This is a genomic window from Actinomadura chibensis NBRC 106107 (genome assembly GCF_001552135.1).
Taxonomy (GTDB): Bacteria; Actinomycetota; Actinomycetes; order Streptosporangiales; family Streptosporangiaceae; genus Spirillospora; species Spirillospora chibensis.
The window spans coordinates 1-42,473 of sequence record NZ_BCQP01000083.1; the positions used below are offsets into that span (position 1 = coordinate 1).

Annotated in this window: 34 protein-coding genes, 1 pseudogene and 1 riboswitch; of the genes and pseudogenes, 18 read left to right on the forward strand and 17 right to left on the reverse strand. The window is 73.3% G+C overall.

What is annotated here, in order from left to right; translation table 11 throughout:
* The 3 genes and pseudogenes from ACH01S_RS44735 to ACH01S_RS38495 form a co-directional block, all read left to right on the forward strand.
* Positions 1-646, forward strand: a pseudogene (locus ACH01S_RS44735) (type IV secretion system protein); the annotation flags it as partial.
* A complete protein-coding gene (locus tag ACH01S_RS38490; RefSeq protein ID WP_067904349.1) occupies positions 646-1,281 on the forward strand; it encodes a hypothetical protein in 636 nt (211 codons plus the stop codon). The pseudogene ACH01S_RS44735 and the gene ACH01S_RS38490, both read left to right, overlap by 1 nt.
* Positions 1,278-2,330 carry a C40 family peptidase gene (locus ACH01S_RS38495; protein WP_067904352.1) on the forward strand — a complete coding sequence of 351 codons (1,053 nt, stop codon included), beginning with the start codon at positions 1,278-1,280 and terminating at the stop codon, positions 2,328-2,330. The genes ACH01S_RS38490 and ACH01S_RS38495 overlap by 4 nt, the downstream gene beginning before the upstream one ends.
* A 9-nt stretch (positions 2,331-2,339) precedes the next feature.
* Here ACH01S_RS38495 and ACH01S_RS38500 read toward each other — a convergent pair whose 3' ends face one another.
* Positions 2,340-2,864 (reverse strand): MarR family winged helix-turn-helix transcriptional regulator, encoded by a 525-nt coding sequence (locus ACH01S_RS38500; protein WP_067904354.1) that lies wholly within the window; start codon positions 2,862-2,864, stop codon positions 2,340-2,342.
* Positions 2,865-2,925: 61 nt separating this feature from the next.
* On the opposite strand from ACH01S_RS38500, the gene ACH01S_RS38505 reads away from it, so the two are divergent.
* The 3 genes from ACH01S_RS38505 to ACH01S_RS38515 all read left to right on the forward strand — a co-directional run bounded on the left by ACH01S_RS38505 (position 2,926) and on the right by ACH01S_RS38515 (position 5,558).
* The gene (locus ACH01S_RS38505; RefSeq protein ID WP_067904357.1) at positions 2,926-4,233 is read left to right on the forward strand and encodes an amidohydrolase family protein; all 1,308 of its coding nucleotides are present in this window, start codon (positions 2,926-2,928) and stop codon (positions 4,231-4,233) included.
* Positions 4,234-4,302: 69 nt separating this feature from the next.
* The gene (locus ACH01S_RS38510) at positions 4,303-5,151 is read left to right on the forward strand and encodes a Mut7-C RNAse domain-containing protein (RefSeq protein ID WP_281289187.1); all 849 of its coding nucleotides are present in this window, start codon (positions 4,303-4,305) and stop codon (positions 5,149-5,151) included.
* On the forward strand, positions 5,139-5,558 hold the full coding sequence (locus tag ACH01S_RS38515) for a (deoxy)nucleoside triphosphate pyrophosphohydrolase (protein ID WP_067904360.1): 420 nt from the start codon (positions 5,139-5,141) through the stop codon (positions 5,556-5,558). Before ACH01S_RS38510 ends, ACH01S_RS38515 begins: the two co-directional genes overlap by 13 nt.
* Before the next feature lie 78 nt (positions 5,559-5,636).
* Here the strand turns inward: ACH01S_RS38515 and ACH01S_RS38520 are convergent, their stop codons facing one another.
* Positions 5,637-6,650 (reverse strand): C40 family peptidase, encoded by a 1,014-nt coding sequence (locus tag ACH01S_RS38520; protein WP_067904362.1) that lies wholly within the window; start codon positions 6,648-6,650, stop codon positions 5,637-5,639.
* A 7-nt stretch (positions 6,651-6,657) separates the two neighbouring features.
* Positions 6,658-6,807: riboswitch (cyclic di-AMP (ydaO/yuaA leader) on the reverse strand.
* A gap of 231 nt (positions 6,808-7,038) precedes the next feature.
* Here ACH01S_RS38520 and typA point away from each other — a divergent pair.
* Positions 7,039-8,892, forward strand: coding sequence for a translational GTPase TypA (typA, locus tag ACH01S_RS38525; RefSeq protein ID WP_067904363.1), 1,854 nt, complete (start codon positions 7,039-7,041; stop codon positions 8,890-8,892).
* Between the two features lie 71 nt (positions 8,893-8,963).
* Here typA and ACH01S_RS46600 read toward each other — a convergent pair whose 3' ends face one another.
* The 6 genes from ACH01S_RS46600 to ACH01S_RS42960 form a co-directional block, all read right to left on the reverse strand.
* Positions 8,964-10,307, reverse strand: a complete 1,344-nt coding sequence (locus tag ACH01S_RS46600; protein ID WP_148344317.1) for an FHA domain-containing protein — start codon at positions 10,305-10,307, stop codon at positions 8,964-8,966.
* Positions 10,308-10,354: 47 nt separating this feature from the next.
* Positions 10,355-11,128 carry a 4Fe-4S single cluster domain-containing protein gene (locus ACH01S_RS38540; RefSeq protein ID WP_246236625.1) on the reverse strand — a complete coding sequence of 258 codons (774 nt, stop codon included), beginning with the start codon at positions 11,126-11,128 and terminating at the stop codon, positions 10,355-10,357.
* Positions 11,125-13,053 carry an AAA family ATPase gene (locus tag ACH01S_RS38545; protein WP_067904367.1) on the reverse strand — a complete coding sequence of 643 codons (1,929 nt, stop codon included), beginning with the start codon at positions 13,051-13,053 and terminating at the stop codon, positions 11,125-11,127. The genes ACH01S_RS38540 and ACH01S_RS38545 overlap by 4 nt, the downstream gene beginning before the upstream one ends.
* A gap of 73 nt (positions 13,054-13,126) precedes the next feature.
* Positions 13,127-14,266 carry a response regulator receiver protein gene (locus ACH01S_RS38550; RefSeq protein WP_067904370.1) on the reverse strand — a complete coding sequence of 380 codons (1,140 nt, stop codon included), beginning with the start codon at positions 14,264-14,266 and terminating at the stop codon, positions 13,127-13,129.
* Entirely contained in the window at positions 14,263-16,638 is a 2,376-nt protein-coding gene (locus tag ACH01S_RS38555) for a serine/threonine-protein kinase (RefSeq protein WP_067904374.1), read from the reverse strand. Before ACH01S_RS38555 ends, ACH01S_RS38550 begins: the two co-directional genes overlap by 4 nt.
* Before the next feature lie 14 nt (positions 16,639-16,652).
* Positions 16,653-16,940 (reverse strand): DUF4282 domain-containing protein, encoded by a 288-nt coding sequence (locus ACH01S_RS42960; RefSeq protein ID WP_083981630.1) that lies wholly within the window; start codon positions 16,938-16,940, stop codon positions 16,653-16,655.
* A gap of 413 nt (positions 16,941-17,353) precedes the next feature.
* On the opposite strand from ACH01S_RS42960, the gene ACH01S_RS38565 reads away from it, so the two are divergent.
* Positions 17,354-17,974, forward strand: coding sequence for a prepilin peptidase (locus ACH01S_RS38565; RefSeq protein WP_067904436.1), 621 nt, complete (start codon positions 17,354-17,356; stop codon positions 17,972-17,974).
* Between the two features lie 18 nt (positions 17,975-17,992).
* Here ACH01S_RS38565 and ACH01S_RS38570 read toward each other — a convergent pair whose 3' ends face one another.
* Positions 17,993-19,477 carry an LCP family protein gene (locus tag ACH01S_RS38570; protein WP_148344318.1) on the reverse strand — a complete coding sequence of 495 codons (1,485 nt, stop codon included), beginning with the start codon at positions 19,475-19,477 and terminating at the stop codon, positions 17,993-17,995.
* Positions 19,478-19,980: 503 nt separating this feature from the next.
* On the opposite strand from ACH01S_RS38570, the gene sdhC reads away from it, so the two are divergent.
* The 5 genes from sdhC (at position 19,981) to ACH01S_RS38595 (ending at position 25,722) form a co-directional block, all read left to right on the forward strand.
* Positions 19,981-20,811, forward strand: coding sequence for a succinate dehydrogenase subunit SdhC (gene sdhC / locus ACH01S_RS38575; protein WP_067904390.1), 831 nt, complete (start codon positions 19,981-19,983; stop codon positions 20,809-20,811).
* Positions 20,812-20,823: 12 nt separating this feature from the next.
* Positions 20,824-22,821 carry a fumarate reductase/succinate dehydrogenase flavoprotein subunit gene (locus ACH01S_RS38580; protein WP_083981632.1) on the forward strand — a complete coding sequence of 666 codons (1,998 nt, stop codon included), beginning with the start codon at positions 20,824-20,826 and terminating at the stop codon, positions 22,819-22,821.
* Positions 22,818-23,588 carry a succinate dehydrogenase/fumarate reductase iron-sulfur subunit gene (locus ACH01S_RS38585; RefSeq protein ID WP_067904392.1) on the forward strand — a complete coding sequence of 257 codons (771 nt, stop codon included), beginning with the start codon at positions 22,818-22,820 and terminating at the stop codon, positions 23,586-23,588. Before ACH01S_RS38580 ends, ACH01S_RS38585 begins: the two co-directional genes overlap by 4 nt.
* Positions 23,589-23,918: 330 nt before the next feature.
* A complete protein-coding gene (locus tag ACH01S_RS38590) occupies positions 23,919-24,617 on the forward strand; it encodes a Crp/Fnr family transcriptional regulator (protein ID WP_067904395.1) in 699 nt (232 codons plus the stop codon).
* A 103-nt stretch (positions 24,618-24,720) separates the two neighbouring features.
* A complete protein-coding gene (locus ACH01S_RS38595) occupies positions 24,721-25,722 on the forward strand; it encodes a LysR family transcriptional regulator (protein WP_067904402.1) in 1,002 nt (333 codons plus the stop codon).
* Here ACH01S_RS38595 and ACH01S_RS38600 read toward each other — a convergent pair.
* The 6 genes from ACH01S_RS38600 to ACH01S_RS38625 all read right to left on the reverse strand — a co-directional run bounded on the left by ACH01S_RS38600 (position 25,719) and on the right by ACH01S_RS38625 (position 32,646).
* Positions 25,719-26,990 carry an MFS transporter gene (locus ACH01S_RS38600; RefSeq protein ID WP_370671601.1) on the reverse strand — a complete coding sequence of 424 codons (1,272 nt, stop codon included), beginning with the start codon at positions 26,988-26,990 and terminating at the stop codon, positions 25,719-25,721. The genes ACH01S_RS38595 and ACH01S_RS38600 overlap by 4 nt on opposite strands.
* Positions 26,991-27,074: 84 nt before the next feature.
* Positions 27,075-27,818 (reverse strand): arginase family protein, encoded by a 744-nt coding sequence (locus tag ACH01S_RS38605; RefSeq protein ID WP_067904407.1) that lies wholly within the window; start codon positions 27,816-27,818, stop codon positions 27,075-27,077.
* A 22-nt stretch (positions 27,819-27,840) separates the two neighbouring features.
* Positions 27,841-28,593, reverse strand: a complete 753-nt coding sequence (locus tag ACH01S_RS38610; RefSeq protein WP_067904411.1) for a succinate dehydrogenase/fumarate reductase iron-sulfur subunit — start codon at positions 28,591-28,593, stop codon at positions 27,841-27,843.
* Entirely contained in the window at positions 28,593-30,530 is a 1,938-nt protein-coding gene (locus ACH01S_RS38615) for a fumarate reductase/succinate dehydrogenase flavoprotein subunit (RefSeq protein WP_067904413.1), read from the reverse strand. The genes ACH01S_RS38610 and ACH01S_RS38615 overlap by 1 nt, the downstream gene beginning before the upstream one ends.
* Before the next feature lie 2 nt (positions 30,531-30,532).
* Positions 30,533-31,222 (reverse strand): succinate dehydrogenase cytochrome b subunit, encoded by a 690-nt coding sequence (locus tag ACH01S_RS38620; RefSeq protein WP_067904441.1) that lies wholly within the window; start codon positions 31,220-31,222, stop codon positions 30,533-30,535.
* 197 nt (positions 31,223-31,419) lie between these two features.
* Positions 31,420-32,646: a PP2C family protein-serine/threonine phosphatase gene (locus ACH01S_RS38625; RefSeq protein WP_246236626.1), complete on the reverse strand. Its 1,227-nt coding sequence runs from the start codon at positions 32,644-32,646 to the stop codon at positions 31,420-31,422.
* A 313-nt stretch (positions 32,647-32,959) separates the two neighbouring features.
* On the opposite strand from ACH01S_RS38625, the gene ACH01S_RS38630 reads away from it, so the two are divergent.
* Both ACH01S_RS38630 and ACH01S_RS38635 read left to right on the forward strand, forming a co-directional pair.
* Positions 32,960-34,717, forward strand: a complete 1,758-nt coding sequence (locus ACH01S_RS38630) for an ABC transporter transmembrane domain-containing protein (protein ID WP_246236627.1) — start codon at positions 32,960-32,962, stop codon at positions 34,715-34,717.
* Positions 34,714-36,435: an ABC transporter ATP-binding protein gene (locus ACH01S_RS38635; RefSeq protein WP_067904416.1), complete on the forward strand. Its 1,722-nt coding sequence runs from the start codon at positions 34,714-34,716 to the stop codon at positions 36,433-36,435. Before ACH01S_RS38630 ends, ACH01S_RS38635 begins: the two co-directional genes overlap by 4 nt.
* 22 nt (positions 36,436-36,457) lie before the next feature.
* Here the strand turns inward: ACH01S_RS38635 and ACH01S_RS38640 are convergent, their stop codons facing one another.
* Together ACH01S_RS38640 and ACH01S_RS38645 are read right to left on the reverse strand one after the other, a co-directional pair.
* Complete coding sequence (locus tag ACH01S_RS38640; protein ID WP_218010542.1) at positions 36,458-36,835, reverse strand: nitroreductase family deazaflavin-dependent oxidoreductase; 378 nt, start codon at positions 36,833-36,835, stop codon at positions 36,458-36,460.
* Positions 36,836-36,867: 32 nt separating this feature from the next.
* The gene (locus ACH01S_RS38645) at positions 36,868-38,949 is read right to left on the reverse strand and encodes a S9 family peptidase (protein WP_067904421.1); all 2,082 of its coding nucleotides are present in this window, start codon (positions 38,947-38,949) and stop codon (positions 36,868-36,870) included.
* 165 nt (positions 38,950-39,114) lie between these two features.
* Between ACH01S_RS38645 and ACH01S_RS38650 the strand changes: the two genes are divergently transcribed.
* From ACH01S_RS38650 to ACH01S_RS38660, 3 genes are all read left to right on the forward strand, one after another.
* Entirely contained in the window at positions 39,115-40,596 is a 1,482-nt protein-coding gene (locus ACH01S_RS38650; protein ID WP_067904423.1) for a serine/threonine-protein kinase, read from the forward strand.
* Between the two features lie 73 nt (positions 40,597-40,669).
* Complete coding sequence (mshB, locus tag ACH01S_RS38655; RefSeq protein WP_067904425.1) at positions 40,670-41,557, forward strand: N-acetyl-1-D-myo-inositol-2-amino-2-deoxy-alpha-D-glucopyranoside deacetylase; 888 nt, start codon at positions 40,670-40,672, stop codon at positions 41,555-41,557.
* Positions 41,558-41,851: 294 nt separating this feature from the next.
* A complete protein-coding gene (locus ACH01S_RS38660) occupies positions 41,852-42,334 on the forward strand; it encodes a DUF6113 family protein (protein ID WP_067904427.1) in 483 nt (160 codons plus the stop codon).
* Positions 42,335-42,473 lie beyond the last annotated feature (139 nt).

Consider the following 42,473-nt stretch of genomic DNA (forward strand, 5'->3'; position numbering starts at 1 on the left):
GCGGCGCGGCGCGCCGCCGCTGAACCTGCCGTCGCGGGCGCTCGGCGACCGCGGCAAGGAAGGCGGCAGCGGTGGCGGTGTGAGCGGCGGTGTCGGCGGCGGCGTGAGCGGTGGCGGCGGCGCGGGCGAGCCGGTGGGCGCGCGGCCCGGCGGCGGGAAGCCGTCCACGGGCACGGGCGGCGGGACCGTCCGGCCGACGTCCTGGTCCGGACGCGGCGGCAACAGCGGCGGCGTCAGCGGCGGCAACGGCGGAAGCGGCAGCGGCGGCTCAGGGTCCGGCGGTTCCGGCAGGTCGGGCGGCTCGGGCGGTGGGTCGGGCGGCGTCTCGGGCGGCGGCAACGGCTCCGGTAGCGGCTCCGGGAACGGCGGGGGCGGCGGCTGGTTCGGCGGACGCTCGTCCGGCGCGGCGGAGCGCGGCCGCGGCCGCCCCGGCGGCGGAAACAGCGGCAACAGCGGCGGTGGCGGTAGCGGCGGCGGGTCGGAGCCCGAGTCGAACGTGCCGCGTCCGCGCGGGAACACCGGCGGCACCCCGCCGCGCAGCGGACCCGGCGGCGGGCAGACGCCGCCGCCCCTGTGGGGCAGGCGCGGCTCCGAGGCGGGCCCGCCCATCCCGTTCTGGCTGCGTCCGGTCGACCGGGACGAGTGATGAACCTGAGCGAACGCCAGCGCAGGCTGCTGTTCGGCGGGCTCGTCGTGGTGCTCGCGGTCGTCGGCGTCTACCTGACCGTGGCCGGGCCGGGCGACGACGACCACGGCGAACCGGACGCCCGCCCGCGCCCGACGGTGACGGCGACCGGGCCCGCGTCCCCGCCCCCCGGCATCCAGGGCACGGTCGACCCGAACTCCTTCGACGTCTACCGGCTGCTGCCGTTCTCCCGGGAGGAGTTCGCCACCGCCGCCGACCTGGCCGGACGGTTCGTCGCCGCGTACGGGACGTACCGCTACGACGAGCCCCCCGAGACCTACGCCGCCCGCCTGACCGCCCTCACCAGCGGCGACCTCGGCACGCAGCTCGCCCGCGACGCGTCCACCCCCGGCATCCTGGAGGAGCGGCGCCGCGAGCAGGTCGTCGCGCAGGGCTCGGCGAGCATCGACCAGGTCCGCGACATCGCCGACAACTCGATCATCTTCGTGGTGACCGGACGGCAGCAGGTCACCAAGGCGGGCAAGACCAGCGGCGACAGCAAGCGGTACGCCGTGACGGTCGCCCGCGACGGCAACTCCCTGAAGGTCTACTCGTTCCAGCCGGCCGACGCGGGGCAGGCGGGTGACACGGGATGAACCGGCGGCTGCTGATCGCCGGCGCGCTCTGCCTCGCCGCGTCCGCGTTCGCCGCGCTGCTGATCGTCCCGGTCCTGTTCGGGACGAGCCGGTTCATGTTCGGCGGCGGCATGGCGGGCGGCGGCGGCTGCGTCGACACCTCCGGCGCCGACGCCCAGCCCGCGGCGGCGACCGACGCGAAGGCCATCCCGGCGAACTACCTCGACCTCTACAAGGGCGCGGGGCGCGCGTACGGCATCCCGTGGAACGTCCTCGCCGGGATCGGGAAGGTCGAGACGGGCCACGGCACGTCCACGCTCCCGGGTGTGAAGAGCGGGGAGAACTACGCGGGCGCGGGCGGCCCGATGCAGTTCCTCGCCGCGACGTGGAAGGCGTTCGCGGTCGACGGGAACAAGGACGGCCGCAAGGACCGCTACGACCCGGCCGACGCGATCCCGACCGCCGCCGCCTACCTGAAGCACAACGGCGCCCCGCAGCGGATGCGGACCGCGATCTTCCAGTACAACCATTCCTGGGAGTACGTGAACCTCGTCCTGGACTGGGCGGAGAAGTACGTCGGCGGCGACTTCAAGGTCGTCCAGGCGAACGGGATCGACTGCGCCGACAACGACCTCCCGCTGAACGCCTCGGAGCTCGTCCGGAAGATCATCACGTTCGCGATGGCGCAGCGCGGCAAGCCGTACGTGTTCGGCGCGAACGGCCCCGACGCCTGGGACTGCTCCAGCCTGATCCAGGCCGCGTACCGGTCGGCGGGCCTCGCGATCCCGCGCACGACGTTCGAGCAGTGGCCGTACGGCGTGAAGGTCGGCAAGGGCAAGGAGCTGCCCGGCGACCTGGTGTTCTTCAACTCCGGACCGGGGACGTCGTCCAACAGCCCCGGCCATGTCGGCATGGTGATCGGCAACGGCAAGATGATCGTGGCGAGCTGCTCGACGTGCGTCCCGGCGATCGGGGTGAAGTCGTACAAGCGGCCCGACTGGGTGGGGGTGACGCGGCCGCTGGCGCGTCCCGACCTGCAGAAGAAGGTCGACGCGCTGGCCGGCGGGTAGCGCGGCGGGCTAGCGGTAGCGGCGCCTGCCGATGACGAGCAGGAGGTCGCGGAGCGCGTCGGCGGCGTCCCGGACGTCGCCCGCCGGGACGCCCGCCATGACCTCCTCGTGCGCGTCGGCGGACGCGGCGAGGGCGCGCTCGGTGACCCGCAGCCCGACCGGGGTGAGCTGCACGAACCGGCTGCGCGCGTCCCCGGCGTTGGCCTCCCGCTCGACGTAGCCCGCCTTCTGCAGCCGCTGCAGGACGTTGCTCGTCCCGCCGGAGGTGAGGAACGCGGACCGGGTCAGCTCGCTCGGCCGCAGCCGGTACGGCTCGCCCTCCCGCCGCAGGACGGTCAGCACCTCGAACTCGGCGTAGGTGAGGCCCAGCTCGGCGAGGTCGGCGCGGAGGGCCTGCTGGAGGAGCATCGTGATCCGCCCGGCCCGCTTGCCGACCTCCAGCATCGCGATGAGCGGCTCGGTGAGGCCGTCCCGCCGCCAGGTCTCGGCGACCGCGTCGATGTCGTCCCGCGCTCCGCCGTCGTTTGCTCGCACGCGCCGAGGATACTCGCTGGCACTATTGCTTTCTAAAAAGCTTCTTTCTAAGCTTTGCCGCATGACGACTTCCATGCTCATCCGGGACGGGCTCGTGATCGACACCGACCCCGTGCCCGCCGTCCTCGGGCGCGCCGACGTGCTCGTCCGGGACGGCCTGATCGCCGCCGTCGGCCCCGGCCTCCACGCCCCGCCGGACGCCGACGTGCTCGACGCGACCGGCCGCCTCGTCCTGCCGGGGTTCGTCGACACGCACCGGCACGTCTGGCAGGCGGCCGTCCGCGCGACGCTGCCCGACGCGACGCTGCCCGCCTACCTGGAGCGGATCCTCGGCGGGCTGGCGCCCCGGTACCGTCCGGACGACGTGTTCACCGGGACGCTCGCGGGCGCCCTGGAGTGCCTCGACTCCGGCGTCACGACGCTGGTCGACTGGTCGAACATCCAGCTTGGGCCGGGCCACACCGACGCGAGCGTCGCGGCGCTGCGCGACTCCGGGATCCGGGCCGTGTTCGGCTACTGCTACGGCGGTGACGGGGACCTCGACGCGCTCGCCGCCGAGACCGCCCGCGTCCGCCGCGCCCACTTCGACGGCTCAGGCGGCTCCGGCGGCTCGGGCGGAACGGTCGGCATGGCCATGGCCGCGCTCGGCCCGGAGATCGCGGGGGAGGAGCGGGCGCTGCGCGAATGGCGGCTGGCGCGCGACCTGGACCTGCCGATCACCGTGCACATGGGCGGCTTCGGGCCGGAGAGCGCCGCCCGCGGCCTGGCCTTCCTCGACGCGCACGGCCTCTGGGACCGTCCGGCGACCTACGTCCACGCGAACCACTACACCGGCGACGAGTTCAAGCGCCTCGCCGCCCACGGCGGGACGTTCTCCGCCACCCCGGCCGTCGAGGCGATCCTCGACATCGGCCCGCCGCCCACCGGACGGGCCCGCGCGGCGGGCGCCCCCACCGGCCTCGGCGCCGACGTCGTCACGAGCGGCCCCGGCGACATGTTCTCGATCATGCGGGCCGCCTACGTCCTGGAGCGCGGCCGCCCCGGCGGCGCGGGCCTCGGCCTCACCGCCGCCGACGTCCTGCGGATGGCGACGATCGAGGGCGCGGAGGCGATCGGGCTCGCGGACGTCACCGGGTCCCTGGCGCCGGGCAAGCAGGCGGACGTGCTCGTCCTGCGCACCGACACGCTGGGCCTCGCGGTGGCGCACGACCCGGTCGCCGCCGTCGTCCTGTCGGCGGACGTCCGCAACGTGGACACCGTGCTCGTCGGCGGCCGGGTGGTGAAGCGCGGCGGGGCGCTGCTGGGCCAGGACGTCCCGGCCCTGCTCACGGCGCTGGCGGAGTCGGCCGGGCGCCTCACCGCCGCCTGACGCCGCGCCCGCCGTTCCGCGCCGCCGTTCCGCCGCCGGACGCGCGGCGGACGGATAATGCGGAGGGGAATGACGGACCGGCGTGGCATGCTGATCCGCGTGGAGCCCGAGACCAAGGAGTCACAGCCGACCGAGGAGTCCGACACGACGACCGAGCCGCAGATCACCGTCCGGGTGGCGGACGAGCTGCTCATGTTCCTGCCCGCCGTCCGCCGCGCGCCGGTGTGCCGCGTGGCCTGCGACGGCACGTCCACGCTGGGGCATCTCGTGGAGTCGCTCGGCGTCCCGCTGCCGGAGGCCGGTCCGATGACGGTCGGCGGCGAGCCCGCCGGGCCGGCCACGCGTCCGGCGCCGGGCGACGAGGTGGCGGTGGCGGCGGTGCCGCGGCCGCAGGCCGTCCCGCTGGAGCCGGGGCAGGTCGCGCCGCGCTTCCTGCTGGACGTCCACCTCGGCACGCTCGCCCGCCGGATGCGCCTGCTCGGCCTCGACACCGCCTACCACAACGACATGGACGACCCGGCGCTCGTCGTCCAGGCGAACGAGGAGCGCCGCGTCCTGCTCACCCAGGACCGCGGGCTCCTGCGCCGCCGGGCGCTGTGGTTCGGCGCGTACGTGCGCGGCTCCCAGCCCGACGACCAGCTCCGCGACCTGCTCGACCGGTTCGCCCCGGTCCAGCGCCCGTGGACGCGCTGCACCGCCTGCAACGGCGAGCTCGTCCCGGTCGCCAAGGAGGAGATCGAGAGCGCCCTCCAGGCGGGCACGCGCCGCAGCTACGACGTCTACGGCCGCTGCTCGGACTGCGGCAAGATCTACTGGCGCGGCGCGCACGGCGACCACCTGGAGCGGATCGTCCGCGAGGCCCGCGCCTGCGCCGCCGCCTCCGGAACCGCCTCCGGAGCCGGGCGGTGCGCGCCGTGATCGTCGTCGTGGGCGCGGCGATCATCTCCGGCGGACGGCTGCTGACCGCGCAGCGCGCCGAGCCGCCGCACATGGCGGGCGGCTGGGAGCTGCCGGGCGGCAAGGTCGACCCGGGGGAGTCCGACGAGGACGCGCTCGTCCGCGAGTGCGAGGAGGAGCTGGCCGTCAAGGTGCGGCTGGAGCGCCGGGTCGGCGGCGACTGGCGGCTCAGCGACAGCGCCCTCCTGCGCGTGTGGACGGCCCGCCTCGTCGAGGGCGAGCCGCGCGCCCTGGAGCACCTCGCGCTGCGCTGGCTGACGCCCGCCGAACTGTACGAGGTCGACTGGCTGCCGGGCGACCGCCCGGTGATCGACGTCCTCGCGGCGGACGCCCCGGCCTACGGCCTCGGCGTCGATCCCGGAGAGTGACGGAGAGAGTGACGGGGGCTTCCTGCCGCGCCGCAGGAAGCCCCCGACGTCTCATCCCTCGATGACGCCCGCGCCCGCTCAGGAGATGCGGTTGGCGCCCGCGAAGTCGGACCGGTCGGACAGCTTGGAGATCTTCACCACATCGCCGGTCTGCGGCGCGTGCAGGAACTTGCCGTCGCCGAGGTAGATCCCCATGTGGTGCAGGTTGGAGCCGAAGTACACGAGGTCGCCGGAGCGCAGTGCGCCGCGCGAGACCTTCGTCCCCATCGCGAACAGGTCGCCGGTGTAGTGCGGCAGGCCCGGCCTGCCGACCTGGGCGTACGCCCAGACGACGAGCCCGGAGCAGTCGAAGCCGCTCGGCCCGGCGGCGGCCCACACATACGGCGAGCCGATCTTGGTGAGCGCCTTGCGGGCCATCTTCGCGGGCAGGTCCGAGCCCTTGACGGTCGCGCTCAGGCCGGTGCGCGGGTCGCGGACGTGCGTGGTGGTGAGCTTGTCGAGCCGCTTCATCACCTCGGCGACCTTGGCGCGGGCGGCGGCGCGGGCCTGCTTGGCGTCCTCCGCCGCCTTCTTGACCTGCGCGGTCTTGGCCTCCGCCGCACGCTGCGCGGACTCGGCCTGGTCGATCTGCTTCTGCAGCGCCTTCACGGCCGTGGCCTGGTTCTGCGCGAGGAAGGCGCGGTCGGACAGGCCGTCCGGGGAGCCGCTGGAACCGAAGATCGCGTCGGGTGCGCCGGTCATGTAGTTCGCCGCGGCCAGTTGCCCGAGCCGTTCCCGCGCGGGCGCGGCGGCGGCGCGCAGCCGCGCGGCCTCGGCGGCGGCGGCGCGCTGCGCCTGCATCGCCTTGCCCAGGTCGACGCGGGTCTTGTTGTACTTCTCGGTGAGGATCTCGGCCTCTTCGTTCAGCGCGTCCAGGCTCTTGCGAAGGCCCTTCTCCGTCGTCGGCGCGGGGCTCGGGGTCGCGGCGGCGGTGAGCGCGGCCACGGGCGCGGCGTGGGCGGCGACGGGCGCGGCGGCGCCGAGGCCGATGACGAGCAGCGTGGCGGCGGTGGCGGCGGGCGTGATCCGCCGCCGGTGCGGAGCCGGTGTCAAACCGGTGCTCTCCTCTCCTCGCGCGCCTACCGGGTTAGCTGACGGGTTCGGGCCAGGAGTCGCCCTACGGCGCGCCCTCGCGGGGCGCGTCGATTCACCCCGGGGGGGTTGGGTCCCCGGTTCTCCCGGCGTGCGGGAGATTCGGCGCTCCGGCCGCAGCCCCGGGGGGTGGGACTCCGGACGGCCGGATCTCGGGCAGATTACAAAGGATCGGCAAAGTTGGCGAATCGGCCCGGCCACGGCGGGCCGGTCCGAACGCCCCCGCGGACCGTTCCCGGACGGCCCGCGCGGCCCGTGCGCCGGGGCGGGCGGCGCACGCGGGGAAGTAGAATGGGTGGCTGCCGCCTGTCTGCGGTGAAACCCGAACTCTCACGCAAGGCGAACCCGCATGCCCATCTCCACGCGCGACGACCTCCGGAACGTCGCGATCGTCGCCCACGTCGACCACGGCAAGACGACGCTGGTCGACGCCATGCTCTGGCAGTCCGGCGCCTTCCGCGAGAACCAGGACGTCGACGACCGGGTGCTCGACTCCAACGACCTGGAGCGCGAGAAGGGGATCACCATCCTCGCGAAGAACACCGCCGTCCGGCACAACGGGCTGACCATCAACATCATCGACACCCCCGGCCACGCCGACTTCGGCGGCGAGGTGGAGCGCGGGCTGTCCATGGTGGACGGCGTCGTCCTGCTGGTGGACGCCAGCGAGGGCCCCCTCCCGCAGACCCGGTTCGTGCTGCGCAAGGCGCTCGGGGCGCGGCTGCCGGTGATCCTCGTGGTCAACAAGACCGACCGCCCGGACGCCCGCATCGACGAGGTCGTCGACGAGACCTACGAGCTGTTCATGGACCTCGACGCCGACGAGGAGCAGATCGACTTCCCGATCGTGTACGCGTCCGGACGCGCCGGCCGCGCCTCGCTCGACAAGCCCGCCGACGGCGAGATGCCGGGCAGCGCCGACCTGGAGCCGCTGTTCAAGGTCATCACCGAGACGATCCCGGCGCCGTCCTACGACCCGGACGCGCCGCTCCAGGCGCACGTCACGAACCTGGACGCCTCCAGCTACCTCGGCCGGATCGCGCTCTGCCGCGTCCACGCCGGGACGATCAAGAAGGGCCAGCAGGTCGCCTGGTGCCGGCACGACGGCAGCGTCGAGAAGGTGAAGATCGCCGAGCTGCTGATGACGGAGGCGCTCACCCGCAAGCCCGCCGAGGCGGCCGGGCCGGGCGACATCATCGCGATCTCCGGCATCCCCGACATCATGATCGGCGACACCATCGCCGACCCCGACGACCCGCGCCCGCTCCCGCTGATCACCGTGGACGAGCCCGCGATCTCGATGACGATCGGCACCAACACCGGTCCGATGGCGGGACGCGAGAAGGGCACCAAGGTCACCGCCCGCATGGTCAAGGACCGGCTCGACCGGGAGCTCGTCGGCAACGTGTCGATCAGGGTGCTGCCGACCGAGCGCCCGGACGCGTGGGAGGTGCAGGGCCGCGGCGAGCTGGCCCTCGCGATCCTCGTCGAGAACATGCGCCGCGAGGGCTACGAGCTGACGGTCGGCAAGCCGCAGGTCGTCGCGAAGACGATCGACGGGAAGAAGCACGAGCCGGTCGAGCGGCTCACCGTCGACATCCCCGAGGAGCACCTCGGCGCCGTCACGCAGCTCCTCGCCGTCCGCAAGGGCCGCATGGAGCAGATGACGAACCACGGCACCGGCTGGATCCGGATGGAGTTCCTCGTCCCGGCGCGCGGCCTGATCGGGTTCCGCACCGAGTTCATGACCGAGACGCGCGGCACCGGCATGGCGCACCACGTGTTCGAGGGGTACGAGCCGTGGTTCGGGGAGCTGCGGACGCGCCCGTCCGGCTCGCTCGTCGCCGACCGCGCGGGCGCCGCCACCGGCTACGCGATCACGAACCTCCAGGACCGCGGCACGTTCTTCGTCGGGCCGACCACCGAGGTGTACGAGGGCATGATCGTCGGGGAGAACTCCCGGTCCGACGACATGGACGTCAACATCACCAAGGAGAAGAAGCTCACGAACATGCGGTCGTCCACGGGCGACGAGCTGGAGCGGCTCACCCCGCCGCGGCTGCTCTCCCTGGAGGAGGCCCTGGAGTTCTGCCGCGAGGACGAGTGCGTCGAGGTCACGCCGACCGCCGTCCGCATCCGGAAGGTCGTCCTGGACGCCAAGGAGCGCGAGCGCATGCGCGCCCGCTCCAAGCGCGCCGGATGACCCGCTGAACGCGCCGAAAGGGGCGGCCCGCCGATCCGGCGGGCCGCCCCTTTCGCTCTGCTCGTGCGCTGCTAGTTGAGCTGGACGGTCCCGGTGACGTCGGCGGCCAGGCGGAGCTGGTCGCCGTCGCGGAGCGGGGCCTCCACGCCGCGGGGGAGGCGCTCGCCGTTGACGAACGTCCCGTTGGTGGAGCCCTCGTCGCGGACCCACGCCGTCCCGGACGGGTCGAGCCACACCGTCGAGTGGCGCCGCGACACGTTGTCGTACTGCGTGAACGTGGACGCGACCGGGGACTGGCCCGCGTCCCGTCCGAGCACGAGGTGCTGGCCGACCGACACCTTCAGCTCGCCCGTCGGGAACTGCACCCGCAGGACGGGCGTGCCCTTCTGCGGCAGCGGACGCAGGCACGAGTCGCACTGCGCGGCACCCGGGTTGGACAGCACCGCCTCGCAGTACGGGCACATGAACGCCGTGCTGTCGGGCTGGCGGGGCTGGTTGTGGTCGGCCGGGAGCAGGGTCGCCTCGCGGCCGTGCGGCGGCATCGGCGGCTGCCCGTGCTGCTGCTGGCCGTGCTGCTGCGGCGGCGGACCGAACGGGTCGCCGCCGGGCCCCGGCTGCGGCGCGCCGTACTGGTCCTGCCCCGGCGGGCCGTACTGGTCCTGCCCCGGCGGGCCGTACTGGTCCTGCGGCGGGCCGCCGAACTGGTCCTGCTGGGGAGCGCCGAACTGGTCGTGCTGCGGCGCGCCGCCGCCGTACTGGTCCTGCTGCGGCTGCCCGTAGTGCTGGTCGCGCGGCTGCTGGTACTGGTCCTGCGGCGGCGGGAACCCCTGGTCGGGCTGCGGATAGGGGTCGGACATCGGCGCCTGCTGCTGCGGCGCGCCCCACGCGTCCTGCTGCGGCTGCTGTTGCTGCTGGGGCATGCCCCACGGGTCGCCGGGCGGCTGCTGCATCGGCTGCTGGCCGCCGGGCTGGCCGCCGTGCTGCTGTGGCGGCTGGCCGTACTGGGGCTGCTGCCCGTGCTGAGGCTGCCCGTGCTGGGGCTGTCCGTGCTGGTCGGGAGCCTGCTGCTGGGGGGCGCCCTGCTGGGGCATGGGCGGCTGGCCCCACGGGTCCTGCTGCTGCTGCGGCTGGCCCCACGGGTCGGACGACTGCCCGGGCCCGGGCTGGCCCTGCTGCGGCGCCTGGTGCTGGGGAGCCTGGTGCTGGGGCGCTTGGCGCTGCGGCGCGCCCCACGGGTCCTGCTGCTGCGGCTGGCCGTACTGGGGTTGGCCCTGGCCCTGCTGCGGCCCGCCGTACGGCTGGCCGCCCTGCCGCTGCCCCTGCGGCGGCGGGTAGCCCCGCTGCGGGTCGTCGTACCCGCCCGGCGCCTGCCGCTGGGCCCCGCCGGCGCGCGCCAGGTTGGCGCCGCAGCTCATGCAGAGAAGATCGCCCGGCTGGAACGGTTCGTCACAGACAGGACAGTTCAAGGTCGCCATGACACATCCCCCGAGCGCACCCCGGCGCGGTCGAGCCTCGACGTGAGGTGATCCATGTCACCCCTTCGCGGGATCCCGATGTAGTACACCCGCCTTCCCTCCGGCCCTTCGTCCACGGACACCTGTACTCGGGGCCCTGTAGCTTCTCCAGTCTTCCCGTCGTCGGCCAGTGCTCCGTACCGTTCCCGCCCCAGCGGGGAGAGCGGCACGACGCGCTGGTTGGCCGACCCCCTCCAGAGTAGAGAGCCTCTCTCGGAGTGTCGCCCCCCCGGGTTGAGCCGGTCGACGTACGGCCCCGCGATCACGGCGTCGCACATGTCCAGGATCTCGCGCGCCTCACGGGTGCGGGACAGCCGAGAGTACACATATCCGCTGTAGACCAATATGTCCAATGTCATCGTCTCACGGTCGGGGCCGTCCCGCCACGCGCGTATCCCGCGCAGCAACGCGGCCAGCGCCGCCGGCTGCTGGAACGGTTCGCCTCCCGAGATCGTGACACCGTCGACCGGTCCGGGGAGGGATTTCAGCCACCCGAGAACGGCCTCGACGGGGACGGACTTCGCCGGGTCGGCGTCCCACGTGTCCCTGGACAGGCAGCCGCGGCAGTGCAGCGTGCAGCCCTGCGTCCAGACGCCCGCGCGGGTGCCGGGGCCGAGTGTGGTCACCGGGTAGTGCGCCTTCGCCAGCAGCAGCGCCGGGACGTCCGGCCCGGACGTCCCGGGCGCACCGGCGGGCCCGGCGGGCCCGGCGCCGGAGGTCACTGGATGTCCAGATGGACGATGCTGCCCTCGCGCCGGATGCCGGTCACCGTGATCTCCTCGTCCGGCGTCAGCTCCCGGTCGAACAGCGCCCGCGCCAGCGGGTTGACGAAGACCGACTCCAGCGCCATTCCGATGCCGCGCCCGCCCTTGTCCAGCTCCTCGGTGCACCAGGCGCGCAGCGTCGTCAGCGCCTCGCCCTTCACCGTGAGGCGTAGCCGGTGCTCGTCGGTGACGCGGCGGCAGATGTTGGCGAACTGGAGGTCGAAGATCTTCTGCGCGGCCTCGTCCGAGATGAAGTCGAACACCACGATGTTGTCGCCGAACCGGTTGAGCAGTTCGGGACGGTTCAGCACCTCGGTGAAGTGGTCGGCGACGGCGCCCTTGATGCGCTGCTCCACCTCGTCGTAGGTCATGCCGGGTGTGATGTTCTGCACACGGTTCGGCGACGCGTGCGGGGAGAGCGGGGACGGGTCGCGCGCCGTGAGGTCGCGTCCCGGCACGTACATGCCGAGGTTCGACGTGAAGATCAGGATCGACTCGGAGAAGTGGACGGTGTTCCCGCGCCCGTCGGTGAGCCGCCCGTCCTCCAGGATCTGGAGGAACTTGTCGAGGATGCGCGGGTGCGCCTTCTCGATCTCGTCGAACAGGATGACGCGGAACGGGTCCTCGCGGACGGCGTTGGTCAGCTCGCCGCCCGCCTCGTGGCCCACGTACCCGGGCGGCGACCCGATCAGCCGGTCGCCGGAGCCCTCGCCGGAGAACTCGCTCATGTCGAAGCGCAGGTAGGCGGACTCGTCCCCGAACACCAGCTCGGTGATCGCCTTCGCCAGCTCGGTCTTGCCGGTGCCGGTCGGGCCCGCGAAGAACAGCACGCCGCGCGGGCGGCTGCCCGACCGCGTCGCCTGCGCGCCGGACAGCCCGAGCACCGCGCGCTTCAGGATGTCGAGCGTCTTCGTGACGGCCTGCGGCTGCCCGATCACCCGCTCCGGGACCCGCTTCTCGCCCTCCAGCACCCGGCGGCGCAGATGGCCGCGGCTCCACGGGTTGTCGAGCACGCCGAGCTTGTAGGTGCGGACCGCGTCCGGCAGGTCGGGCAGGTCGACGCTGCGCTCCTTCGCCAGCCGGGTCACCTCGATCATCGACTGGAGGGTGAGCCCGTCGGCCTGCTCGGCGAACGCGTCGCAGGCCGCGGCGGCGGTCTCGTCCGCGCCGACGTCGGTCACCCCGAACGCGCGGGCGAGCAGCCGGGCCGTCTCCTGCCGGTCGCCGAGGTGCGGGCGCGGGATCGTGATCTCGCGGATGTTCTCGTTGTCGGTGGTCAGCCAGGGCGGCAGGTCGCCGGGCCGCTCCACCAGCCACACGACCGGGTTGTACAGCGGCTTCGGCCGCGGCCCCGTCACCCGGACCGGGCGCGCGCTGCGCGACAGCTTCGCGCAGAACCGGAAGAAGTCGCGCTCGCCGGGCTCCAGGTCGGTCGGGGTGCGCGCGATCCGGGACGCCGAGTCGATCACGAACGCGGCGCGGATGTTCTCCTTCGGGCGCGTCAGCGCCGCCAGGTGCCGGGTCAGCGCCTCCAGGGACGGCTTGTCGTCCGCCTTCACCTTGCCGAGCAGCCGCTCGGCGGCGCGGACGCCCTCGTCGCCCGCGTCGGGATCGCCCGCGTCAGGGATGATCTGCAACCCGTCCACCGGGTCGTACACCACCATGAAGGACGCGCCGCTGGACCGGAGCGTCTCCCACAGCAGCGCGCGCAGCGGCAGCAGCCGGGCGGGGCCGACGCCGTCCAGCGGCGGCGCGAGGAAGCTGTCGTACAGGTTGCCCGACAGGACGTACTGGGAGTGCACCGAGAGCGTCGCGTCCAGCTCGCGGATGAACGGCGGCCAGCCCTGCAAGCGGCCGCCGAGCGTCGGCGATTCAATGCTCATGCGTACTCCCCGTCATGGCTCCCCGTCGTGCCCTCTTCCGCGCCGCCCGCCTTCCGCGCCCGCGAGAGATCACTCACTTGTGACGCTCCCGGCCGCGCTCGCGTTGCCCCGCACGGGCCCTAGTCTGCCGTGACCTGGCCGAAACCGGCAGCTCGCGGACCCCGGGGTCGAGCCGCCACGCCACCTCGGAGCTGATGCCGACGCCCGCGAGGCGGGCGCGGGCGGCCTCGAACTCGGCGCACCACTCCTCCTCGCGCTCGACGTCCACCCGCCGGTCGTCCTCGCTCTCGGCCGGGCGCTCGCGCACCATCGACGCCCGGACGTGCGCCGCGTCGTCCACCCGCATCCGCACGCTGTGGTCGGGCCACGCGCCCTTCGTCAGCGTGACCGTGCCGTCGTCGGCGGTCAGCGTCTCGAACCCGGCCTGGACCTCGTAGCCCATGTCCTCGAACGCGGCGGTGATCGAGTCGAGCACGTAGCGGCGTTCGGCCTCGGCCTGCTCGGCGGCGTCGCGCTCGGCGGCGCGGCGGCGCTCGTCCGCGCGGCGGCGCTCGGTGCGGCCGTTCGCCTCCTGGATCCGCAGCCGCACCTCCTGCAGGACGGCCTCCGCCTCCTCCTGCGTCCCCGCGCCGACGAGCAGCCGCGCCGCCGCCGCGACGGCCCGCCGCTCCTCCTCTGAGGCGTCCGGAAGCAGCCGCGCCATGATCCGTTCGAGGTCCGCCTGGACGGCGCCGCCGTCGTCCGCCCGGCGCGCCTCCCCGCGCGCGTCGGCCCGCACGTCGGCGCGCAGCGACTCGGCCGGGACGTCGAAGATCTGCGCGCTGACCTCGGCGGCGAGGTGCTCGGACAGGCGGCGCTCGGCCTCGTCCAGGAGCGGGTCGGTGGCGGCGCACCAGGCGGTCAGCTCCGCCGCCGGACGCTCGTCCGGCATCAGGCGCTCGGGCAGCGGCACGTCCGCGCCGAGCTTGGAGCGGGTCTCGGCGAGCGCCGCGATGCGCGCGTTGCGCGCCACGACCTCGCGCAGCGCCCGCTCCTGCGACCGGACCTCGGCGAGCGCCGCCGCCCGCGCCTCGGCACGGCCCTCGGCGAGCGCGGCGAGCGCGTCCGCGCCCCGGCCCGCCAGCCCGGCGCCGCGTCCCAGGACGCGGTTCATGCCCAGGGTGAGCACCACCGCCGCGTCCAGCGCGATCTCGGCCTCGACACCGCTGCTCACAGCTTCCCTCCGCCGTTTCCGGTTCCGCCGATCCTCGACTCCCGCCAGCGGTGCAGCCGCATGCCCGCCGTGACCGCGTGCGCGAACGCGGCGGCCGCCATCGCGAGCAGCCACAGCAGCGACCCGATCGGGGTCACCGCGCCGAGCAGCAGCAGGACGAGCAGCAGCGGCACGATCCCCGCGATCAGCAGGAGGCCGCAGCCGGGACGCCCCGTCCGCCGCGCCGCGCCCGGCATCGACCGCGACGCCCGCGACACCCCGGACAGTACCCGTCCGCCCGCAGCGAGCGCCTTCGCGAAGAACGACCACGGGCCGTGCGGCAGGTAGTCGGCGCCCTGCCGGCGCGCGAGCGCCACTTCGCTGCCGCACTGCACCGCCCACACGAGCACCGACGCCGCGACCAGGACGGCGAACGGCATCCCGGACGTGTTCGAGGACCCGCCGACCGAGGTGGTCTTGGCGTCGCCGCCGCCGCCGAACAGCACGTCCGCGATCCAGCTTCCGAGCAGCCAGAACAGCAGGAGCGGCAGCGTCCAGAGGACGGCGCGGGCCATCGCCGAATTGGTTCCGGCGAGCCGGAGCCGCTCCCGTTCGGCCCACTGGGCGCGGAGCTCCTCGTCCCGCCGCGCGGCGGCGAGCCGGTCGCGCGCCCGCGCCTCCGCCTCCACGACGGCCTCCGGCGCGGCCAGCGACAGGGCGAGCAGGCGGAGCGGGTCGTCGCCCGCGCCGTCCGCCATCCAGGTGAACCAGGGCGGCGGGTCGGCGACGGACGCGCGGGCCCGCGCCGCGCCCTCGGCCAGCCGCGCCCGCGTCTCGGCCGGACGCGCGGCGAGCGCCAGCAGGGTGAGCAGGACGGTGGGCGGGTCGTCGGCCGCGGCGTTCGGCAGGCGCGCGGCGAGCCCGGCGGGCGTCGCGTCCTGCGCGCGCAGCCAGCCGGCCAGCTCCGTCCAGGTCGTCGCGTGGGCGCGCCACTGGTCGTCGATCCGGGACAGCTCGCGTCCGCCGTCGAACCCGGCGAGCACCCGCAGGAGGCCGCGCTCCCACAGGTCGCGCCCGATGCGGCAGGCGAGGCGGTGGTCGGGGTGGCGGCGGTCGGCGGCGAGGACGGCGAGGTTCGGCAGGTCGCCCGCCGTCAACCGGCGGCCCAGGTAGTGCGGCGGCAGCTCCGGGTCGAGCCAGCGCACGAGGTGCAGCAGCTTCACGTCGGGCGGCAGCGGCGACCCGAGCCGCTCGTCGAGCAGCTCGGCGCGGCCGTCGTCGCCGTGTTCGGAGGGCAGCCGTTCCAGCCATTCGCGCAGGCTTCGCCCGGCCGGGCCGGACCCGCCGCGCTCGAAGAAGTGCCGCGCGGCGTCGTCCCAGTCCGCGACGAGGGCGCGGGCCAGCTCGTCGCGGCGGGTGAACCGGGCGCCCTTGAAGTCGAGGCCCGCGCCGGCCGGCGCGTCCTCCTCGGCGACGGGCGGGGCGCCGCCGTCCAGCCACTCCTCGACCTGCGCGCCCGTCCACCTGCGGCGCGGGTCGCGGGTCAGCAGGCCCCGGCACAGCAGCCGCAGCCGCGGGTCGGCGACGTCGTCCGCCGACACCGGGCGCGTCGCCAGGTGGTCGACCACGACGGTCTCGCTCAGCCCCTGGAAGGGCGGCCGCCCCGTCGCCAGCTCCCGGACGATCATCCCGAGCGACCACCAGTCGCGAGCCGGGGACACCTGCCCGGACAGCGACTCCGGCGCCGCGTAGGCCAGCGTCCGCGACGACGACGCGAAGACGACGCTCTGGTCGAGCACCTTGCTCAGCCCGAAGTCCGCGATCGCCAGCTTCACCGGCTCCGCCCGCAGCACGAGGACGTTCTCCGGCTTGAGGTCGCGGTGGACGATGCCCGCCCGGTGCAGCGCCGTCAGGCCCGCCGCGAGCTGCGCCGCGATCTCCGCCGCCGTCTCCGCCGGGAGCGGGCCCGCCCCCATCAGCGACCGCAGGTTGCCGCCCGGGGCGTAGGCGGCGACCTCGTAGTCGCGCCCGTCGGCGTGGCCGGTCTCCAGGATCCGCAGGACGTGCGGGGAGTCGAGGGTGGGGAGCTTCGCCCACACGTCCCGGTCCGCGCGGTACCCGCGGCGGAAGATCTTCGCCACGTACGCGTCGCCGTGCTCGTCGCGGACGAGCAGCAGGTCCGATTCGGCGCCCTGCACCGGCAGCTCGCCGACCGCCTCGAACCGCTCGCCGAGCACCGCCGGGAGCCGCAGCAGCGAACCGCCGGGCGCCGCGCCCTCCCGCCGCGTCTCGGTGGCCGGACGCGGCCCGGGCACCCGCCGGTCGCGGCGCGTCCCGTCGTCGCGCCGGGTGTCCCGGGGGGTTCCGGAACCGGGTTCGTCGAACTCGCCCACGTGCGCGGCCCCGCCTACAGCTTGTCCTTGATGACCCGCAGGTACTCGGCCTGCTTGAAGCGGACCACGACGGCCTCCATCAGGACCCTGGTCAACAGCATCTGCAGCAGCCAGACGAACGGCGTGACGAGGACGGCGATGAGGCCCGAAAGCCAGGCCTCGCCCTGGAAGAGCCAGATGCCGAAGAAGAGGATGGCCAGGCACTCCAGGGTCACCACGATCAGCGTCAGGACGTAGATGGCCTTGACGAGGCTCGGCGTCACCAGCGCGTTGAAGTCGGTTTCGAGGAGGGCGCCGAGCACGCCCGGCCTTCTCTGCCCCGACGGCGCCCACTCCTGCTGACCTGGTGTTCCCCCGGGGCCCGCCTGCCCTGGGCCCGACTGCCCGGGGGGCGCGTACCCGGGGTTGGAGTATCCGGGGGCGGCCGGGCCGGGCGGACGTGGGCCGGGGACGGGCCCCGGCTGCTGCGAACCGGGCGGTGGACCGTAGGCCCCGGACGGATGGCCGGGCGCATCCGGGCGCGGGGGTTGACCGGGGTCCGATGGGTGCGTCATCGCCGTCGTCTCCAGGGTTTGGCCGTCTACACAAAGACTCTAGAGCCTGCCGTCCGCCCGCGCCGGAACCGTTCGCGTAGCGGTGGGGCGCTGCCCTCCCCACCGCCCGGCGGTTATTGTGCGGGGGCCGTGCAACGGGTCGGGATCGGGGCGTGGGGTCGATGGTCGTCGCAGTGGTGTCGGCGCTCGCGGGGCTGGCCGCCGGGCTGCTCCTCGCGCCGCTGACCGCCCCCTTCGTCGGGGACGTCCCGCCCCGCCGGACGCCGGTGGCCCTGGCCACCGCCGCCGCCTTCGGGCTGCTCGGCTGGCGCGTCGGGCTTGAGCCTGCGCTGCCCGCTCTGCTCTACCTCGCCGCGGTCGGCGCGCTGCTCGGCTTCGTCGACGTGAAGGTCAAACGGCTGCCGGACCGGTTCACGCTGCCGTCCTATGGCGTCGCGGCGGCGCTGCTGGCCGCCGCCGCGCCGTTCACCGAGAGCGGCCTCCGCCATTTCCTGCACGCCCTTCTCGGAATGGCGGCGATGTTCGCGCTGTATCTGCTGCAGGCGTTCATCACGCCGTCCGGGGTCGGGCTGGGGGACGTCAAACTGTCCGGCGTGCTCGGCCTCTGCCTCGGCTGGTTCGGCCTGGACGCCTGGGTCTTCGGCCTTCTGGCGACCTATCTCATCGGCGGCGCGGCGGGCATCGCGATCCTGATCGTCCGGCGGGACCGCAAAAGCGAGTTCGCCTTCGGACCGGCCATGCTCGTGGGCGCCCTGCTCGCCGTCCTCGTCCTCCACCCCTAGCGCGCGACGGCGGGCGGGTCAGTCGCGGCAGGGGTTCTGCCCGCCCTGGACGCCGCCGCCGATCTTGTTGATGGCGGGCGGGGCGAGCCGCAGCCCGGTCGCGCCGATCACGAGGCGGACGCCGTCCGCCGGGGCGGCCGCGTCGGCGGTGAGCAGCGCGTCCGGGACGTCGCGCGCGAGCGCCGACGCCTGCGCCTCCGCGGCGGCCCCGTAGACGATGCGGCTCTCCGGCGCGGCGGCGCCCTGCTCGACCTTCTTCGCGACCTTGAAGCCGCGCTGCCTGAGCTGCCGGACGACGCGCCGCACGAGCGGGTCCGGCCCGCCCGCGTCCACGACGGTGACGTTCACCTTGCCGGGGGCGGGCGGCGCCTGCTTCGCCTGGACGGGCTTGGCGGGCTCGGCGGGCAGGTCGTTGTCGTGCTTGACGGCCTCGAACAGCGGCTTCGCCAGCTCCTGGTTCCACTGGACGCGGTTCGGGTCCGGCGCGTACCGCTCGACCGGGACGGTCACGAACCGCACCTGCCCGGCGCTCATCCCCTTCAGCCCGTCCGCGAGCTTGCGCATCGCGGACAGGTCGAGGTCGTCGTCGGTCGTCACCGACTTCGTCGCCGCCTTCAGGAACTTGTACGTCTTGGCGGGGTCGCTCAGGACGGAACCGCTGGTCGCCTTGTCGACGACCGCCGCCATGAACTTCTGCTGCCGCTCGATCCGTTCGAGGTCGGACCCGTTCCCCAGCGAGTAGCGCGCCCGCACGTACCCGAGCGCCTGCTCGCCCTTGACGGTCTGCTTCCCGGCCTTCAGGTACAGCTCGGCGCGCGGGTCGTTCACCGGCTTGTCGACGCAGATCTGGACGCCGCCGAGAGCGTCCACCATCCGCTTGAACCCGGAGAAGTCGACCTGGACGAAATGGTCGATGTGGATCCCGGTCAGCGACTCCAGCGTCTTCCACGTGCAGGTCGGGCCCGCGTAGGCGAACGCGGCGTTCAGCATCCCGAACTGCGCGGGGACCGTCCCGCCCTTCTCCTTCCTGCACTGCGGGATCTTCACCATCGAGTCGCGCGGGAAGCTGATCCCGACCGCCTGGTCCCGGTTCGGCGACAGGTGCAGGATGATCGCCGTGTCCGAGCGCGCGCCCGACATCCCGGCGGCCGCCCCGTACCGCGCGTTGTCGCCCTCCCGGGTGTCGGACCCGATCAGCAGGATGTTCAGCGACTTGTTCAGCTTCTTCGGACGGTCCGCGCCGAGCTGGTCGTCGACGTTCTTCTTCTCGATCCCGCCCATCAGGTCGTGGTAGAGCCAGGCCGCCCCGGCCCCGCCGGCGAGCAGGACCACGGCGGCGCCGAGCGCGGTCCACCGCAGGACCCGCCGCGACCGCCGCCGCCCTTTCTCCGGAGCGTCCGCGGCCTCGGTGTCCGCCCCGGCATCCGCGGTGGTCGCCTTGCTGGTCGCCTCGGTGTCCGCTGGCGCGGCATCCGGCTCGGGCTCGGGGTTCTCGTCGCTCATCGGTCCCGTCTCGGGCCAGGCCCTGGTCCAGGGCGCGGTCTTCGTGGTTCGCCACTCCAAGGAGGCGGCGGGATTCACGGCGGTGCGTGCACCTCCGCCTGTTGGATGCGCGAGCCGCCATTTTTGTTGACAACCACGCGGAAATCCTGGCATCCGCCTGGGACGCGTCCGGCCGGAGCCCCGGCCATGCCTTACCGCACTCGTCTCGATTCCGCCCGGCAATAACGACTGGTTATGGATGGCGGTCGGCTCCCACCCCCGCTCAGGCGGCTAAAGTCTGTGGTCAGACTCACAGACGGGTCTGCCTGTTATGTATGTCACAGCCACCGGAAGGTGGCGTAAGGTCGCTTCGCTGGAAGCGCACACGAGGCGTCACCGCCCGCATGCGACCCGCCGCCGGGAGCGGCCCGCGCCGGGGCGCGCGGCCCCGCGCGCGACGGCCGCACGGGTGCGCTCAGACCGTGATGCGGGGACACGACGACCCGAGCTCAGGAGAGCGATCGATGAGCACTGTGGAGGCGCCGGCGAAGTCGCGCGCCCAGATCAAGGAACGCACGCTCCGGAAGGACAACTGGCGCCTGTATCCGGTCACGACCTTCGTGATCTTCACGGCGTGGGTGGTGTACGCGACCGTCCGGGCGTTCTGGGGCTCCGCCTTCTACGTCCCGGAGTTCCACTACCTGACGCCGTTCTACTCGCCGTGCCTGAACGAGATCTGCAACAACGTGACGGTGGACGGCCACACCGGCGACGCGGCGGAGTTCGGGACGTTCCTCCCGGCGGGCACCCGCGGCTGGATCCCGTTCGCGGCGATCTCGCTGCCGTTCCTGCTGCTGTTCCGGCTGACCTGCTACTACTACCGCAAGGCGTACTACAGGTCGTTCTGGCAGTCGCCGACCGCGTGCGCCGTCCGCGAGCCGCACGGCAAGTACACCGGGGAGCGGCGGTTCCCGCTGATCGGGCAGAACCTGCACCGCTACTTCTGGCTGGCGGCCGTGCTGATCTCCCTGATCAACACGTGGGACGCGGTCCGCGCCTTCCACGGCAAGGACGGCGGGTTCGGCATCGGGCTCGGCACGCTCATCCTCGTCGCGAACGTGGTGCTGCTCTGGCTCTACACCCTGTCCTGCCACTCGTGCCGGCACATCGTCGGCGGACGGTTGAAGAACTTCTCCAAGCACCCGTTCCGGTACCGGATGTGGGGCTGGGTCTCCAAGATCAACGAGCGGCACGGCACCTACGCCCTCATCACCCTGGGCTCGCTGGTGGTGGCCGACCTGTACGTCGCGCTCGTGGCCGGCGGCACCTTCTCCGACCCGCGAATCTTCAACTGAGGCCAAGGAATCATGACTGAGATCGAGAGGCACTCGTACGACGTCGTGGTGATCGGCGCCGGCGGCGCCGGGCTGCGCGCGGCGATCGAGGCGCGCCTCCAGGGCAAGAAGACGGCGATCATCTCCAAGTCGCTGTTCGGCAAGGCCCACACGGTGATGGCCGAGGGCGGCGCCGCCGCCGCGATGGGCAACGTCAACGCCAACGACAACTGGATGGTCCACTTCCGCGACACCATGCGCGGCGGCAAGTTCATGAACAGCTGGCGGATGGCCGAGCTGCACGCCAAGGAGGCCCCGGAGCGGATCTGGGAGCTGGAGCACTGGGGCGCGCTGTTCGACCGCACCAAGGACGGCAAGATCAGCCAGCGCAACTTCGGCGGCCACGAGTACCCGCGCCTCGCGCACGTCGGCGACCGGACGGGCCTGGAGCTGATCCGGACCACCCAGCAGAAGATCGTCGCCCTCCAGCAGGAGGACCACGCCAAGCACGGCGACTACGAGGCCCGCCTTAAGGTGTGGGCCGAGACGACCGTGACGCGCCTGCTCAAGGACGCCGACGGACGCATCTGCGGCGCGTTCGGCTACGTCCGCGAGACCGGGAAGTTCGTCGTGTTCGAGGCGCCCGCCGTGGTGCTCGCGACGGGCGGCATCGGCAAGGCGTTCAAGGTGACGTCCAACTCCTGGGAGTACACCGGGGACGGGCACGCGCTGGCCCTGCTGTCCGGCGCGACGCTGCTGAACATGGAGTTCGTCCAGTTCCACCCGACCGGGATGGTCTGGCCGCCGTCCGTCAAGGGCATCCTCGTGACCGAGTCGGTGCGCGGCGACCGCGGCGTCCTGCGCAACTCCGAGGGCAAGCGGTTCATGTTCGACTACATCCCGGAGGTCTTCAAGGACCAGTACGCCACCACCGAGGAGGAGGGCGACCGCTGGTACGACGACCCCGACAACAACCGGCGCCCGCCCGAGCTGCTGCCCCGTGACGAGGTCGCCCGCGCGATCAACTCCGAGGTCAAGGCCGGGCGCGGGTCCCCGCACGGCGGCGTGTTCCTCACCGTCGTCGACCGGATGCCGGGCGGCGCGGCCGAGATCGTCCGGCGGCTGCCGTCGATGTACCACCAGTTCAAGGAGCTGGCGGACGTCGACATCACCAAGGAGCCGATGGAGGTCGGCCCGACCTGCCACTACGTGATGGGCGGCGTGGAGGTCGACCCCGACACGGCGGCGGCGAAGGTCCCCGGCCTGTTCGCCGCGGGCGAGGTGTCCGGCGGCATGCACGGCTCGAACCGGCTCGGCGGCAACTCGCTGTCGGACCTGCTGGTCTTCGGCCGCCGGGCCGGGCTCGGCGCGTCCGAGTACGTCGACGCGCTGGCCGCGCGGCCCGCCGTCCCGGAGTCGGAGGTCGAGGCGGCGACGGCCGAGGCGCTCGCCCCGTTCGAGCGCAAGGACGGTGAGAACCCCTACACCGTCCACGCCGAGCTGCAGACGACGATGAACGACCTGGTCGGCATCATCCGCAAGGAAGAGGAGCTGAAGCAGGCGCTGGAGGCGCTCGGCAAGCTCCGCGAGCGGGTCGCGAACGTCAGCGTCGAGCCCGTCGCCGTGAACGACGGCCGCGGCTACCACCCCGGCTGGCACCTCGCGCTCGACCTGCGCAACATGCTGCTCGTGTCGGAGGCGGTCGCGAAGGCGGCGCTGGAGCGGGAGGAGAGCCGCGGCGGCCACACCCGCGACGACCACCCGGGCATGTCGGCCGAGTGGCGCAAGGTCAACCTCGTCTGCAGGCTGGCGGGCGACCCGTCGTCCCCGCACGTCGAGCTGGTCCGGCAGGACATGGTCCCCATGCGGGACGACCTGCTCGAACTGTTCGACAACGACGAGCTGAAGAAGTACCTGACCGCCGAGGAGCTGCCGGCGGGCCTGGCCGAGGAGGTCAAGACCGAGCAGGCGGAGGCCGCCGCCGGGTCCGGCGCGACCGCGGCCGCGGACGACGAGGAGGGCGACCGATGAGCTACGAGGCCAAGTTCCGGGTCTGGCGCGGTGACGACGGCGACGGCGAGCTCACCGACTACACGGTCGAGGTGAACGAGGGCGAGGTCGTCCTCGACATCATCCACCGGCTGCAGGCCACGCAGGCGCCCGACCTCGCCGTCCGGTGGAACTGCAAGGCGGGCAAGTGCGGCTCGTGCTCGGCCGAGATCAACGGCATGCCGAAGCTGATGTGCATGACGCGGATGTCGACGTTCGAGCCGGACGAGACGGTCACGGTCACCCCGGTCCGCACGTTCCCCGTCATCCGCGACCTCGTCACGGACGTCTCGTACAACTACGAGAAGGCGCGCGAGATCCCGTCGTTCGACCCGGGCGACGCCAAGCCCGGCGAGCTGCGCATGCAGCAGGTGGACGTGGAACGGTCGCAGGAGTTCCGGAAGTGCATCGAATGCTTCCTGTGCCAGAACGTCTGCCACGTGATTCGTGACCACGAAGAGAACAAACCGGAATTCTCGGGCCCGCGCTTCCTGATGCGGATCGCCGAGTTGGAGATGCACCCGGCCGACCAGGCCGACCGGCGGCAGATCGCGGCGAAGGACCACGGCCTCGGCTTCTGCAACATCACCAAGTGCTGCACCGAGGTCTGCCCCGAGCACATCAAGATCACCGACAACGCGCTGATCCCGATGAAGGAACGGGTCGTCGGACGCAAGTACGACCCGGTCGTGTGGCTCGGCAGCAAGCTCGGCATCGTGAAGAAGGGGCAGGACACACCGTCCGCCTAAGATGGCCTGACCTGGGACGATGTCCTCGCGAACGCCCCCCGCCGCCCCGCGCGACGGGGGGCGTTCGCGGTTCCGCCGCGGGAGTCGGCGCTCTGGCTTGCGGCGCTCCCGGAACACGACGGGCGGCGTGCCCCCGGGCCGCCGCCCGTCGTTCCGCCGCTCGCCACAGGCGATGAACGGGACGCCGGCCGGCCTTCCGGCCGTACACGCCATGTCCCACCCTCGCCCGCCGCCCACGGGGTCGAAAAGGCATTTGTGCACAGAGCGTGTGATTAAACCGTGATTGTTTCCCTGGACCACGGGACGGCCCGGTCCCTTTAGCGTGGTGGCATGAACGCCCTCGAAACGGGTTCGTTTCTCGCCGAGCTGACCCCGCTGGAACGCGCGGAACTGGAGGCGCGCGGCCGCGTCCGCGACTTCGAACGGGGGGAGACGCTCTTCGTGGAGGGGGAGCGGCCGGGCTGGGTCGCCGTCCTGCTGAAGGGGCGGGTCAAGGCGTTCTCCTACCGCGAGCAGGGCGGGGAGGCGCTGCTCGCCGTCCGCGGCCCGGGCGCGCTGCTCGGCGAGGTCGCCGCGATCGACGGGCTGCCGCGGTCGGCGTCGGTTGAGGCCCTCGAACCGGTGCGGGCGCTCGCCGTCACGGCGGAGGAGTTCATGGCGTTCCTCCAGCTCCACGGCCGGGTGTCGGTCATCATCATGCGGATGCTGTGCCAGCGGTGGCGCGACGCCGACCTCAAGCGCGCCGAGTTCGGCATGTTCGACGCCACCGGACGGGTCGCGCAGCGGCTCGTCGAGCTGGCGGAGCGGTTCGGCGTCCCCTACGAGCGGCGGCCGGGCCCGGCGGCGCCCGGGGAGAGCGTCCGCATCACGCTGAACCTGTCGCAGGAGGAGCTGGCCGGATGGGTCGGCGCGTCCCGGGAGGCGGTCAGCAAGGCGCTGCGGACGCTCCGCGCGCACGGCTGGATCGAGACGGGGCGGCGGCGGCTGATCGTCCACGACCTCCAGGCGCTGCGCAGGCACGCCCGCTGAAGCTCCCGTGCCCGGCTGTGGGCTGGGCTTTCGCGCTCGCGGCGACGCGCTGGCCGCGACCCGGTTCGTACCGGCCGCCCGTCCGGCACGTACGCTGTGCCGGGTGCAGTTGCAGCAGCTCGCCTACTTCGTCGCGGTCGCGGAGGTCCGCCACTTCACGCAGGCCGCCGAGATCCTGCGGGTGGCGCAGCCGTCCCTGTCCAAGCAGATCCGCGCCCTGGAGGGCGAGCTGAACGTCTCGCTGTTCAGCCGGGCCCGGGGGAACATCGCGCTGACGCCCGCCGGCGAGGCGCTGCTGCCGCTCGCGAAGCGGATCCTCGCGGACGTCGAGACGGCCCGGCTGGAAGTGCAGGAGCTGGCGGGCCTGAAACGCGGGCGGGTGCGGCTCGGCGCCACGCCGTCGCTGTGCGCGGGCCTCCTCGCGGACGTCCTGCGCCGCTTCCACGACACCTATCCGGGGATCCAGCTCATCGTCGAGGAGGGCGGGTCGCGCGACCTCGTCCGGGAACTGACCCGGGGGTCCCTGGACCTGGCGCTGGTCATCCTCCCCCTGCACGGCGATCCGCCGCTGGACACGGTTCCGATACTGCGCGAGTACCTCGTGGTGGCCTCTCCGGCGGGCCCCGACCGGAAGGACGCGGAGCGCGCGGCCAAGACGGCCCAGTTGCCGCGCCGCTCCTTCCTGCGGATCGAGGATCTGCGGAACCGCCCGCTGGTGATGTTCCGTCCGGGATACGACCTGCGGGAGGCGACGATCAGCGCGTGCCGGGCCGCCGGGTTCGAGCCGAGGTTCGCGGTCGAGGGCGGCGAGATGGACGCCGTGCTGCGGTTCGTCGAGGTCGGGCTGGGGGTCGCGGTCGTCCCGAGCATGGTCCTCGCCGGACGGCCCGGCCTGCGCGGCACGCCGCTCGTCCTGCCCGACGAGGAGGCGCGGCGCGGCCGCCACGGCCCCGGCCTGCTCCGGACGGTCGCCCTCGCCCACCGCAAGGACGTCGAACTCACCCACGCGGCGCGCGCGTTCCAGGAGACCCTGCAGACGTTCCTCGTCGAAGCGGGCCTCGCCGGAAGCCTCCCCGCCGGGGTCGAGACCCTCGTCGGCGGCTAGACCTTGCTCGGCTCGGGAATCCGCGGCGTCTCCGAGCGCGTCCGTCCGATGGACATCGACATTCCCGCCGCGAACAGGCACAGCACCGCCGCGCCCCACCACGCGAGCGTGTAGGAGCCGAGCGATGTGCGCAGGACGCCCGCGACCGTGGCGGCCACGGCCGCGCCGAGTTGGTGCGCCGTGAACACCCACCCGAAGACGATGGTGCCTTCGGTCGGCCCGAACACCTCGCGGCACAACGCGATCGTCGGCGGGACGGTCGCGACCCAGTCCAGCCCGTAGAAGATGACGAACACGAGCATGCTCGGATGGGGCGAGTCGGCGAACAGCATCGGCAGGACGAGCAGCGACAGCCCGCGCAGGGCGTAGTACCAGCCGAGCAGCTTGCGGCTGTCGAGCCGGTCGGTGAACCAGCCGGACGCGATCGTCCCGACGATGTCGAACACGCCGACCAGGGCGAGCAGGCTCGCCGCCGTCGTCTCGGCCATGCCGTGGTCGTGCGCGGCGGGGATGAAATGGGTCCCGACCAGCCCGTTCGTCGAGGCCCCGCAGATGAAGAAGCCGCCCGCCAGCAGCCAGAACGCCTTCGTCCTGGACGCCTTCGACAACGCGCGCAGGGCCGTCCTGGCGGCGTCCCGGTTCCGGGGCGGATCGGGCTCCGCGACCGTCGCGCCGTAGGGGAGCAGCCCCACGTCCGACGGCCGCTCCCGCAGCACCAGCACGATCAGCGGGACCACCGCCAGTGCGGCCCCGCCCACGGTCAGCGACGCGGAGCGCCAGCCGAACTCGTCCACGAGCCACGCCAGCAGCGGCAGGAACACGAGCTGCCCGGCCGCGCCGCCCGCGGTGAGCACGCCGACGACGAGCCCGCGGTGCCGGACGAACCACCGTCCGGTGACGGTCGCGGCGAACACCATCGCCATCGACCCCGTGCCGAGCCCCACCAGCACGCCCCAGCACAGGACGAGCTGCCACGACGCCGACATGAACACCGTCAGCCCGCTGCCCGCCGCGACCAGCACCAGCGCGACGGCGGTGACCCGCCGCACCCCGAACCGGTCCATGAGCGCGGCCGCGAACGGCGCCGTCAGCCCGTACAGGACGAGGTTGACCGACACGGCCGCCGACGTCGTCGCCCGCGACCAGCCGAACTCGTCCTGCAACGGCACGATCAGCACGCCGGGCGTGGCCCGGAACCCCGCCGCCCCCACCAGCGCCACGAACGCGACGGCCGCGACGAACCAGGCCCGATGAACTCGTTTGATCACCCGGCCACTCTGCGTCCTCCCCGCCCCCTAGGAAAAGTGGCAAGAATGCCATTCACCACAAACATCCGGCCATCCCTTCAGGGGTCATGGGGTGAGGAGGGCTTTCAGGAGGGCGGCGCGGCGGGGGTCGTCGGTCTCGGGCGGGTGCCAGGTGCAGGCCACGTCGAGGGCGGCCACGCGGCCGGTGGCGAGGACGCGGCGGGCGGAGGCGACCACGGCGTCCGTCGACGGGCCGCCGCCCACCGGGAACTTGATGCCGGGGAGTTCGGCCTCGTCGATGACGTCGAGGTCGATGTGCAGGAGGAGCGGGCCGTCCGGGAGGACGATGTCGCCCACCGGGCAGCGGCGGACCTTCGCGGTGGCCAGGTACTCCGCCTCGGCGGGGTCGAGGTCGCGGGCGTCGACCAGGACGGCGCGCTCCTCGGGCAGCGGGCGGAACCCCAGCCGGTCGGCGAGCAGCTCCGGGTGGTCGCCGAGGATCTGGCGCAGCGACATCCCGCCGATGTAGCCGGACGTCGAGCTCTCCAGCGAGTGGATGTCGCCGTGCGCGTCGTACCAGACGACGGACGGGTCCACCCCGGCCTTCTGCAGCCCGGCGAGGACGGCCTGGGCGGTCATGCAGTCGCCCGACACGACCGTGGGCCGCGTCCCGCCGCCGACCTGGGCGGCGACCTCGGCGGACACCGGTCCGTAGAGGGCGGCGAGACGCGTCCAGACGTCGCCGTCCGGCAGCGGACGGGTCACCTGGACGACGTCGGCGCCGGGCAGCGGGAACGTCGCGTCGGGGAGGCGTTCGTCGTGGTGGTAGGGGACCAGGGTGATCGTCATGCGATCACAGTAGAAGATCGCGTCAGCGCTTCCTCCCGCCCGCCGTGGCCTTCAGGTAGTCGTGGTTGAGGCGGCCGATGACGTCCAGCGGGATGCCCTTCGGGCAGGCGGCGGTGCACTCGCCGGTGTTGGTGCAGCCGCCGAAGCCCTCCGCGTCGTGGGTGTCCAGCATGGACACGACGCGGTCCCAGCGCTCCGGCTGCCCCTGCGGCATCAGCCCGAGGTGGGTGACCTTCGCGCCGAGGAACAGGGCGGCCGAGCCGTTCGGGCAGGCCGCGACGCACGCGCCGCAGCCGATGCACTCGGCGGCCTCGAACGCCTGGTCGGCGTCCGGCTTCGGGACGGGCGTCGAGTGCGCCTCCGGCGCGGTGCCGGTCGGGGCGGTGATGTAGCCGCCCGCCTGGATGATCCGGTCGAACGCGGACCGGTCGACGACCAGGTCCTTCACCACCGGGAACGCGGCGGCGCGCCACGGCTCGACGTCGATGACCTCGCCGTCCTTGAACTTGCGCATGTGGAGCTGGCAGGTCGTGGTGGCGCGCTCCGGGCCGTGCGGGGTGCCGTTGATGACGAGGGAGCACATGCCGCAGATGCCCTCGCGGCAGTCGTGGTCGAACGCCACCGGGTCCTCGCCGGACGCGATGAGCTTCTCGTTGAGGACGTCCAGCATCTCCAGGAACGACGCGTCGGGGGAGATGTCGTCGAGCTCGTACTCGACCATCGCGCCCTTGTCCTCGGGACGGCGCTGGCGCCAGACGCGCAGTGTGAGCTTCATTATTTGTACGACCTCTGGGTCGGCTTGACGTATTCGAATTCGAGGGCCTCCTTGTGGAGGACGGGCCGTCCGCCCTCACCGGCCCATTCCCAGGCGGCGACGTAGGAGAAGTTGTCGTCGTCGCGCTTGGCCTCGCCGTCGTCGTCCTGGCTCTCGGCGCGGAAATGGCCGCCGCAGGACTCGGTGCGGTGCAGCGCGTCGATCACCATCAGCTCGGCCAGCTCGAAGAAGTCGGCGACGCGGCCCGCCTTCTCCAGCTGCTGGTTCAGCTCCTCGCCCGTGCCGGTGACCTTGACGCGCGTCCAGAACTCCTTGCGCAGTTCGGGGATGAGGGCGAGCGCCTTGCGCAGCCCCTCCTCGGTGCGCTCCATTCCGCAGTACTCCCACATGATGTGGCCGAGTTCGCGGTGGAAGGAGTCGACGGAGCGGTCACCGTCGATCGACAGCAGTTTCTCGATGCGGGTGCGGACCCTTTCCTCCGCCTCCGCGACGGCGGTCTCGGCGACCGGGCCGAGGGCGTTGCGGGCGATGTAGTCGCCGATGGTGTTCGGCAGGACGAAGTAGCCGTCCGCCAGGCCCTGCATCAGCGCGGACGCGCCGAGCCGGTTCGCGCCGTGGTCGGAGAAGTTCGCCTCCCCGATGACGAACAGCCCCGGGATGGTCGACTCCAGGTCGTAGTCCACCCACAGCCCGCCCATCGTGTAATGGACGGCCGGGTAAATGCGCATCGGCGTGTCGTAGGGGTTTTCGCCGGTGATGCGCTCGTACATCTCGAAGAGGTTGCCGTATTTGGCTTCGACCTTGTCGCGGCCGAGCCGGTCGATGGCGTCGGCGAAGTCGAGGTAGACGCCGAGCCCGCCGGGGCCGACGCCGCGCCCTTCGTCGCACACGTTCTTCGCGGCCCGGGACGCGATGTCGCGCGGCACGAGGTTCCCGAACGACGGGTAGATGCGCTCCAGGTAGTAGTCGCGCTCGTCCTCGGGAATGTCGGCGGGCTTGCGCTTGTCGCCCGCCTTCTTCGGCACCCAGACGCGGCCGTCGTTGCGCAGCGACTCCGACATGAGCGTCAGTTTCGACTGGTGGTCGCCGCTCACCGGAATGCACGTCGGGTGGATCTGCGTGTAGCACGGATTGGCGAAGAGCGCGCCGTGCCGGTGCGCCCGCCACGACGCGGTGACGTTCGACCCCATCGCGTTGGTCGACAGGAAGTACACGTTGCCGTAGCCGCCGGACGCGAGCACGACCGCGTCCGCCGTGTGGTGCTTGATCTCGCCGTTGATCAGGTTCCGGACGACGACTCCGCGCGCCCGCCCGTCCTCCATGATCAGGTCGAGCATCTCGTGCCGCGGGTACAGCTCCACGTTCCCGGCCTCGACCTGCCGCATCAGCGCCTGGTACGCGCCGAGCAGGAGCTGCTGCCCGGTCTGGCCGCGGGCGTAGAAGGTGCGGGAGACCTGCGTCCCGCCGAAGGAGCGGTTGTCGAGCAGGCCGCCGTACTCGCGGGCGAACGGGACGCCCTGCGCGACGCACTGGTCGATGATGTTCCGCGAGATGTCGGCGAGCCGGTACACGTTCGACTCCCGGGACCGGAAGTCGCCGCCCTTCACCGTCTCGTAGAACAGCCGGTACACGCTGTCGCCGTCGTTGCGGTAGTTCTTCGCGGCGTTGATCCCGCCCTGCGCGGCGATCGAGTGCGCGCGGCGCGGCGAGTCCTGGAAGCAGAACTGGACGACGTGGTACCCGGCCTCGCCGAGCGTCGCCCCGGCCGACCCGCCGGCCAGGCCGGTGCCGATGATGATGATCTTCTTCTTGCGCTTGTTGGCCGGGTTGACCTGCTTGGCCTCGAACTTGCGGGTCGTCCAGCGGTCCTCGATCGGGCCCTTCGGCGCCTTCGCGTCGACGATCGGCGCACCGGAGTCGTAGAAGTCGTCGTACATGATCAGCTCACCCACCCGAACGTGATGGACAGGGGGACGGACACGAAGCCCAGCGTCACCAGCGCGGCGACCGTCCCCGCGAGGCCGCGCAGCGCCCGCTCGCGCCGCGGCGTGCGCAGGCCGAGCGTCTGGAACGCGCTCCAGATGCCGTGGTTGAGGTGCAGGCCGACGAGCACGATCGCGGCGACGTACCAGACCGTGATGTACCAGCGGGACGGGTCGAAGTCGGCGACCATGCGCTCGTAGGGGGTGGCGTCGGCGCCCTTGGGGTTGACGACGAAGAACGTGAGGTCCAGCAGGTGCCAGACGACGTAGACGGCGATGATGACGCCGCCGTAGCGCATCGTGCGGGCGGCGTAGCCCTGCGCGTGCGACTTCTTCCTCGCCTGGTACTTCACCGGCCGCGCCGCGGAGGCGCGGCGCGCGAGCGACACCGCCGACCACATGTGCAGGACGACCGACACGCCCAGCACCACCTCGATGAGCGTCAGCACCGTCCGGCGCGGCACCGCGGGCTCGCCCATCGTGCGCAGCCACTCCGCGTAGTGGTTGAAGTCCTCCGCGCCCAGGAAGATCTTCAGGTTCCCCACCATGTGCGCGACGAGGTACAGCACGAGGACGCCGCCGGTCACGGCCATGACGGCCTTCTTGCCGACGGTCGTCCGATAGATCGCAGGTATCGCTACAGCCACGACCCGCACGTTAGGCACGGACGGTTCGATACTTCCAAGTCATCAGGACACTCGTTTCCATAGCCGCGAACTATGAACGCAAGTAGAAGGGACTTTGGTCCCGAATCGGACTTCCCGCAGGTGAGAGACCTCACAAGCGGTCATGGAACTCCTGTTGAGCGTGACGCAGGAGACATTGACGGCGCCGCGCGGCGGTGTCAGCGGGGGGTGGGGGCGTCCGGCTCGTGGGAGAGGAGGAGGACGGCGAGGTCGTCGGCGAGGACGTCGCCGTTGAGCCGCTCCACCTCGGTGACCAGCTCGTCGATGAGGCCGCGGCCGGTGGCGCCGGAGGCGCGGGCGGTGCGGGCCAGCGCGACGAGGCCGTCCGTGCCGAGGCGGTCGGAGCTCTGGCCGACGCGTCCCTCGATCAGCCCGTCGGTGTAGAGCATCAGGCCCCAGGACGCGCCGAGGTCGATCTCGGTGGTCGGCCACTCCGCGCCGGGCACGAGGCCGAGCGCGGGGCCGTGCGCGTACTCGGGCAGCGCGGTGACCTCGGAGCCGCCCGGGCCGTCGCGGAACAGCAGCGGGGCCGGGTGCCCGGCGAGGTGCATCCGCGCGGTCCGCCGGGACGGCGCGATCGTGATCATGCAGAGCGTGGTGAAGATCTCCTCGCTGCGCCGCTCGTGCCCGAGGACGGTGTCGAGCGTGCCGAGGAGCTGGTCGCCGGTGTGCCCGGCGAGGACGAGCGTCCGCCACGCCATCCGGAGCTGGACGCCGAGCGCCGCCTCGTCCGGGCCGTGCCCGGCCACGTCCCCGATCATCAGGTGGACGGCGCCGCCCTCGGTCTGCACGGTGTCGTAGAAGTCGCCGCCGAGCAGCGCGCGCCGCCGGCCGGGCCGGTAGCGGGTGTGGTGGCGCAGCGCGGGGTCGTCGATCAGCGGGACGGGCAGCAGGCCGCGCTCCAGCCGGGCGTTCTCGCGGCCGAGGATGCGGGCCTCCACGAGTCGGCGCTCGGTGTCCTCCGAGCGCTTGCGCTCGATCGCGTAGCGGACGGCGCGGGCCAGCAGCGGCGCGTCGACCTCCTGCTTGACCAGGTAGTCCTCGGCGCCGGCGGCGACCGCGCGGACGCCGAGGTGGGCGTCGTCCAGACCGGTCAGGACGACCACGGCGGCGGCGCCGGACATCGCGAGCACCTCGCGCAGCCCGTCCAGCCGGTCGATGCCGGGGGTGGACAGGTCGACGATGATGCACTGGACCCGCCGGGTCAGCGCGCGGCGCGCCGCGGCGAGGTCGGCGGCCACGGTGATCGCCGCGTCCATCCCGCTCTCGGCGAGCATCTTCTCGACCATGCGGACGTCGGCGGGGTCGTCGTCGATGAGGAGCAGGTCGACCCTGTCCTCGGTGCCCGGTGCGAAGGGGCGCGTCTGATGGCTGATGGTGCTCACAAGGCTTCCGCGAAGTCGGGCTGTCGACGGCACTGGCAACGGCCGGGCGTCCCGCGCTTATTCCCGCGGCTGGTACTGCGGCCGCGGGGGAGCGGTACAGGCCGCGCCGGGGGAGCGGCGTTGGCCTGGCCGCCGGGGTCCCGGCTCAAGGAGCGGATGATCACCGCTCCGTCGGTTCGAGCCTAGCGTGTCCCGGCGGCCGGACGCACCCCTGGAACGCGTCCGCGGGCCGGTTTCCGGACGGGCCGGAACGCATCCGCGCAGGCGAAAAACCAGTCGAACTCCGGACGTTCGGCTGCATAACCTTCGTCGAGTGAAGTCGTTGCCGGAGAAAGATCCTGGCAGTCCCGGCCACGCCGTCCGAGGGGGGAGCACCCCCCGCTCCGCCCACCGCGGATCCCCCGCCCGATACCTGCTGTGGCTGCTGCGCGTCCAATGGCGCAGCTGCGCCGCCGGAGCGGCGCTCGGCGTGGTCTGGATGCTCAGCCAGGCGCTCATGCCCGCCGCGCTCGGCCGCGCCATCGGCGACGGCGTCGCGGCGCGGGACGAGCGCGCCCTGCTCGGATGGGCGGGCGCGCTGCTCGCCCTCGGCGTCGCGCAGGCGGTGAGCGGGGCCTTCCGGCACCGGCTCGCCGTGTACAACTTCCTGGCCGCCGCGTACCGGACGATCCAGGTCGTCACCCGCCAGTCGACCCGGCTCGGCGGGACGCTGCCGAAGCGGCTGAGCGCGGGCGAGGTGGTCAGCATCGGGCTGTCGGACGTCGGGCACGTCGGCGACGCCCTCGACATCGTCTCGCGCGGGACGGGCGCCGTCGTCGCGATCGTCGCGGTGGCGGGCATCCTGCTGTCGACGTCGCCGCCGCTCGGGCTGATCGTGCTGGTGGGCGTCCCGGTGATCCTGGCGGTCGCGGCGCCGCTGCTGCGCCCGTACCGCGACCGCGAGCTGGAGCACCGCGAGCTGGTCGGCGAGCTGACCACGCACGCCACCGACGTCGTCGCGGGCCTGCGGGTGCTGCGCGGCATCGGCGGCGAGGCGCTGTTCTCCGGCCGGTACCGGGCCGAGTCGCAGCGGGTGCGCGCGGCCGGGGTGGCGGCGGCGCGGGCCGAGACGCGGATGAACGCCGCCGAGGTGCTGCTGCCCGGCCTGCTGATCGCGCTCGTCACCTGGGTCGGCGCCCGGTTCGCCGCGCGGGGGACGATCGGCGTCGGCGAGCTGGTCTCGTTCTACGGGTACGCGGTGTTCCTGATCGTCCCGCTGAAGACGCTCGGCGAGGCCGCCGGGAAGATCACCAAGGGCCTGGTGGCGGCGGGCCGGGTGACGACGCTGCTGTCGCTCGACCCCGAGCTGCCGGACGCCGGGACCGTCCGTCCGGCGGCGGACGCCGAGCTGGTCGACATCGCGTCCGGGCTGGTCGTGCGGCCGGGCCGGGTCACCGCGGTGGCCGCGGCCGACCCCCGGGACGCGCAGGCCGTCGCCGACCGGCTCGGCCGGTACGCGCCCGGCGAGGTCGACTTCGGCGGCGTCCCGCTGCACGAGGTCGCGGACGTCCGGGCGCGCGTCCTGGTCGCGGTGAACGAGGACCGGCTGTTCTCCGGGCCGCTGCGCGAGTGCCTCGCGCCGGACGGCGACGAGGCGGCGCTGCGGGCGGCCGTCCGCGCCGCGTGCGCCGAGGACGTCGTCGCCTCCGTCGGGCTGGACGCGCACGTCGCCGAGGCGGGCCGCGAGTTCTCCGGCGGGCAGCAGCAGCGGCTCCGCCTGGCGCGGGCGCTCGTCGCCGACCCGGACGTCCTGGTCCTGGTCGAGCCGACCAGCGCGGTGGACGCGCACACCGAGGCGCGCATCGCCGAAAGGCTCGGCCCGGCGCGCGCGGGACGCACCACCGTGGTCTGCACGACGAGCCCGCTCGTCCTGGACCGTGCCGACCACGTCGTGTTCCTCCGCGACGGCAAGGTCGTCGCGGAGGGGACGCACCGCGACCTGCTGGCGAGCGAACCCCGCTACGAGGCCACGGTCACCCGGGGCGAGACCACCACGACCCAGAAGACGAGTACGGAGAGGGCGGGGACGTGAGCGCCGAGACGCTGCCGGTCGCGAGTCCGGCGCAGGTCCGCGCGTACGCGCGGCGGCTCGTCGTGCGGCATCCGCGGCACCTCGCCGCGGTGCTCGGCCTGCACGCGCTCGCCGCCGTGACGGGCCTCGTCACGCCGCGGCTGCTCGGCGCGCTCGTCGAGGACGTCCGGGACGGCCGCGCCGCCATCGACACGACCGGCCTCGCGATCGCCGCGTTCGTGATCGTCCAGGGCGTGCTGACCCGGTACGCCTACCTGGAGTCCGCGCGGCTCGGCGAGCGGGTGCTCGCCGAGCTGCGGGAGGAGTTCGTCGACCGCGTCCTCGCGCTGCCGCTGTCGCGGGTCGAGCGGGCGGGCACCGGCGACCTCGTCACCCGCGCGTCCCGGGACGTGGACACGCTGAGCACGTCCGTCCGGTACGCCATGCCGGAGACGCTGGTCGCGCTGGTCGTGAGCGGCTTCACGGTCGGGGCGCTGCTGCTGAACGGCCCGCTGGTGGCGCTGCCCGCGCTGGTCGCCGTCCCGCTGCTGTGGGGGGTGATGCGCTGGTACCTGCCCCGCGCGCACGGCGGCTACCTGCGCGAGAACGCCTCCTGGTCGCGGATCGCGGACGGGCTGACCGAGACCGTCCAGGGCGCGCGGACGGTCGAGGCGCTCGGCCTCGCCGACCGCCGCCACGCCCGCGGCGACGCCGACATCGCGGACTCCTACAAGGTCGAGCGGTACACGCTGCGCCTGCGCACGGTGCTGTTCCCCGTCGCGGAGATATCGTTCGTGCTGCCCGTCGTGACGACGCTGGTCGTCGGCGGCTACCTCTACATGCACGACATGGCGACGCTGGCCCAGGTGACGGCCGCGACCCTGTACGCCCAGCAGCTGATCGAGCCGGTGGACACGGTGCTGTCCTGGCTGGACGAACTGCAACTCGGCGGCGCCTCCCTCGCCCGCCTGCTCGGAGTGGGGGAGGTCCCGCCCGACCGGGCGGCCAACGGGGGGCGGAAGGCGTCGGGGGAGCGGTTGACGGCGCGGGACGTGCGGTACGCCTACCGGCCGGGGCAGGACGTCCTGCACGGCGTCGACCTCGACCTGAGACCCGGCGAGCGGCTCGCGATGGTCGGGCCGAGCGGGGCGGGCAAGTCCACGCTCGGCCGCCTCCTCGCCGGGGTCGACGGCCCGCGCTCGGGCGCCGTCACCGTCGGCGGCGTGCCGCTGGTCGAGCTGCCCCTGGACGACCTGCGCGGCCATGTCGCGCTCGTCACCCAGGAGCACCACGTGTTCCGCGGCACGCTCCGCGAGAACCTCGTGATGGCGCGGCCGGGCGCGTCCGACGCGGAGGTCGAGCGGGTCCTCGCGGCGGTCGACTGGGACGGCCCCGGCCTCGACGCCGCCGTCGGGTCCGGCGGCGAGACGCTGTCGCCCGCGCAGGCGCAGCAGCTCGCGCTGGCGCGGCTCGTCCTCGCCGACCCGCACACGCTCGTCCTGGACGAGGCGACGTCCCTGCTCGACCCGCGCGCCGCGCGCCGGCTAGAGCGCTCGCTCGCCGCCGTCCTGGACGGCCGGACCGTCGTCGCGATCGCGCACCGGCTGCACACCGCGCACGACGCCGACCGCGTCGCCGTGGTCGAGGACGGCCGGATCACCGAGCTCGGCACCCACGACGAGCTGATCGCCGCGGACGGCTCCTACGCCGCGCTCTGGCGCTCCTGGCACGGCGCCTGAGCGCGGCGGCCCCCCGCCCCGCTCAGCCGCCGGACAGGCGCAGGAAGTCGCTCACCCCGATCGCCCCGAGGATCGGCCGGACGGCGGCGGGCACCGCCCGCCGCGTCTCGTCGTGGACGATCCGCGGGTCGGTCAGGCGGATCCGCTCGCCCCGCGTCACCAGGTCGCAGCCGCCCGCCGCGACGACGTTGCGCACCCAGTCCGACTCCGGGCCGTAGGTGAGCGCGGCGACGTAGCCGCCGGGCGCGCGGAAGACGTTGATCGGCGTCCGGTACACGCGCCCGGTCCGGCGCCCCTTGTGCAGGACGATCCCGAACCCGGGCAGGCGCGCCGCGAACGGACTGGTCACCCTGTTGGTCGCCACCCGGTTGACACGGGCCACGAATCCCGGGATCGGCACGGCCATCACCCTTTCGGAGATCGAAGCGAGGCTCAGCGCGCCAGCGCGTTCTTCAGGAAGTCGACCTGCAGGTGGAGGAGGTTCTCCGCGACGACCTCCTGCGACGTCATGTGCGTGACGCCCGACAGCGGCAGCACGGTGTGCGGGCGCCCGGCCGCGAGCAGCGCCGACGACAGCCGGAGCGTGTGCGCCGCGACGACGTTGTCGTCCGCCAGCCCGTGGATGACCATCAGCGGCCGCTTCAGCTCCCCCGCCATCCCGATCAGCGAGTTCGCCTCGTAGTTCTCCGGCTCCTCGTCGGGGTGGCCGAGGTAGCGCTCGGTGTAGTGGGTGTCGTACAGGCGCCAGTCGGTGGGCGGGGCCCCGGCGACGGCGGCGTGGAAGACGTCCGGGCGGCGCAGCACCGCGAGCGCGGCGAGCCAGCCGCCGAACGACCAGCCGCGGATGCCGACCCGGTCCAGGTCGAACGCGGCCGGGTTGCGGCGGGCCGCCTCGATCAGGGCGGTGATCTGGTCGTCCAGGACGGGTTCCACGAAGTCGCCGCGGATCGCGCGGTCCCACGCCGGACCGCGGCCGGGGGTGCCGCGGCCGTCCGCGATCACCACGGCGAAGCCCTGGTCGGCGAGCCACTGCGGCTCGCAGTACATCCGCTGGACGGCGAGCACCCGCTGCGCACCCGGCCCGCCGTAGGGGTCGACGAGCACGGGCAGCTTCCCGTCGCCCGGCCGCCACCCGGACGGCAGCACCACGGCGGTGCGGATCTCGTTGTCGCCGGAGCGGAGCAGCTCCACCTTCGGCGTGATCACCGGGGTCTCCGCCAGCGAGGCGATCGGGTGCGTCCCGGCCGGCGTCCGCACCTCGACCTCCGAGCCCGGACGGTCCAGCCGAGCCCCCGACACGACGGTGATCTCGCCGGACCTGGTCCCGTTGAACACGCCCGCGCCCTCGGTCAGCCGCGTCACCTCGCCCCCCGCGACGGAGTAGAGGTGGACCTCGGTCGGCTCCTCCGAGCCGGTGAACAGGATCGAGTCGCCCTCCACGCCGAGGACCGACCGCACCTGGAGCCCGGCGGGCGTGACCGGCTCGCCCGCGACGGTCAGCCGCCGCGTCTCGGCCGCGCGGTCCTCGGTCACCCAGACGAGGTCGCCCGCGTCCGTCCGGGCGGGCAGCCCGGCGACGATCTCCGTCCAGTCGGGGTCGTGCTCGTTGTGCAGCAGCGCCGTCTCGCCGTTGGACGGGTCGACCCGCAGCACCCGCTGCGACCGCTGGTCCCGCGGCTGGACGACGATGAGCAGGCCGTGCCGGTCCCACGCGGCGGTGACGACGTAGGGGAACTCGCCCCGGTCCCAGGCGACGGCGACCCGGCCGCCCTCCACGGTGAACAGCACGAGCGACACCAGCGCGTTCGGGGTGCCCGCGCCCGGATAGGCGACCTCGGCCGGCACCGACTCCGGGTTCGCGGGGTCGGCGATGTGCCAGCGCTGCACGGGCGTCTCGTCGACGCGGGAGACGAGCAGCGTCCCGCCGTCCGGGGACCACCAGTGCCCCCGCATCCGGCCCATCTCCTCCGCCGCGACGAACTCGGCGAGGCCGTAGGACACCTGGGCGGACTCCGGCTGGACGAGCGCCCGGTCCCCCGTCCCGTCGATCTCGATGAGCCGCAGCGTCCGTCCGGACACGTAGGCGACGCGCCGCCCCGCCGGGTCGGGGCGCGGGTCGAACACCGGCGCCTGCGCGGGCAGGTCGCGGACGAGCCCCGTGTCGAGGTCGGCGACGTACAGCCGCCCGCCCAGGGTGAAGACGGCCTGCCGCATGGCCCGGTCGGTCGCGTAGCCGACGATGCCGCCCGCCTGCTCCCGCGCCCGCTCGCGGCGGGCCCGCTCCTCGGCGGGCAGGTTCTCCTCGCCCGGGACGTCGAGCCCCGCCGGGTCGGCGACGCAGCGCTCCTCCCCGGTGGCGGTGTCCAGCGTCCACAGGCAGGTCACGGGGTCGTCGCCCGCCCGCGTGCGCAGGAAGGCGACGCGCGTCCCGTCCGGGGCGATCTGGAAGGCGCGCGGGACGCCGAGGCTGAACCGTCGCGTGCGGGCGCTCTGCCGCGGATAGCTGATGCTCATGAAACCGAGTCTGCCAGGCCGGAACGGCGGCGCGCCGGGGCCCTCTGCCCCTATGATCACGGGTCGTCGCCGGGCGGCCGCGGAATGAGCGGTGCCCCCGTCCAGGCTCGCGTAAGCTCAAAGCTTCCCCAAGCACATTTCGTCACCGCGGCTGAGGAGTGGTCAATGCCGGAGCTGCAGCCGGGAGATCCCCGGCGGCTTGGCTCGTACGAGATCGTCGAGCGGCTCGGCGAAGGCGGCCAAGGCGTCGTCTACGCCGGGATCGACGCCTCCGGGAACAAGGCCGCCATCAAACTGCTGCGCGCCGACCTGGCCGCCGACACGATGGCGCGCAACAGGTTCGTCCGGGAGGCGCAGGCCGCCAAGCAGGTCGCGCGGTTCTGCACCGCGCAGGTCCTGGAGGCCGACGTCGCGGGCGACCAGCCCTACATCGCCAGCGAGTACGTGCCCGGGCCCTCCCTGTACGCGCAGGTCACCGAGAGCGGCCCGATCTCCGGCGCGGCGCTGGAGCGGCTCGCGATCGGCACCGCGACCGCGCTGGTCGCGATCCACCAGGCCGGGATCGTCCACCGCGACTTCAAGCCGCACAACGTCATCATGGCGCCGGACGGGCCGCGCGTGATCGACTTCGGCATCGCGCGGGCCTTCGACGCGGGCCAGACCAACGCGACCAAGGCGATCGGGACGCCGTCCTACATGGCGCCCGAGCAGGTCGCGGGCGCCACCCTCACCGAGGCCGTGGACGTGTGGGCCTGGGCCACCACGATGGTGTTCGCCGCGACCGGCCGCCCGCCGTTCGGCGACGACACCGTCGTCGCGGTGATCAACCGGGTGATGCACGAGCCGCCGTCGCTGGACGGCGTCCCGCCGGACCTGCACCGCCTGATCGCCGCCTGCCTGGTCAAGGAGCCGGAGCGGCGGCCGACCGCGCAGCAGCTCATGATGGCGCTGATCGGCAGCGGCCCGGGCGGCCCCGGCGCCGTCGGCGCCGCCGGAACCCTCGGGCAGACCCGGATGGACGACCCCGCCCAGGCGACCTCGATGCTCGCCGAGGGCTCGACGCTCGCCGCGGGCGGCCTGCCCGCCGCCGCGGCGGCCGCCGCCGGCGCCGGGGCGACCCGGCGGGTGTCGCCCGCCGACTACACCGGCAACCTGCCGCCCGCGCGTCCCCCGTACGGGGGCGGCCCCCCGCCGGGACGCGGCCGCTACGACGACTGGGAGCCCGAGCGCAAGTCCAAGTGGCCGATCCTCGCGGCCGTCGCCGCGATCGCCGCGCTCGCGATCATCGTCGGCGTCTTCGTGGCCACCCGGGACAACGGCTCGCCCACCACGCCGGTGACGCCGTCCATCAGCGACTCCCCGTCGGTCTCGGACACCCCGACCGAGGAGGAGCCCACCGAGCCGACGCCCACCCGCACGCGCACCCGCCAGAACACGCCCCCGCCTGACACGCCGACCCCCACGAACACCCCCACCGACGAGGGCACGCCGACGAACACCCCGACCGAGACGCCGACCGAGACCCCGACGACCGGCGGCACCGGCGGCAGCACCGGCGGACCGGGCGGCGGTGGCGGCGGCGGAGGCGGCGGCGGAGGCGGTGGCGGCACCGGAACGGGCGCCGGCGGCCTCGGCACCGGCGACTGATCGCGGCGCCGGACGACACGGCGGGCAGGGCGGTCGCCACCGGCGGTCCGTGCCCTGAGTAGGCTCGTTGACTATGAAGGAGCCGCGGATCCTGTTCGTCCATGCCCATCCGGACGACGAGTCCATCGGGACCGGGGCGACCATGGCCAAGTACGCAGCCGAGGGAGCCCACGTCGGACTCGTCACCTGCACGCTGGGCGAGGAGGGCGAGGTCATCCCCGAGGAGCTGCGCCACCTCGCGTCCGACAAGGAGGACCGCCTCGGCGAGCACCGCATCGGCGAGCTCGCCGCGGCGTGCGCGGCGCTCGGCGTCCGCGACCACCGCTTCCTCGGCGGGCCCGGGCGCTGGCGCGACTCCGGCATGATGGGCGCGCCGACGAACGACGACCCGCGCTGCTTCTGGCAGGCCGACGTCGACACCGCCGCCCGCGACCTCGTCCCCGTGATCAGGGAGCTGCGCCCGCACGTCATCGTCACCTACGACGAGCGGGGCAACTACGGCCACCCCGACCACATCCAGGCGCACCGCGTCGCGCGGCGCGCGTTCGAGCTCGCCGCCGACCCGTCCCACGAGGACGGCGCCGAGCCGTGGCGGGCCGCGAAGTTCTACGCCTACGCCACGCCGCGGACCGTCCTCGCCCGCGCCATCGCCGTGATGCGCGAGGCGAAGCTCCCCTTCGCCCGCGTCGCCGGACTGGACGAACTCGGCTCCGGCGTCCCCGACGGCCAGGTCACCACCGTCGTCGACGCCCGCGCCCACCTCCCCGCCAAACTCGCCGCGCTCCGCGCCCACCGCACCCAGATCACCGTCGCCCCCGAACAGGTCGGCCCGTTCTTCGCCCTGTCGAACAACCTCGGCCAACAAGCGTTCGGCACGGAGTACTTCATCCTCCAAACAGGCGAACCAGGCCCCCTAGGCCCAGGCCGCCGAGAGACAGACCTCTTGGCAGGGTTGTATTAACCCAGGGGGGCTGTGTTTTCCCAGGGGGGCGACCCCCTGGAACCCCCGTTGGTCGCGAGGGGCCGTTTCCCGTTCCGCGTTCGCGGCCCGGGAAACGGCCCCTCGCTCCTCGGGTCGGGCGACCTCCGGCCTTGGCGGCCTCCGGCCGCCCGACCCGCGCCCGTGGCTGGGCGATCTGTACACATGACCAGGGCGGGGCTTAGCTGTGCGCGGCCATGGCGGCCTCCGGCCGCCCGACCCGTGGCCTCGGCTGGGCTTGGTCGGGGGGTGGGGCGGGGCCGATACGCTGGCGGGGTGGACAAGGACGACGAGGCAGGGGTGAGCCTGGCCAAGGGCGAATCGGCGCCCGCCCCGGCCGGGCCGGACGGCGAGGGGCCGCTCGACGCGGTCGTGTCCGGCGCCGGTTACGCGGCGCTCGGGCTGCTCGGCGGCGTGGTCGGCCTGCTCGGCTCGTTCGCCCAGGGCTGGACGCCCTGGGACGTCCCGGTCGCGGCGGTCGCCCTGGTGGCCCTGGTGTTCGCCATGGTGCAGCTCGCGGGCCACGGCATGGGCGGACGAATCGGCGCGGCGGTCCCCGCCGTGGTCTGGGTCGTGGTGGTCCTGATCATGTCCATGCGCCGCCCCGAAGGCGACCTGGTCGTCCCAGGCACCCTCGCCGGATACGTCTACATCATCGGCGGCCTGGTAGCGGCAACGTTCGGAGTGATGCGCGTCCCCGCCGCCAACCCGCCCGGCCAATGGCTCCTAGGCAAGACCCCCCGCCCCCACAACAAGTAACCCCAGCCAAGGCCCCCACGGACAAGCCCGGCCATGGTCGCATGCGCAAATAGGCCCAGCCGAGGTTTAAGCCGCGTACAGATCAGCTCAGCCGGGGTCACGGTTCGTGCGGCCGGAGGGCGGCCACGCCCTCCGGCCA

Bases quoted from the DNA above. Each gene is read 5' to 3' on its own strand.
- ACH01S_RS38490 (WP_067904349.1), top strand. From the start codon at position 646: ATGAACCTGAGCGAACGCCAGCGCAGGCTGCTGTTCGGCGGGCTCGTC.
- ACH01S_RS38495 (WP_067904352.1), top strand. From the start codon at position 1,278: ATGAACCGGCGGCTGCTGATCGCCGGCGCGCTCTGCCTCGCCGCGTCC.
- ACH01S_RS38505 (WP_067904357.1), top strand. From the start codon at position 2,926: ATGACGACTTCCATGCTCATCCGGGACGGGCTCGTGATCGACACCGAC.
- ACH01S_RS38510 (WP_281289187.1), top strand. From the start codon at position 4,303: ATGACGGACCGGCGTGGCATGCTGATCCGCGTGGAGCCCGAGACCAAG.
- typA (WP_067904363.1), top strand. From the start codon at position 7,039: ATGCCCATCTCCACGCGCGACGACCTCCGGAACGTCGCGATCGTCGCC.
- ACH01S_RS46600 (WP_148344317.1), bottom strand. From the start codon at position 10,307: ATGAGCTGCGGCGCCAACCTGGCGCGCGCCGGCGGGGCCCAGCGGCAG.
- ACH01S_RS38545 (WP_067904367.1), bottom strand. From the start codon at position 13,053: ATGAGCATTGAATCGCCGACGCTCGGCGGCCGCTTGCAGGGCTGGCCG.
- ACH01S_RS38565 (WP_067904436.1), top strand. From the start codon at position 17,354: ATGGTCGTCGCAGTGGTGTCGGCGCTCGCGGGGCTGGCCGCCGGGCTG.
- ACH01S_RS38570 (WP_148344318.1), bottom strand. From the start codon at position 19,477: ATGAGCGACGAGAACCCCGAGCCCGAGCCGGATGCCGCGCCAGCGGAC.
- sdhC (WP_067904390.1), top strand. From the start codon at position 19,981: ATGAGCACTGTGGAGGCGCCGGCGAAGTCGCGCGCCCAGATCAAGGAA.
- ACH01S_RS38580 (WP_083981632.1), top strand. From the start codon at position 20,824: ATGACTGAGATCGAGAGGCACTCGTACGACGTCGTGGTGATCGGCGCC.
- ACH01S_RS38585 (WP_067904392.1), top strand. From the start codon at position 22,818: ATGAGCTACGAGGCCAAGTTCCGGGTCTGGCGCGGTGACGACGGCGAC.
- ACH01S_RS38590 (WP_067904395.1), top strand. From the start codon at position 23,919: ATGAACGCCCTCGAAACGGGTTCGTTTCTCGCCGAGCTGACCCCGCTG.
- ACH01S_RS38605 (WP_067904407.1), bottom strand. From the start codon at position 27,818: ATGACGATCACCCTGGTCCCCTACCACCACGACGAACGCCTCCCCGAC.
- ACH01S_RS38610 (WP_067904411.1), bottom strand. From the start codon at position 28,593: ATGAAGCTCACACTGCGCGTCTGGCGCCAGCGCCGTCCCGAGGACAAG.
- ACH01S_RS38615 (WP_067904413.1), bottom strand. From the start codon at position 30,530: ATGTACGACGACTTCTACGACTCCGGTGCGCCGATCGTCGACGCGAAG.
- ACH01S_RS38645 (WP_067904421.1), bottom strand. From the start codon at position 38,949: ATGAGCATCAGCTATCCGCGGCAGAGCGCCCGCACGCGACGGTTCAGC.
- ACH01S_RS38650 (WP_067904423.1), top strand. From the start codon at position 39,115: ATGCCGGAGCTGCAGCCGGGAGATCCCCGGCGGCTTGGCTCGTACGAG.
- mshB (WP_067904425.1), top strand. From the start codon at position 40,670: ATGAAGGAGCCGCGGATCCTGTTCGTCCATGCCCATCCGGACGACGAG.